At 47.1% G+C, this 52,135-nt stretch carries 66 protein-coding genes, 1 pseudogene and 1 other annotated feature; of the genes and pseudogenes, 3 read left to right on the top strand and 64 right to left on the bottom strand.

The features are described from left to right. Positions 1-334: 334 nt before the first annotated feature. Positions 335-946, bottom strand: coding sequence for a stage II sporulation protein M (locus PSHG_RS25390; protein WP_010279757.1), 612 nt, complete (start codon positions 944-946; stop codon positions 335-337). A 142-nt stretch (positions 947-1,088) separates the two neighbouring features. On the opposite strand from PSHG_RS25390, the gene pdaB reads away from it, so the two are divergent. Both pdaB and gerD read left to right on the top strand, forming a co-directional pair. Further along, positions 1,089-1,853 (top strand): polysaccharide deacetylase family sporulation protein PdaB, encoded by a 765-nt coding sequence (pdaB, locus tag PSHG_RS25385; protein ID WP_010279754.1) that lies wholly within the window; start codon positions 1,089-1,091, stop codon positions 1,851-1,853. 231 nt (positions 1,854-2,084) lie between these two features. Continuing rightward, positions 2,085-2,813, top strand: a complete 729-nt coding sequence (gene gerD, locus PSHG_RS25380; protein ID WP_010279750.1) for a spore germination lipoprotein GerD — start codon at positions 2,085-2,087, stop codon at positions 2,811-2,813. Between the two features lie 156 nt (positions 2,814-2,969). Here the strand turns inward: gerD and PSHG_RS25375 are convergent, their stop codons facing one another. From PSHG_RS25375 to PSHG_RS25055, 63 genes and pseudogenes are all read right to left on the bottom strand, one after another. Continuing rightward, on the bottom strand, positions 2,970-4,079 hold the full coding sequence (locus PSHG_RS25375; protein WP_010279745.1) for an Mrp/NBP35 family ATP-binding protein: 1,110 nt from the start codon (positions 4,077-4,079) through the stop codon (positions 2,970-2,972). A 109-nt stretch (positions 4,080-4,188) separates the two neighbouring features. Continuing rightward, a complete protein-coding gene (cwlD, locus tag PSHG_RS25370; protein ID WP_010279741.1) occupies positions 4,189-4,950 on the bottom strand; it encodes an N-acetylmuramoyl-L-alanine amidase CwlD in 762 nt (253 codons plus the stop codon). A 137-nt stretch (positions 4,951-5,087) separates the two neighbouring features. Then, entirely contained in the window at positions 5,088-6,260 is a 1,173-nt protein-coding gene (gene sat / locus PSHG_RS25365) for a sulfate adenylyltransferase (RefSeq protein ID WP_010279737.1), read from the bottom strand. A gap of 100 nt (positions 6,261-6,360) precedes the next feature. Next, a complete protein-coding gene (locus PSHG_RS25360; protein ID WP_010279733.1) occupies positions 6,361-7,053 on the bottom strand; it encodes a phosphoadenylyl-sulfate reductase in 693 nt (230 codons plus the stop codon). Positions 7,054-7,377: 324 nt separating this feature from the next. Then, entirely contained in the window at positions 7,378-7,770 is a 393-nt protein-coding gene (gene rpsI / locus PSHG_RS25355; protein ID WP_010279730.1) for a 30S ribosomal protein S9, read from the bottom strand. Positions 7,771-7,788: 18 nt separating this feature from the next. Continuing rightward, positions 7,789-8,226, bottom strand: coding sequence for a 50S ribosomal protein L13 (gene rplM, locus PSHG_RS25350; RefSeq protein ID WP_010279727.1), 438 nt, complete (start codon positions 8,224-8,226; stop codon positions 7,789-7,791). Between the two features lie 243 nt (positions 8,227-8,469). Next, a complete protein-coding gene (gene truA / locus PSHG_RS25345) occupies positions 8,470-9,249 on the bottom strand; it encodes a tRNA pseudouridine(38-40) synthase TruA (protein ID WP_010279724.1) in 780 nt (259 codons plus the stop codon). Between the two features lie 403 nt (positions 9,250-9,652). Continuing rightward, positions 9,653-10,036 (bottom strand): 50S ribosomal protein L17, encoded by a 384-nt coding sequence (rplQ, locus tag PSHG_RS25340; protein ID WP_010279721.1) that lies wholly within the window; start codon positions 10,034-10,036, stop codon positions 9,653-9,655. Between the two features lie 26 nt (positions 10,037-10,062). Further along, positions 10,063-11,007, bottom strand: coding sequence for a DNA-directed RNA polymerase subunit alpha (locus tag PSHG_RS25335; RefSeq protein ID WP_010279717.1), 945 nt, complete (start codon positions 11,005-11,007; stop codon positions 10,063-10,065). 128 nt (positions 11,008-11,135) lie between these two features. Next, positions 11,136-11,534, bottom strand: coding sequence for a 30S ribosomal protein S11 (gene rpsK, locus PSHG_RS25330; protein ID WP_010279714.1), 399 nt, complete (start codon positions 11,532-11,534; stop codon positions 11,136-11,138). 18 nt (positions 11,535-11,552) lie between these two features. Continuing rightward, a complete protein-coding gene (gene rpsM, locus PSHG_RS25325) occupies positions 11,553-11,921 on the bottom strand; it encodes a 30S ribosomal protein S13 (protein WP_010279711.1) in 369 nt (122 codons plus the stop codon). Between the two features lie 12 nt (positions 11,922-11,933). Continuing rightward, the gene (gene rpmJ, locus PSHG_RS25320) at positions 11,934-12,047 is read right to left on the bottom strand and encodes a 50S ribosomal protein L36 (protein ID WP_003333770.1); all 114 of its coding nucleotides are present in this window, start codon (positions 12,045-12,047) and stop codon (positions 11,934-11,936) included. A gap of 245 nt (positions 12,048-12,292) precedes the next feature. Continuing rightward, entirely contained in the window at positions 12,293-12,511 is a 219-nt protein-coding gene (gene infA / locus PSHG_RS25315; RefSeq protein ID WP_010279644.1) for a translation initiation factor IF-1, read from the bottom strand. A gap of 21 nt (positions 12,512-12,532) precedes the next feature. After that, the gene (locus tag PSHG_RS25310) at positions 12,533-12,805 is read right to left on the bottom strand and encodes a KOW domain-containing RNA-binding protein (RefSeq protein WP_010279641.1); all 273 of its coding nucleotides are present in this window, start codon (positions 12,803-12,805) and stop codon (positions 12,533-12,535) included. Positions 12,806-12,819: 14 nt separating this feature from the next. Then, entirely contained in the window at positions 12,820-13,572 is a 753-nt protein-coding gene (gene map, locus PSHG_RS25305) for a type I methionyl aminopeptidase (RefSeq protein ID WP_010279638.1), read from the bottom strand. Further along, positions 13,572-14,222: an adenylate kinase gene (locus tag PSHG_RS25300; RefSeq protein WP_010279636.1), complete on the bottom strand. Its 651-nt coding sequence runs from the start codon at positions 14,220-14,222 to the stop codon at positions 13,572-13,574. Before PSHG_RS25300 ends, map begins: the two co-directional genes overlap by 1 nt. 89 nt (positions 14,223-14,311) lie before the next feature. After that, positions 14,312-15,610 carry a preprotein translocase subunit SecY gene (gene secY / locus PSHG_RS25295; RefSeq protein ID WP_010279634.1) on the bottom strand — a complete coding sequence of 433 codons (1,299 nt, stop codon included), beginning with the start codon at positions 15,608-15,610 and terminating at the stop codon, positions 14,312-14,314. Beyond that, complete coding sequence (gene rplO / locus PSHG_RS25290) at positions 15,610-16,050, bottom strand: 50S ribosomal protein L15 (protein ID WP_010279632.1); 441 nt, start codon at positions 16,048-16,050, stop codon at positions 15,610-15,612. The genes secY and rplO overlap by 1 nt, the downstream gene beginning before the upstream one ends. A gap of 59 nt (positions 16,051-16,109) precedes the next feature. Continuing rightward, positions 16,110-16,298, bottom strand: coding sequence for a 50S ribosomal protein L30 (gene rpmD, locus PSHG_RS25285; protein WP_010279629.1), 189 nt, complete (start codon positions 16,296-16,298; stop codon positions 16,110-16,112). 11 nt (positions 16,299-16,309) lie between these two features. Further along, on the bottom strand, positions 16,310-16,807 hold the full coding sequence (gene rpsE, locus PSHG_RS25280; RefSeq protein WP_010279627.1) for a 30S ribosomal protein S5: 498 nt from the start codon (positions 16,805-16,807) through the stop codon (positions 16,310-16,312). Positions 16,808-16,840: 33 nt separating this feature from the next. Continuing rightward, positions 16,841-17,209, bottom strand: a complete 369-nt coding sequence (gene rplR / locus PSHG_RS25275) for a 50S ribosomal protein L18 (RefSeq protein WP_010279626.1) — start codon at positions 17,207-17,209, stop codon at positions 16,841-16,843. A gap of 45 nt (positions 17,210-17,254) precedes the next feature. Next, positions 17,255-17,797 carry a 50S ribosomal protein L6 gene (gene rplF / locus PSHG_RS25270; protein ID WP_010279624.1) on the bottom strand — a complete coding sequence of 181 codons (543 nt, stop codon included), beginning with the start codon at positions 17,795-17,797 and terminating at the stop codon, positions 17,255-17,257. Positions 17,798-17,833: 36 nt separating this feature from the next. Further along, positions 17,834-18,232 (bottom strand): 30S ribosomal protein S8, encoded by a 399-nt coding sequence (gene rpsH, locus PSHG_RS25265; protein WP_010279623.1) that lies wholly within the window; start codon positions 18,230-18,232, stop codon positions 17,834-17,836. A 29-nt stretch (positions 18,233-18,261) separates the two neighbouring features. Continuing rightward, positions 18,262-18,447, bottom strand: a complete 186-nt coding sequence (locus PSHG_RS30205; protein WP_010279621.1) for a type Z 30S ribosomal protein S14 — start codon at positions 18,445-18,447, stop codon at positions 18,262-18,264. A gap of 32 nt (positions 18,448-18,479) precedes the next feature. Continuing rightward, positions 18,480-19,022, bottom strand: coding sequence for a 50S ribosomal protein L5 (gene rplE / locus PSHG_RS25255; protein WP_010279619.1), 543 nt, complete (start codon positions 19,020-19,022; stop codon positions 18,480-18,482). A gap of 27 nt (positions 19,023-19,049) precedes the next feature. Further along, positions 19,050-19,409 (bottom strand): 50S ribosomal protein L24, encoded by a 360-nt coding sequence (rplX, locus tag PSHG_RS29045; protein ID WP_010279617.1) that lies wholly within the window; start codon positions 19,407-19,409, stop codon positions 19,050-19,052. A gap of 62 nt (positions 19,410-19,471) precedes the next feature. Continuing rightward, positions 19,472-19,840 carry a 50S ribosomal protein L14 gene (gene rplN / locus PSHG_RS25245; protein WP_010279615.1) on the bottom strand — a complete coding sequence of 123 codons (369 nt, stop codon included), beginning with the start codon at positions 19,838-19,840 and terminating at the stop codon, positions 19,472-19,474. Positions 19,841-19,904: 64 nt separating this feature from the next. Continuing rightward, a complete protein-coding gene (rpsQ, locus tag PSHG_RS25240) occupies positions 19,905-20,168 on the bottom strand; it encodes a 30S ribosomal protein S17 (protein ID WP_010279614.1) in 264 nt (87 codons plus the stop codon). 32 nt (positions 20,169-20,200) lie between these two features. Next, positions 20,201-20,398, bottom strand: a complete 198-nt coding sequence (rpmC, locus tag PSHG_RS25235; protein WP_010279612.1) for a 50S ribosomal protein L29 — start codon at positions 20,396-20,398, stop codon at positions 20,201-20,203. Beyond that, positions 20,388-20,822 carry a 50S ribosomal protein L16 gene (gene rplP / locus PSHG_RS25230; RefSeq protein ID WP_010279610.1) on the bottom strand — a complete coding sequence of 145 codons (435 nt, stop codon included), beginning with the start codon at positions 20,820-20,822 and terminating at the stop codon, positions 20,388-20,390. Before rplP ends, rpmC begins: the two co-directional genes overlap by 11 nt. Before the next feature lie 2 nt (positions 20,823-20,824). Continuing rightward, complete coding sequence (rpsC, locus tag PSHG_RS25225; RefSeq protein ID WP_010279607.1) at positions 20,825-21,487, bottom strand: 30S ribosomal protein S3; 663 nt, start codon at positions 21,485-21,487, stop codon at positions 20,825-20,827. A 13-nt stretch (positions 21,488-21,500) separates the two neighbouring features. After that, a complete protein-coding gene (gene rplV / locus PSHG_RS25220; RefSeq protein WP_010279605.1) occupies positions 21,501-21,833 on the bottom strand; it encodes a 50S ribosomal protein L22 in 333 nt (110 codons plus the stop codon). Between the two features lie 42 nt (positions 21,834-21,875). Continuing rightward, the gene (gene rpsS / locus PSHG_RS25215; protein WP_010279603.1) at positions 21,876-22,154 is read right to left on the bottom strand and encodes a 30S ribosomal protein S19; all 279 of its coding nucleotides are present in this window, start codon (positions 22,152-22,154) and stop codon (positions 21,876-21,878) included. A gap of 36 nt (positions 22,155-22,190) precedes the next feature. Beyond that, entirely contained in the window at positions 22,191-23,021 is an 831-nt protein-coding gene (rplB, locus tag PSHG_RS25210; RefSeq protein ID WP_010279600.1) for a 50S ribosomal protein L2, read from the bottom strand. Between the two features lie 30 nt (positions 23,022-23,051). Then, entirely contained in the window at positions 23,052-23,339 is a 288-nt protein-coding gene (gene rplW, locus PSHG_RS25205; protein ID WP_010279597.1) for a 50S ribosomal protein L23, read from the bottom strand. After that, complete coding sequence (gene rplD / locus PSHG_RS25200; protein WP_010279595.1) at positions 23,339-23,962, bottom strand: 50S ribosomal protein L4; 624 nt, start codon at positions 23,960-23,962, stop codon at positions 23,339-23,341. The genes rplW and rplD overlap by 1 nt, the downstream gene beginning before the upstream one ends. Positions 23,963-23,986: 24 nt before the next feature. Next, a complete protein-coding gene (rplC, locus tag PSHG_RS25195; RefSeq protein ID WP_010279593.1) occupies positions 23,987-24,613 on the bottom strand; it encodes a 50S ribosomal protein L3 in 627 nt (208 codons plus the stop codon). A gap of 39 nt (positions 24,614-24,652) precedes the next feature. Continuing rightward, positions 24,653-24,961 carry a 30S ribosomal protein S10 gene (rpsJ, locus tag PSHG_RS25190; RefSeq protein ID WP_010279591.1) on the bottom strand — a complete coding sequence of 103 codons (309 nt, stop codon included), beginning with the start codon at positions 24,959-24,961 and terminating at the stop codon, positions 24,653-24,655. Between the two features lie 420 nt (positions 24,962-25,381). Then, entirely contained in the window at positions 25,382-26,572 is a 1,191-nt protein-coding gene (tuf, locus tag PSHG_RS25180) for an elongation factor Tu (RefSeq protein ID WP_010279588.1), read from the bottom strand. A 30-nt stretch (positions 26,573-26,602) separates the two neighbouring features. After that, the gene (fusA, locus tag PSHG_RS25175; protein ID WP_010279586.1) at positions 26,603-28,678 is read right to left on the bottom strand and encodes an elongation factor G; all 2,076 of its coding nucleotides are present in this window, start codon (positions 28,676-28,678) and stop codon (positions 26,603-26,605) included. 42 nt (positions 28,679-28,720) lie between these two features. Then, positions 28,721-29,191 carry a 30S ribosomal protein S7 gene (rpsG, locus tag PSHG_RS25170; protein ID WP_010279583.1) on the bottom strand — a complete coding sequence of 157 codons (471 nt, stop codon included), beginning with the start codon at positions 29,189-29,191 and terminating at the stop codon, positions 28,721-28,723. Positions 29,192-29,232: 41 nt separating this feature from the next. Next, positions 29,233-29,652 (bottom strand): 30S ribosomal protein S12, encoded by a 420-nt coding sequence (gene rpsL / locus PSHG_RS25165; RefSeq protein ID WP_010279580.1) that lies wholly within the window; start codon positions 29,650-29,652, stop codon positions 29,233-29,235. Positions 29,653-29,937: 285 nt separating this feature from the next. After that, on the bottom strand, positions 29,938-30,060 hold the full coding sequence (locus tag PSHG_RS31895; protein ID WP_010279574.1) for a ribosomal L7Ae/L30e/S12e/Gadd45 family protein: 123 nt from the start codon (positions 30,058-30,060) through the stop codon (positions 29,938-29,940). A 147-nt stretch (positions 30,061-30,207) separates the two neighbouring features. Then, positions 30,208-33,861, bottom strand: a complete 3,654-nt coding sequence (gene rpoC / locus PSHG_RS29035) for a DNA-directed RNA polymerase subunit beta' (RefSeq protein ID WP_010279571.1) — start codon at positions 33,859-33,861, stop codon at positions 30,208-30,210. Positions 33,862-33,931: 70 nt separating this feature from the next. Then, positions 33,932-37,468 carry a DNA-directed RNA polymerase subunit beta gene (gene rpoB, locus PSHG_RS25145; protein ID WP_010279567.1) on the bottom strand — a complete coding sequence of 1,179 codons (3,537 nt, stop codon included), beginning with the start codon at positions 37,466-37,468 and terminating at the stop codon, positions 33,932-33,934. A gap of 498 nt (positions 37,469-37,966) precedes the next feature. Continuing rightward, positions 37,967-38,568 (bottom strand): annotated as a pseudogene (locus PSHG_RS29030) (class I SAM-dependent methyltransferase). Between the two features lie 141 nt (positions 38,569-38,709). Next, positions 38,710-39,078 (bottom strand): 50S ribosomal protein L7/L12, encoded by a 369-nt coding sequence (gene rplL / locus PSHG_RS25130; protein ID WP_010279560.1) that lies wholly within the window; start codon positions 39,076-39,078, stop codon positions 38,710-38,712. Positions 39,079-39,130: 52 nt separating this feature from the next. Continuing rightward, the gene (gene rplJ, locus PSHG_RS25125) at positions 39,131-39,652 is read right to left on the bottom strand and encodes a 50S ribosomal protein L10 (protein ID WP_010279558.1); all 522 of its coding nucleotides are present in this window, start codon (positions 39,650-39,652) and stop codon (positions 39,131-39,133) included. 42 nt (positions 39,653-39,694) lie between these two features. Then, positions 39,695-39,835, bottom strand: a sequence feature (ribosomal protein L10 leader region). Between the two features lie 48 nt (positions 39,836-39,883). Further along, on the bottom strand, positions 39,884-40,576 hold the full coding sequence (rplA, locus tag PSHG_RS25120; protein WP_010279554.1) for a 50S ribosomal protein L1: 693 nt from the start codon (positions 40,574-40,576) through the stop codon (positions 39,884-39,886). A 113-nt stretch (positions 40,577-40,689) separates the two neighbouring features. Continuing rightward, positions 40,690-41,115, bottom strand: a complete 426-nt coding sequence (gene rplK / locus PSHG_RS25115; RefSeq protein ID WP_010279552.1) for a 50S ribosomal protein L11 — start codon at positions 41,113-41,115, stop codon at positions 40,690-40,692. 123 nt (positions 41,116-41,238) lie between these two features. Next, a complete protein-coding gene (gene nusG / locus PSHG_RS25110) occupies positions 41,239-41,772 on the bottom strand; it encodes a transcription termination/antitermination protein NusG (protein WP_010279549.1) in 534 nt (177 codons plus the stop codon). A gap of 19 nt (positions 41,773-41,791) precedes the next feature. Further along, entirely contained in the window at positions 41,792-42,004 is a 213-nt protein-coding gene (secE, locus tag PSHG_RS25105; protein WP_010279547.1) for a preprotein translocase subunit SecE, read from the bottom strand. Between the two features lie 17 nt (positions 42,005-42,021). Continuing rightward, on the bottom strand, positions 42,022-42,171 hold the full coding sequence (rpmG, locus tag PSHG_RS30200; RefSeq protein ID WP_081505253.1) for a 50S ribosomal protein L33: 150 nt from the start codon (positions 42,169-42,171) through the stop codon (positions 42,022-42,024). Positions 42,172-42,474: 303 nt separating this feature from the next. Further along, a complete protein-coding gene (sigH, locus tag PSHG_RS25100; RefSeq protein WP_392392038.1) occupies positions 42,475-43,095 on the bottom strand; it encodes an RNA polymerase sporulation sigma factor SigH in 621 nt (206 codons plus the stop codon). A 142-nt stretch (positions 43,096-43,237) separates the two neighbouring features. Beyond that, on the bottom strand, positions 43,238-43,759 hold the full coding sequence (locus PSHG_RS25095) for an NYN domain-containing protein (RefSeq protein ID WP_010279540.1): 522 nt from the start codon (positions 43,757-43,759) through the stop codon (positions 43,238-43,240). A 5-nt stretch (positions 43,760-43,764) separates the two neighbouring features. Continuing rightward, on the bottom strand, positions 43,765-44,523 hold the full coding sequence (gene rlmB / locus PSHG_RS25090) for a 23S rRNA (guanosine(2251)-2'-O)-methyltransferase RlmB (RefSeq protein WP_010279537.1): 759 nt from the start codon (positions 44,521-44,523) through the stop codon (positions 43,765-43,767). A 1-nt stretch (position 44,524) separates the two neighbouring features. After that, entirely contained in the window at positions 44,525-44,995 is a 471-nt protein-coding gene (locus PSHG_RS25085; protein ID WP_010279533.1) for a Mini-ribonuclease 3, read from the bottom strand. A gap of 9 nt (positions 44,996-45,004) precedes the next feature. Continuing rightward, entirely contained in the window at positions 45,005-46,399 is a 1,395-nt protein-coding gene (gene cysS / locus PSHG_RS25080) for a cysteine--tRNA ligase (RefSeq protein WP_010279527.1), read from the bottom strand. Positions 46,400-46,403: 4 nt separating this feature from the next. Next, positions 46,404-47,045, bottom strand: a complete 642-nt coding sequence (gene epsC, locus PSHG_RS25075) for a serine O-acetyltransferase EpsC (protein WP_010279525.1) — start codon at positions 47,043-47,045, stop codon at positions 46,404-46,406. A gap of 554 nt (positions 47,046-47,599) precedes the next feature. Then, entirely contained in the window at positions 47,600-49,057 is a 1,458-nt protein-coding gene (gene gltX / locus PSHG_RS25070) for a glutamate--tRNA ligase (protein ID WP_010279521.1), read from the bottom strand. 43 nt (positions 49,058-49,100) lie between these two features. Then, a complete protein-coding gene (gene ispF / locus PSHG_RS25065; protein WP_010279516.1) occupies positions 49,101-49,583 on the bottom strand; it encodes a 2-C-methyl-D-erythritol 2,4-cyclodiphosphate synthase in 483 nt (160 codons plus the stop codon). Continuing rightward, the gene (gene ispD / locus PSHG_RS25060) at positions 49,580-50,284 is read right to left on the bottom strand and encodes a 2-C-methyl-D-erythritol 4-phosphate cytidylyltransferase (RefSeq protein WP_026021604.1); all 705 of its coding nucleotides are present in this window, start codon (positions 50,282-50,284) and stop codon (positions 49,580-49,582) included. The genes ispF and ispD overlap by 4 nt, the downstream gene beginning before the upstream one ends. Before the next feature lie 40 nt (positions 50,285-50,324). Continuing rightward, a complete protein-coding gene (locus PSHG_RS25055) occupies positions 50,325-51,392 on the bottom strand; it encodes a PIN/TRAM domain-containing protein (protein ID WP_010279508.1) in 1,068 nt (355 codons plus the stop codon). A gap of 193 nt (positions 51,393-51,585) precedes the next feature. Between PSHG_RS25055 and PSHG_RS25050 the strand changes: the two genes are divergently transcribed. Then, positions 51,586-51,981, top strand: a complete 396-nt coding sequence (locus PSHG_RS25050) for a hypothetical protein (protein WP_010279506.1) — start codon at positions 51,586-51,588, stop codon at positions 51,979-51,981. The last annotated feature ends 154 nt before the right edge of the window (positions 51,982-52,135 follow it).

Genomic DNA, 52,135 nt, shown 5'->3' with positions numbered 1-52,135 from the left:
AAACCGCATAGCCTGCAGGAAGATCCCCTGCATATAGCACCATAATTGAAAATCACATGTAAGCACGTATTTCCTCACGTCTCTAGATGTTAAACAGTCCTGCAGTTTGACACGTTAACATCATAAGTTATAAATGTGGCGGATATTTCGCTGCTTCTGCCATGCAATGGTGGTACTGGCTTATCTAGTCTGCCTCATCGTATGTTCATGTACCAATCTTTTAATGTTATGCACAATTTTGTGTTGAATTATGATGCCCTCAGAAAAAAATCTCTGCTCGTTCTATCTGTTCAGATTAACCCCCGCTCCACAATTAAACTCCTATTACCCGGGGTTACAAGGACAACAGCCAAGGAGTTAGCGTATTTTCCAGAATAGCTGCTACAAACAGCATTCCTGCTATGACCGCCAGTAAAGGAATCGTCAATTTTAAGAAAGTAATGATTTTCTCCTGTACTATCGCTCTTCTTCTGGCGCTTATAAAACTGAGCGCACCTTCCGCCATCAAAAAGCCGAACTTAATGCCGTAAGCTCCTGCAATCAGAATGGCCGGAATCTCAATAATTCCATGCGGCAATATGGCCTTTGCAAAAAACATCCACTCTCCCGCCGAATTGTTCTCTAATGCTAAATACCCAAGCAGCAAGCCATTTGAAACTAAAAAGTATAAGGGAACCAGGGCAAAGAAAGCGCCTAAATACATAATGACGATCGATAAAAACGTATTGTTCATCAAAATATAAAAAAATAAAAACCACGGACTTGCCTCATCCCCGGTCAAAGAGCCAATCACCCCCTGCAGCTGGCCAATTTGTTGGCCTACAAAACCTCCGATAGCGTCCTCGTTCGTATACCCAAGAAAGGCCCCGCCAAAAAACGCAAGCGTTGCAGCAATAAAATAATGCTTCATTTCTTTAAAATGCTTCCATAATGCTGGAAAACTCATGTAATACCCCCACTTTCAGAATCTAGTTAAATCGTTTTATGTTACCAGACATAAATTGGTTGTCCGAGCATAGACTGTTTAGCAGACAAGTATTCCAAGCCCCATCCGGGAGGATTAGCGGGTCAAAGGAGGTTCATTTCTCGTGAATCATTTTTATGTTTTGAACGGAAGGAAGATTAAGCAGTATTTGATTGTGTTCGTTGCAGTCGTCTTTGCTTGCGGCATTATTTATGCCGAAAAAGGGAATGTGTCGGTGTTTACCCAAGCAGAACCGGCGGCCATCTACAGTGTGCCAACCGATAAGAAATGGATTGCTCTGACTTTTGATATTAGTTGGGGCGAAGAGCGTGCCGAACCAATTCTGCAGGTACTTGCTGACAAAGAAATACAGAACGCTACCTTCTTCCTGTCTTCTCCATGGGTCAAAAGCCATCCGGATATCGCCAAAAAAATTAAACAAGCTGGATTTGAAATTGGCAGCCATGGACACAAACATACCAATTACAGCAGCCTGGAGAACGATGAAATTCGCCGGCAGATACAAACCGCCCATCAAATCTTACAGGATGAGCTGGGCATGGCTCCGGAACTCATCCGACTGCCTAACGGCGACTTTGACAAAAGGGTATTAAAAATAGCCGATGAACTGAATTATAAAGTCATTCAATGGCATACCGATTCCATGGATTGGGAGAATCCTGGGGTTGAGGTCATTACGGAACGCGTTCTGCAAAATGCCCATCCCGGAGACATCGTTCTCCTTCACGCCAGCGACTCAAGCAAACAAACCCATGAGGCCCTGCCTGTCATTATTGACGAGCTCAGATCTCAAGGCTATGAATTTGTTACCGTCTCCCAGCTGCTCGAGCAAACCACCGTTCAACAAAAAGCTGTCGAAGATCAGTAAGATTCATCCGAACCGCAATATGATAAAAAGTCCCTTAGGCGGGGCTTTTTTTGTTGTAAACCAGCTGTGTTTTTACGCCTGTATTGTACGCTTGCAGCGAACTTAATTTTCCGGTCCCCAAACTGACCTAATTGTACCAACCTTTACAGCAAAAAGCTAATTTGAAGCAACATAATTCAATCAGATTCACGCACACTAAACATACTATTTCAGGAAGGGAGCCTCAGACACATGAAATGGTCATCCATCCGCCTTATTGCTCTACTTCTTTTGGCATGCGTGCTTGCTACTTCCTGTGGAGCCCAGCAGCAATCGGAACAAAGCAGTCTTGGCTATAAAGATGTCAAATCCATGCTTCTTGACATTTTAAATTCCGATGAAGGGCAACAAGCCGTTCAGCAGGCCGTAAACCGCAACCAAAACGAAACGATGCGCTTGCTGTCCACAGGGGAAGGACAACAAATCCAATTAGCGGTCAAGGAAGTATTAACGGACCCGAATTACACGCAGCTTATTGAGCAAACAATGCTGGAACCGAAATTTGCCGGAGATTTCGCCAAATCGCTCCAAAAATACAGCAAACAATTAAATAAGGATCTCATGAAAGATCCTGAATATCAGCAGCAGATGCTTGAGCTGATGAATAACGAACAATTTAAAGCCTTGGTTATGGAAACAATGAAAAGCCCCGAATACCGGCAGCAAACCATTAAGATGATGGACGAATCGCTAAAAAGCCCTTTATTCAAAGTTCAATTGATGGAACTGTTCCGTGCAGTAGTCAGGGAAGAAAGCCGCCCTCAGCCACCGCCAAAATCGGATCAGCAGAAGTCCGGCGAAGGGCAAGGAGAGCAAGGTTCGCAGCAGGAAGAAGACAGTCAAGAGGGAGAGGGAGAAGGTGAGGGTGAAGGCGGAGAAGAAAAGCAGGAGCAGAATAAAGATGAAGAAGAGCAGAGCTAAAGGAGCTCTGCTCTTCTTTCCTAAGTATGCATTTGGCGAGAATCCCAGGCGGATCTTTCGAACAGATGCAGATTAAGTCAATGGTTGTTTGTCTATAACTTGCTGCCAGATGCTTGCGAATCGAATTTATTTACTTTTTTCAGGTAAGATAAAGATTTACCCCAGCTTGTCCACGATTTTTTGGGCAACCTCTAAATAGAGGCCAGCCGTCGGAGTGCCTTCCTTGTATACGGAAGGAGAAAAGTCTGGCTCAGCGACGTGGTTGTCGGGAGCACCGAGTGGGATTTGCGCCAAAAGCTCCGTATGCAGCTCTTCAGCAAGCTTGGCGCCACCACCCCGGCCAAACACATAATCTTTCTTACCATCTGAGGTTTCGTAATAAGACATATTTTCCACAATACCGAGGATTTCGTGATTCGTATGCAGGGCCATGGCACCCGCGCGTGCAGCTACAAAAGCTGCCGTGGCATGGGGTGTTGTGACAATAAGCTCTTTACTTTGGGGAATCATCTGATGCACGTCTAATGCAATATCTCCAGTTCCAGGGGGAAGATCCAGGATCAGATAATCTAATTCCCCCCATTCTACCTCGGAGAAGAAATTTCGCAGCATTTTGCCTAGCATAGGGCCACGCCAAATAATCGGCGAATTATCCTCCACAAAGAAACCCATGGAAATGACTTTTACTCCGAAGCGCTCTACAGGAATAATACGCTTGTCCACAAGTGCAGGCCGAGTTTCGATTCCCATCATATCCGGTACACTGAATCCGTAAATATCCGCATCTACGATCCCGACTCTTTTGCCTAATCTAGCCAAGGATACAGCAAGATTAACGGTTACCGTCGATTTACCTACTCCTCCTTTACCGCTTGCTACAGCAATAAACTGGGTTTTGGATTCAGGTGAAAGCAGTGGTGCTTCTTTTGGTGCATGAGTTGGAATTTCTTTTTTAGGAGGGTTTTTCTCCTTTTCGCCGGCCTTATCTCCGGAAAACAGGGCAGCAAGCTCCTGCTTTTCAAAGTCATTGATCGGGCGAAAACGAATATGCACATCGGCCACTCCAAGACGGCTGATCGCTTCTTCAACATCCTGCCGATACTGAGCCTTTAGCTGTTCATCATCAGCCGTCAAAACAAAAGTAACAGCCGCCTGATCCGGCTTGACCATTACGTCCTTGATCAAATTAAGCTCAGTTACTGGACGGTTATAAGTTGCATCGTATATATGTGCTAAAGCTTCAATTACTTGCTCCCTGGAAACCATGAAGTCACCCCACCGCTTCTATACATTTATTTTCAGCACACCGAATCAATTCCTCTATGCAGACTAAACGTTTTATGAAATTGATTCGACCATCATTATTATAGCAGTTTTAATTAGCCTCACCAACAGTTTCCCCGCTATAGTACTTTAAAATCCCTTGATAAATCGCTGCGGCCACTTTACGCTGATAATCGTCCTGGGACAGCAAAGCCGCTTCTTCCGGGTTGGAGAGAAAACCTGCTTCCACCAATACGCTGGGAATCGGCAAAGTTTTCAACAAATAGACGGTATCGGCTGTTTGCGCCACACGGTCCGTATTCTGCAGCTGAAGCGTTAACTCATCCTGAATATGGGCTGCCAGAGGTTTGCTTAAAGCCTGGCCTCCTGAATAGTAAAAGGTTTGCGCCCCCCTCCATCTTGCTGATGGTATGGCGTTCAGATGGAGACTGACCAGCATATCAGCTTTATGACTTTCGATAAAATCAGCTCGATTTAATAAATCTTCCGTTTTTCTTTTACTCAGCCCCTTCGTACCTGGAGATGCCAAATCTTTATCCGTTTCTCTAGTCATCACTACTATGGCACCGGCCTCCTGCAAGTAGTCTCTTAAGTATAGGGCGAGGCTCAATGTAACATCTTTTTCAATCAATCCATCCTTGCTGACAGCTCCCCCATCTACACCTCCATGCCCGGGATCAAGGGCAATAACCTTTCCTGACAATGGAAGGGTCCAATACGACCAGGTTCTAGCGGATGGCAGCTCAAAAGTGAACAAATAAACAAGGAGGGCAACAATCCAGCAACCTAACAGAAGCTTCAAGCTGCCGTTAAGATTAAGCCAGAATACGATGCCTCTAGGAAATTTACGCATAAAAAAAACCACCTCATCCGCTAAAATGTTATTACCATCTTATGGACAAAGGTGGAGCTTTATGACAAGCATCTCCCCTCGCTTTTTCACGAGGAGATCAACTAAAGGTTAACCGCGATCTAAACAAAGCTAATCGGTCAGGTAAGCGCCCGTTCGGCTACGCCCGCGATGAGCACCTCTGCCACCTCGGGACGGGTAAACTCAGGAGGCGGGGAGATTCCCTGCTTAAGCATTTCCCTTACCTTAGTGCCCGATAAATGCATATGCGCCGATTTATCATGGGGGCAGGTTTTGCTCGATGCCATGTTCCCGCAGCGTGTGCAGTAAAAGCTATGTTCAAAGAACAGAGGCGTAATACCCAAATCGTCACTTGAAAACTCCCGGAAAATTTCCTGCGCTTCATAAGTTCCGTAGTAGTCTCCCACACCGGCATGATCACGGCCTACAATGAAATGTGTACATCCATAATTTTTTCTGACAATAGCATGGAAGATCGCCTCTCGAGGTCCGGCATACCGCATTGCCGCTGGAAAGACACCAAGAAAGACTCTGTCTTTAGGATAATAGTGGTTGAGCAGCACGTGATAGCTGTTCATTCGAACCTCGGCAGATATATCATCCGATTTTGTTTCGCCCACGAGAGGATTGAGAAATAAACCATCTACAATTTCCATGGCGCTTTTTTGGATATATTCATGTGCCCGATGTACAGGATTTCGTGTTTGAAAACCAACAACCGTTTTCCAACCCAGCTCGGCAAATTTTTGCCGGGTCTCTGCAGGATCTAAATGGTACTCAGCAAATTTACTCTTACTTGGGCGGTTCAACACATAAATAGGACCTCCCGCATAGTTAGCCGGCCGCTGATACAACTTGGCCACTCCGGGATGTTCTTCACTATCTGTTTTGTACACCTTTCGAGCCTCATGTTTCTGATCTGCCTTATAGAGGCTTTCTATGTCCATGACGGCATAAATCACCTGATCGCTTTCACCCACTAATGCAATACGCGAGCCAACAGATAGACTCCCGAATAGGGAATCCTCTAGTGCCAATGTAATAGGGATACTCCAGACCGTGCCGTCCTTCAACCTCATACTGTCGATGACGGAGTGATAGTCTTCCTCCACCATAAAGCCCTCTAGCGGGGAGAAGCCGCCAACCGCTATTAGATCAATGTCTGATAGTGCCCAATTATCTACAGGCACAGCCGGAAGAGACGCGGCTTCATCAAGTAACGCTTGGCGCTGCTCCCCCTCCATCCACCGGTTTATTAATGTCCCCCCATGCGCAGGCAGGCTTTGATTCATAAACTGCTCCTCCTTATTCTTCAAATGGAGTCCATCATGCCATTTTGCTAATGGTATCATGATTCAACGGCTCAAATCTGTATTAGCTGAGCTCCCTGCGTTATTTGTGCAGACCACATTCTGTCTTTTGATGCCCAGACCAGCGCCCTGCTCGTGGGTTTTCTCCCGGCATGACAGGACGGGTACACTTATCACAGCCAATACTAGGATAATTCTGATCATGCAGAGGGTTGTAAAAAAGTTTATGCTCACGAATATACTGCCAAACATCGTCAGAGCTCCAATCGGCCAAAGGATTGAATTTTACCAGCCCGAATTTGGTATCGTATTCTATCTTCTTGGCGTTAGCCCGGGTAGGAGCCTGATCTCTGCGAATACCTGTAATCCATGCTTCATATTGAGCTAAAATACTGGTAAGCGGATCTACCTTGCGCAAGCTGCAGCATTGGTTGGGATTGCTGCTCCATAATTCAGCCCCAAACTGTTCCTCTTGCTCTTCCAAGGTTAGTTTCGGTTTAACTTGGATAAAACGGATCCCGTACCGGTCTTCCAGACGATCTCTTGTTTCATAGGTTTCCTTAAAATGCAGGTCTGTATCTAAGTAGAATATGTTTGTGGATGGACTGATTTTCGATAGGATATCAACGAGAACCACGTCTTCTGCGCCAAAGCTGCAAGCCAGTACAAGGTTGGGAAAGCGCCCTACCGCCCAGGATATGACTTCCCCAGCAGACATCTTTTCTAGGTCAATACTCGCTTGGTGAATGAGTTCTTCTTTCTCCAACAAATTCATTTGGCGTCCTCCTTTACGCTATTTCTTAGTATACATATAGGAATTATAAATTTAATTATTGTCGCAATTCCATTTTTAGTCAACCCTCTTTTTTCCATAATTGAAATAAAGTTCTCGCTTTGGCTCTAAATTCAGCTTATGAACAGATGGGCAAAAGGTGCAAAAACCTATGGATCTAGTTTGCCCATCTCATCTAGTGGATGAATTGAATGCGATAAGCTGGCTTGCCGTATCGTCTAAGACTACCGACCAGAGCAGTAAGGCCGCAGAAAATGCAAAAAGCCCCCGACCGTTAAAGGTCGAGAGCTTGTAATATAACATAAATTAACGTTTGGAGAACTGAGGTGCACGACGAGCTGCTTTCAAGCCGTACTTCTTACGTTCTTTCATACGAGGATCACGAGTCAGGAAGCCCGCTTTTTTCAGAGAGCCGCGGAATTCAGGATCCGCTTTTAACAAAGCACGGGAAATACCGTGACGGATCGCACCCGCTTGACCAGTTGTTCCACCGCCATGTGCGGTAACCAGCACATCGTATTTGCCCACCGTTTCTGTTAAAGACAATGGCTGCTTAACAATCAGCTTCAATGTTTCCAAACCAAAATACTCATCTAAATCACGCTTGTTGATAACAATCCGTCCTTCACCCGGCACCAAACGGACACGTGCTACCGAATGTTTACGACGACCTGTTCCATAGTATTGTACTTGTGCCACGAAACTGTCCTCCCTTTATTAACCGCGAAGTTCGTAAACTTCAGGTTGTTGTGCTTGATGCGGATGCTCGGCTCCAGCATACACTTTCAATTTAAGTTTCATCTTGTTACCGAGGCGTGTTTTAGGCAGCATGCCATGAATAGCCAGCTCCAGCATACGCTCCGGTTTGTTTTTCAGCATATCTTGGGCGGTGGTTACTTTCAATCCGCCTGGATACATGGAATGACGGTAATACTTCTTATCCGTCAGTTTATTACCCGACAAAACGATTTTGCTAGCATTGATGACAATAACAAAATCCCCGGTGTCCACATGAGGAGTAAACTGGGGCTTATGTTTGCCGCGAATCAGAGCAGCAGCCTCGCTTGCCAAACGTCCCAAAGTTTTACCTTCGGCATCGATAATATACCATTTCCGTTCTACTTCGTTTGGCTTAGCCATATATGTGGAACTCATTGCTTGATCCTCCTAAGCATTCGAATTACTTCATCTATTTACGTCTATTCTGTATTCTCATTTAGTTTAAGGTTGGTAGCTTCAGACTCGGGGCTGTGGGATAGCCTGTATGAAACACCAAGGTATATCATACTATATCTGCAGTTATTTATCAAGAGAACGATCGCAAAAGAATGCCGCTTTATCAGCTTTTTCTGTCCCGTTCCCTAACTTATGCGGCAGCTATGACATTGCTGCCTGGCTCTACTCGTATTGCACGTCCCACAAGGTGAGAGCATGGGCAAGAGCAGTTGGACCTGCCAAGCTTCGGTTTTTGGCGCTGAGGATGATACCCATCTCTTCCGGCTGCCTCCGGCCCTCCCCAATCTGCAGTAACGTTCCCACAATGATTCTAACCATATTGTACAGAAAGCCGTTACCCTGTATATAGATATGAATCACACCTGCATCACCATCTCCAAGCATTGGCTCCGCTTCAAACACAATGCTGGTGGAATAGATGGTCCGCACGTGTGAAACTACAGCCGCTCGGCGGGAACAAAAAGTGGTGAAATCATGTGTCCCCTCCAACTGCTTCAGAGCCTTTTCCATGGCGGAAAGAGAAAGAGAGCCCGGATGATGCAACCGGGAATCCCGGTACATAACATTCGCCCATTTGCTTCGCTGTATGCTGTAACGGTATGTTTTGGAAACCGCCGATCTTCTCGCGTGAAACTCCATCGGCACCTCTTCTGCAGTGTGTACCACGATGTCTTTGGGCAGTCGTGAATTTAAAGCCAAGCACCAACGGTCGATAGGAATGCTCGAGTTTACTTCGAAGTTAACTACCTGACATCGCGCATGAACGCCTGCATCGGTTCTGCCTGAGGAAGTTAGCTTGACCGATTGCCCCGTTAAATGAAAAACAGCCCGTTCCAGTTCACCTTGGACCGTGTTAGCCTGAGGCTGGATCTGGAAGCCGCTATATTGTGTTCCATCATAACTAACCGTTAATTTTATATTTCTGTTAGCCGTGCCTGGCATTGTTATGAACCCACCACCATCAAAAGAAGAAAATTATAGCGAGTGATAAGATCTTCCCCGATCCCAACACCAAAAGCCGAATCCTCTCATGGAGAGTCCTTTCTTTCACCGATGGCTGCACCCGTCCCCTTAAAAGGGGGCGGCTGGCGTTCAGCACAAAGGTAAGGCTGGCTCTATAGGCGCAAATTGCCCCACAGAGTGGAGCCACGGGGTTACACCGGCTCTTCGGCCTTATAGCGTCACGAGCAAAGAACCCTTAATTTCTCATAAAAATACCCAGCATTGGAGCGAAGCCTTGGAGTTATGACAGGTACTTTGCAGGGACACCAGAAACATATCGTTGCTATAAAAAAAAGGGCTTCAGCAGAATCTAGGATTCTGTCCACCCTTTCCTATCCAGTCGTTAAGCTCGATCCACCAATTCCAAATAGACCATAGGAGCAGCATCTCCACGACGAGGCCCCAGCTTCAAGATACGAGTGTATCCTCCTGGACGCTCGGAATAACGAGTGGCCAATTCAGAAAACAGCTTTTGAATAGCATCTTGTTTTTTACCAGTTTCCTCATCTACACTAGCCGTCTCGCGGCGTACATACGCAGCAACCTGACGGCGAGCATGAAGGTCGCCCTTCTTGGCCAAGGTAATCAGTTTCTCAGCGATCGATTTAACCTCTTTCGCCTTGGCTTCTGTTGTTTGAATGCGTTCATTAATGAATAAATCGGTGACCAAATCACGGAACAAAGCTTTCCGTGCGCTGGAATCCCGACCCAGCTTTTGGTATGCCATGAGGTTCCCTCCTTCTAATCGGAAATCTAGTCTTCCATGCGAAGGCTTAATCCTAATTCATCGAGCTTTTCCTGTACTTCTTCCAAAGATTTGCGTCCAAGATTCCGGACTTTCATCATGTCTTCTTCGGTTTTCGTAATCAGCTCTTGAACGGTATTAATCCCCGCACGCTTCAAGCAGTTGTAGGAACGAACGGAAAGATCCAACTCTTCGATGGTCATTTCCAATACTTTTTCCTTCTTGTCTTCCTCTTTTTCTATCATAATTTCCGCATCTTTTGCTTCATCGGTCAAACCTACGAACAGCATCAGATGTTCGGTCAATATTTTGGCACCAAGACTAACAGCTTCCTCCGGACGAATACTGCCATCGGTCCACACTTCAAAGGTAAGCTTGTCATAGTTAGTAACCTGACCAACACGCGTATTTTCCACACTGTAATTGACGCGGGTGATTGGGGTATAGATCGAATCAATCGGAATGACACCGATCGGCTGATCTTCTTTTTTATTCTTATCTGCTTGTACATAGCCTCTGCCACGATTAGCATTTATCCGCATATGAAGACGGGCATCTGACGAAAGGCTAGCAATATGCAGATCAGGATTCAAAATTTCCACATCACTGTCCGCACGGATATCTCCTGCCGTGATAATACCTTCTCCGTCCGCGTCAATTTCCAGCACTTTTTCTTCGTCGGAATGAATCTTTAACGATAGTCCCTTGAGGTTAAGGATAATTTCCGTAACATCTTCCATTACACCAGGAATGGTAGAGAACTCGTGAAGGACACCTTCGATTTGAACGGAGTTTACAGCAGCACCTGGCAAAGAGGACAACAAAATTCTGCGAAGCGAGTTGCCAAGTGTTGTACCATATCCCCGTTCCAAAGGTTCAACCACAAACATACCGTACGTTCCTTCATCATTCACTGTTACGGTCTCAATTTTTGGTTTTTCAATTTCTATCATTAAGTTTACCCTCCTTCGAAACGTCGTTTCCACTGGATACCCGATAAACATAAAAACACGTAGTATGCCTATCCTTCAACTCCATTATTCACATGTGGAGGATATTTATACTACTTCACGTTCATGAATTAGACGCGACGACGTTTAGGCGGACGGCAACCGTTGTGAGGAATAGGTGTGACGTCTTTGATGAGATTAACTTCCAGTCCTGCAGCCTGCAAAGAACGAATAGCTGCTTCACGGCCGGCTCCCGGACCTTTAACCATAACTTCTACAGCCTTCATCCCGTGCTCCATAGCTGTTTTTGCAGCAGATTCTGCGGCCATTTGAGCAGCGAAGGGAGTGCTTTTACGGGAACCTTTGAAGCCCAGGTTACCTGAACTTGCCCAAGAAATTGCGTTTCCGTGCGGATCTGTAATCGTAACAATCGTATTGTTAAATGTGGAACGGATATGAGCTACTCCGGACTCAATATTTTTACGATCACGACGTTTAGTACGAGCTACTTTTGTTTTAGGTCTAGCCATTCGAATTATCCCCCCTTATTATTTCTTCTTATTAGCTACGGTACGACGAGGACCTTTACGTGTCCGTGCATTTGTTTTAGTGCGTTGGCCTCTAACAGGCAGACTGCGGCGATGACGGATTCCACGGTAAGAACCGATCTCAATCAACCGTTTGATGTTCAAGGAAATCTCGCGGCGCAGGTCTCCTTCAACTTTAACCGTTTTATCGATCGCTTCACGCAGCTTGCTCACTTCATCTTCAGTCAGGTCGCGGACGCGAGTTTCAGGGTTAACACCTGTTGTGCTTAAAATCTTTTGAGAAGTCGTTCTGCCGATACCGAAAATATATGTCAGGGCAATCTCTACTCGCTTATCGCGAGGCAAGTCAACTCCAGCTATACGAGCCATTTGTGCACCTCCTTAACCTTGTTTTTGTTTATGCTTCGGATTCTCGCAAATGACCATGACATTTCCTTTACGTCTGATCACTTTGCACTTTTCGCAAATAGGTTTAACCGACGGTCTAACCTTCATTGTGGTTACCTCCTCAAGGTTTGCGAATGCAAACCTACTTTCGTAAGCATTAGCTTGGGTTTGCTCTAGCAAACCATCTTCGTAAGCATTATTCTCAAGATTTGCATATGCAAAACCTAATTCGTTAACAGTCTTCCCTGTACAAAAAGAACAATCTATCCGTAAGCATTCCCCTGGCGGAAGAATGCAAAACCTAATAGGCTCTTTTTACTGCAAAAAACTATTCTTAGCGGGCATGCTGCAAGTTATTTGTAGCGGTACGTGATCCGTCCTCTTGTTAAATCGTAAGGGGACAGCTCTACCGTAACCTTGTCACCAGGCAAAATACGAATGAAATGCATACGAATTTTACCCGAAACGTGAGCCAGAATTTTATGACCATTCTCCAGCTCTACCTTGAACATGGCGTTAGGAAGAGGCTCAATTACAGTACCTTCCACCTCAATAACATCTTCTTTGGCCACAATCATTCTCCTTCCATGCATTCAGTCTTGTGAAAATTTAGTTAGCGCAAACCGTAACTTTCCATTGGTCACGCGCCCGGTTTCCCTTAAACTATCTGCTACCTCTGTATTGATTGTATCGTACAATCTAAGATGGAGCCGGTTTTTCTTCTTCGGACGGTCAAATTTTCTCTTGCGTCCATCAGCAATCCAGACGAACCGTTCATCTTCTATTCTGATGATCACCGCAAAGCTTCCCGCCTCGCGGCCGCGCAAGATTTCAACAATCTGTCCAAGTTGGGGCTCAGTGACCATCTCCACATTTTCACCTACAATCCTGTCTTGGTCAGGATCTCATAACCCTCTTCCGTGATGGCAATGGTATGCTCGAAGTGTGCGCAATAAGATCCGTCCACCGTTACAACCGTCCAGTTGTCCTCTAATGTCTTCACGTAACGCTCTCCTACATTCACCATTGGTTCGATTGCCAAGACCATGCCGGGCTTTAATCGTGGGCCACGGTGGGGCACCCCGTAATTGGGAATTTGCGGTTCTTCATGAAGATTGGCACCAATTCCGTGTCCAACATATTCCCGAACTATAGAAAATCCTTCTTCTTCTACCGTACGCTGAATAGCGTGCGATAGGGTAAACAAGCGGGCATCAGGCTTAGCTTCCGCCAGCCCGGCATACAGCGATTTTTCCGTTACCTCCAGAAGCTTCTGAGCGGTAGGGGAAATCTCTCCGACCGGATATGTCCACGCCGAATCACCATGATAGCCTTGATAGTACGCTCCGATATCAATACTGATGATGTCGCCTGAGTTAAGTTTTCTTCGACCGGGTATCCCATGAACCAATTCCTCGTTGACTGAAGCACAGATACTGCCTGGAAAGCCATTGTAGCCTTTAAAAGAAGGCGTCGCCCCCTGGCTGCGAATAAAGTTTTCTGCAATGGTATCCAACTCTTTAGTCGTAATTCCAGGCTGAATGGCTTTGGAAAGCAAACGGTGGGTTTCCGCAACAATCCTTCCGGCTTCCCTCATTAGTTCCAGCTCTGATTTAGACTTGCAAACAATCATTAGGCCTTCCCTCTCAAAAGAGATTGGATTTCCTGAGATACAGCATCAATTTCCTTCTCCCCATCAACCTGGCGAAGAATTCCCTTAGCCTCATAGTATTCCAGCAAAGGGGCGGTTTTGGTTACATACTCGTCCAAGCGAGTCCCCACTTTTTCCGCGTTATCATCGGTTCGCTGATACAGCTCACCCTGGCATTTATCACAAACCCCATCAACCTGAGGTGGATTAAACATAACGTGATAAGTGGATCCACAAGATTTGCAAATTCTCCGTCCGGTCAATCGGGCCAGCAGCAGATCGCGATCTACCTTCAAGTTAATCACGTGGTTCAGTTCTCTGCCCAGAGACTTCATAATCTCGTCTAATGCTTCGGCTTGTGCAGTCGTTCTTGGAAAGCCGTCAAGCAAAAAGCCTTGTTCACAATCGGGTTGCTGAAGTCTTTCCCGTACAATCCCGATCGTAATGTCATCGGGTACATATAAACCTTGGTCCATATATTTTTGAGCTTCCAAGCCGAGCGGAGTACCTTGGCTTTTGGCTAAGCGAAAAGCATCACCGGTCGAAATGTGGGGAATGTTGAACTCAGAAACGATCCGTTCGGCCTGAGTTCCCTTCCCAGCTCCAGGAGGACCCATAAATAAAATGTTCACTTCGTGTAACCTCCCTGAAGTGACAGACAAACGACAACCTGCCGAGAGATCATCGTAGGTCTGCTAAGTGTGCTTATGGCACAATCTGACTACTTGTTAATAAACCCTTTGTAATGGCGCTTGATCAGCTGGCTTTCGATTTGCTTCATCGTTTCGAGAGCAACCCCCACCACGATCAGAATTGATGTCCCGCCAATTTGAATGTTAGCCGGAAGACCCGCAAGACCACCCAAAATGAGCGGAAGAACAGAAATAGCTGCCAAGAAAAGAGCACCTGACAAGGTAATTCTATTCAAAACACGGGTAAGATAAGTTGAAGTCGTTTTTCCTGGGCGAATCCCTGGAATATAACCACCGTTCTTCTTCATCTGATCAGCCATCTGCACAGGATTGATTTGAACGAAGGTATAGAAGTACGTAAATCCGATAATTAACAGCACATAGAGCACCATACCCAGCGGTGCAGTCATCGCCAGATTGGTCGTAACCCATTGAGCCACTACGTTATGTGGCCAGAACTGAGCGATTGTACCCGGGAACAGAAGCAAAGAGGAAGCAAAGATGACGGGAATTACCCCCGCGGCATTTACTTTCAACGGAATATGCGTCGATTGTCCGCCGTACATCTTACGTCCAACTACTCTTTTAGCATACTGTACCGTAATTTTACGAACCCCTTGCTGCACAAAGATAACCCCGATAACGACCAGGATCACAACAGCAACAATGATGATAGCCTTCACAATGTTAAGGAACAGAGCGTCTCCGGCGTCAACGAACAAGTCCAGATAAAGCGTCTGGGCCATAGTCGGAATTCCGGCAACAATCCCTGCAAAGATCAGAATCGAAATTCCGTTTCCGATCCCGTGCTCGGTAATTTGCTCACCCAGCCACATCAAGAATGCTGTACCACCTGTCAAGACAATAGCAATCATAAGGTACGTAGTAAAGCTCGGATCGATAACCAGCCCAGGAATCATTCCATTAAATCCAATGGACATCCCGAAAGCTTGAATTAAACCGAGAACGATAGTTCCGTATCTTGTGAATTGAGTCAGCTTCTTCCTTCCTACCTCGCCTTCCTTTGCCCATTGGGCAAATTTAGGGATGACATCCATAGAGAGCAACTGCACGATGATGGATGCGGTAATGTACGGGAATATCCCCATCGCAAAAATAGAGAATTGGAACAAAGCTCCTCCAGAGAAGGTGTTCATTAAACCAAAAATATCCGCTTGCTGCCGATCTACTGCCGATAAAATGTTGGTATCGATATTGGGGACTGGAATGAAAACCCCAATACGATAGACAATCAGAACGAGAAGAGTAAACAGGATCCTTCTACGAAGATCCTCTACTTTCATGATGTTTGATATGGTCTTAAACATTAAATCACCTCGGTTTTACCACCGGCAGCTTCAATTTTTTCCACCGCAGATTTAGAAAACTTGTTTGCTTTCACGGTTAGCTTCACGTTCAGATCACCGTTACCCAAAATCTTAATTCCGTCTAAGGAATTTTTAACGATACCGGAAGACAGCAAAGTTTCCGGTGTAACTTCTGTGCCTTCTGCAAAGTCGTTCAAGCGGTCGAGGTTAACTACGGCGTACTCTTTACGAGTGAAGTTAGTGAAACCACGCTTAGGCAGTCTACGGTAAAGAGGATTTTGTCCACCTTCAAATCCCGGACGAACGCCACCGCCGGAACGAGAATTTTGCCCTTTATGACCTCTTCCGGAAGTCTTACCGTTCCCCGTTGCAATACCGCGGCCCACACGTTTTCTTACTTTGCGGGATCCAGGAGCGGGACTCAGTTCGTGCAATTTCATCGTGTGCACCTCCTTATAGATTTTGCTTAACCTGTGAGAAAGTATCACAGACCAAAATGTTACCCTTCAATTTCTTTAACAGCCACCAGATGGCTGACCTTATTAACCATACCACGGATCGAAGCATTGTCCGGTTGAACGACACTATGATTGACTTTACGCAATCCTAATGTGTTTACGGTCACGCGTTGATCCTGAGGACGTCCAATTAAGCTGCGCTTGAGGGTGATTTCTAATTGCTTGGCCATCGTTTCCCCTCCTAACCTAATAGCTCTTCAACTGTTTTACCCCGGAGCTTAGCAACATCTTCGGCTTTCTTCAAACGCTGCAATCCTTCCAGAGTAGCATTAACCATGTTGATGGAGTTAGAAGAACCCAGAGATTTCGTCAGGATATCGCCTACGCCCGCCAATTCAAGAACAGCACGCACGGGGCCGCCGGCAATAACTCCTGTACCTTGTGCTGCTGGCTTCAACAACACTTTGCCTGCACCGAATCTTCCGACCACCAGGTGAGGAATTGTTGTTTTAACCAACGGTACATAAATCAAGTTTTTCTTAGCGTCTTCGATGCCTTTACGAATCGCATCTCCAACTTCCGAAGCCTTGCCGATACCTGCACCAACCCAGCCGTTTTCGTCTCCGACAACGACCAATGCGCTGAAGCTGAAACGGCGCCCGCCTTTTACAACTTTAGCAACACGGTTGATGTGAACGGTTTTGTCTTTAAGTTCTAAAGTGTTGGGATCTACACGCAAGTCTTTTTACCTCCTTATTAGGTGATTTGCGGATTAGAATTCAAGTCCTGCTTCCCTAGCTGCATCAGCAAGAGCCTGCACACGACCATGATAAAGATATCCTCCGCGGTCAAATACAACTTTCTCGATTCCGTTAGCTTTAGCACGCTTCGCAACCAGTTCTCCAACTTTACGGGCGGCTTCAGCATTTCCACCGTTTCCGATTCCTTCCTTCAGCTCGCTGTCCAAAGTGGAGGCGGATGCGATGGTTACTCCTTTGATATCGTCAATGACTTGAGCATACATATGTTTAGAGGATCTGAAAATACTCAGGCGCGGACGTTCCGTAGTGCCTTGAATTTTTTTCCGGACCCGAAGATGTCTTTTCAAACGAGCTTGATTTTTATCAGGTTTTGTAATCATCCGAATAGTCAACTCCTTTCCGTCAATTAGCAAGCTTTAGCTAACTTACTTTTTCTTACCGGCTTTACCTTCTTTGCGAAGGATGCGTTCACCTTCGTACTTGATTCCTTTGCCTTTATACGGCTCAGGCAAACGTACGGAGCGAACTTCAGCAGCTACTGCACCAACGCGCTCTTTGTCAATTCCTTTAACAATAACTTTTGTGTTAGAAGGAACTTCGAATTCAATTCCGTCCTCAGGCTGAATTTCTACCGGGTGGGAGTAACCCACGTTAAGCACCAGTTTATTACCGCTTTTGTTTGCACGATAACCTACCCCAACCAGCTCTAGTGATTTAACATATCCGTCCGTTACTCCGTTGATCATGTTAGCCACCACAGTTCGGGTAGTTCCGTGTAAGGAGCGGTGTAATTTATTGTCTGAAGGACGTTCAACAGAAATGTTGCTGTCTTCAATAGTAATCTTCATATCTTTGTGCAGTTCGCGGGTTAGAGTTCCTTTAGGGCCTTTTACCGTAATTACGGAATTGTCCAAAGTTACTGTTACGCCACTAGGAACTGCGATCGGTTTGCGTCCGACTCGAGACATGTGTGCACCTCCATTCTAATCAAAAAAAGAACATTCTTACCAAACGTAGCAGATAACTTCTCCACCGGCATTGGATTGACGGGCTTCTTTGTCCGTCATAATGCCGCGAGGAGTAGAAATAATCGCCAATCCGAGTCCGCCCAGAACCTTAGGCACATCCTGGCTCTTGGAATACACTCGCAGGCCTGGCTTGCTGATACGCTTCAAGCCAGTAATAACTCTCTCGTTGTTCGGACCATATTTCAAAAACAGACGGATGATCCCCTGTTTGCTATCTTGAACATACTCTGCATCACGGATGAAACCTTCTTTTTTCAAAATTTCGGCAATTTCCTTTTTAATCTTGGATGCCGGAATTTCTACGGTTTCGTGACGAACGGTATTGGCATTGCGGATACGGGTCAGCATATCTGCAATCGGATCTGACATTACCATATTACGTACCTCCTTCCCGAACTAGGTGATTACCAGCTTGCTTTTTTGACGCCAGGGATCTGGCCTTTGTATGCTAATTCACGGAAACATATTCTGCAAATTTTAAACTTGCGTAGAACGGAATGCGGACGACCACAGCGTTCACAGCGAGTATAAGCTTGCACTTTGAACTTCGGCTTGCGGCGCTGCTTAACGATCATTGAAGTTTTTGCCACTTACTTTCCACCTCCGATAGCTGAATGGCTTTTTATTTTGCGAAAGGCATTCCCAGTTGGGCTAACAGCTCACGGGATTCCTCATCTGTTTGGGCCGTAGTAACGATAACAACGTCCATACCACGGGTTTTGTCTACTTTATCATACTCAATTTCCGGGAAAATCAGCTGCTCTCTCAAACCAAGAGTGTAGTTACCACGTCCATCAAACGCTTTGTTCGATACACCCCGGAAGTCCCGTACACGAGGTAAAGAGATGTTGAACAACTTGTCAAGGAAGTGATACATACGCTCTCCGCGAAGAGTTACTTTAACCCCGATCGGCATACCTTCACGCAGTTTAAAACCGGCGATCGATTTTTTGGCGCGTGTAATGATAGGCTTTTGCCCAGAAATGGTTTGCAGGTCTTCTACTGCGCTATCCAGCACCTTGGAGTTAGCTACAGCATCGCCTACACCCATGTTGATAACGACCTTTTCTACCTTAGGAACTTGCATAACGGTAGTATAGTTAAACTTCTGCATTAATGCAGGAGTAATTTCATTTAAGAAACGATCTTTTAGTCTTGCTGTCATACTCACCAGTACCTCCTTTCCACATTATTACTTGTCGATAGCTTCTCCGGATTTTTTAGCGATCCGTACTTTTTTCCCATTATCCAGAACTTTGTAACCAATGCGTGTTGGGGTTCCGCTCTTTGGATCTACCAGCATAACATTGGAAACATGGATCGGAGCTTCTTGGGTAATGATTCCGCCTTGCGGATTTTGTTGGGATGGCTTAGCGTGTTTTTTTACCATGTTGATTCCTTCAACCAGTACACGGTTTTGTCTTGGATAAGCAGCAATCACGCGGCCTTTCTTCCCTTTATCTTTACCAGTAATAACAAAAACCGTGTCATCTTTCTTAACGTGGAGATTGTTATTGTAGGATTCAAGCTTCTTTTTCTTCGGGTTCGGCATTTGAAGTACACCTCCTAAATAACGGATTTGTTCATCCGCATAAGCGGGTCATGAGGCTTTGGTTAGATAACCTCAGGAGCCAAAGAAACGATTTTCATAAAGTCTTTGTCACGCAGCTCACGGGCAACCGGTCCGAAAATACGGGTGCCACGAGGTCCTTTATCTTCTTTTACGATAACCGCAGCATTCTCGTCAAAGCTGATGTAGGAACCGTCTTTACGTCTAGCTCCGCGTTTAGTCCGTACGATTACGGCTCTAACAACGTCTCCTTTTTTGACAACGCCCCCTGGTGTTGCTTCTTTGACAGAGCATACGATTAAATCACCGATATTAGCTGCACGGCGTCCAGTTCCACCTAAGATACGGATACACATCAGTTGCTTCGCTCCGGAGTTGTCCGCTACTTTCAAACGGCTAAAAGGTTGAATCATGGGAGTGGCCTCCTTCCTTCGTTTGTTCGAAATCTTTGCTTATGCAAAAGCCTCTTTGCAGGGCTTAAATAATAACAGCTTCTTCTACAACTTCAACCAGTCTCCAACGCTTGTCTTTGGACAACGGGCGAGTCTCCATAATTTTAACAACATCGCCGATTTTGGCTTGGTTGTTCTCATCATGCGCCTTGAATTTTTTCGTATATTTAATACGTTTGTGGTACAAGGAGTGCTTTTTATAAGTTTCAACAGCAACAACGATGGTTTTGTCCATTTTATCGCTGACCACTTTTCCGATTTGAACTTTGCGTTCGTTACGTTCGCTCATGAAGGATCCTCCTTTCTGGTCTCTGGTTTAGCTTAGCTAATGCCGAGTTCTCTTTCACGCAAAATGGTTTTGGCACGCGCAATCTCTCTACGCACTTTACGGATTTGAGTCGGGTTATCCAGTTGGCCTGTAGCCAGTTGAAAACGGAGGTTAAACAATTCTTCCTTAAAGCTGGCGATTTTCCGTTCAATTTCTTCAGTGGTTAAGTTGCGAAATTCACTAGCCTTCATTTGCTTCACCACCCACTTCATCACGTTTCACAAACTTGGTTTTGATCGGCAGTTTGTGGGACGCCAGGCGCATCGCTTCACGTGCAACCTCTTCACTCACCCCAGCCAATTCAAACAAAATTTTACCGGGCTTAACAACTGCAACCCATTTTTCTACGTTCCCTTTACCACTACCCATACGAACCTCAAGAGGCTTTTGAGTAATTGGCTTGGAAGGGAAAATCTTGATCCAAACTTTACCACCACGTTTAATGTAACGTGTCATCGCAATACGGGCAGCTTCGATTTGACGGTTGGTTACCCAGGATGGCTCCAGCGCTTGCAAACCGTATTCGCCGAAAGCGACCTCCGTGCCGCCCTTGGCTCTGCCTTTCATACTTCCGCGATGCTCTTTGCGGTGCTTAACGCGTTTTGGCATTAACATGATTAGTTTCCTCCTTCCTCTGCAGCCTTCTTCTTGGCAGGCGGAAGAACTTCCCCACGATAGATCCAAACCTTTACGCCGATCCGTCCGTAAGTAGTGTGTGCTTCAGCAGTACCATAGTCGATATCTGCACGCAAAGTGTGCAGCGGAACCGTTCCTTCGCTATAGCCTTCCGAACGCGCAATCTCTGCTCCGCCCAGACGTCCGCTGACTGCTGTTTTGATTCCTTTGGCGCCGGCTCTGATCGATCTTTGAATCGATTGCTTCATAGCGCGACGGAAAGATACGCGACGCTCTAATTGCTGAGCAATGCTCTCTGCAACCAAAGTAGCATCCAGGTCAGGACGTTTGACTTCAGAAATATTAATGTGAACTTTTTTATTAGAAAGCTTGGCAATGTGAGCTCGAATCACTTCTACTTCAGAGCCGCCCTTACCGATAACCATACCAGGCTTAGCGGTATGAATAGTAACATTCACACGGTTAGCTGCTCTTTCGATTTCCACCCGGGATACGGAAGCATCTTTAAGCTTTCCTTTCAGGTAGTCGCGGATTTTTACATCCTCAAGAAGCAAATCACCGTAGTCTTTATCAGCATACCATTTTGATTCCCAATCGCGGATAATTCCGACTCTCAGTCCGATAGGACTTACTTTTTGACCCACACGTTATCCCTCCTTATTTTTCAGATACCACTAAAGTAATGTGGCTCGTACGCTTGTTAATACGGCTCGCACGTCCCATAGCACGTGGCCGGAATCGTTTCATCGTTGGTCCTTGGTTAACGTAAGCTTGTGAAATTACGAGCTTCTCGGGATCCAAGGAGTGATTATGCTCTGCGTTGGCGATCGCAGCGTTCAGAATCTTCTCAACAACCGGAGAAGCTGCTTTAGGCGTGTGGCGAAGAATGGCGATCGCTTCACCCACTTCCTTACCGCGAATCAGATCAACTACCAGCTGAACTTTGCGCGGAGCAATACGGATAAATCTTGCACTTGCCGTTGCTTGCATGAGTTTAACCTCCTCTCGAACCTATCGCTGGCTTCAATCAGCCTATCTTCTCGTTTTCTTGTCGTCGTCCGTATGCCCTTTATAAGTACGGGTTGGAGCGAACTCACCCAACTTATGTCCGACCATATCTTCAGTGACGTACACCGGCACATGCTTTCTGCCATCATAAACGGCAAAAGTATGTCCTACAAACTGGGGGAAAATGGTGGAGCGGCGCGACCAGGTTTTAATGACGACCTTCTTGGTGCTGTTATCCGCTTCTTCAACTTTCTTCAGCAAATAGCTGTCCACGAAAGGGCCTTTCTTCAAACTGCGTCCCATGGATTATCCTCCCTTCATCATCCTGCTAAATAATCATTACTTCGTGCGGCCACGAACAATGTATTTACTCGATGCTTTATTTTTCTTGCGTGTTTTATATCCGAGAGTCGGTTTACCCCATGGGGACATTGGCGACTTCCGTCCGATAGGAGCGCGGCCTTCACCACCACCGTGAGGGTGATCGTTAGGGTTCATAACAACCCCGCGAACTTCAGGTCTTTTACCCAACCAACGGGATCTGCCGGCTTTACCGATTTTAACCAACTCATGATCTTCGTTACCAACGGAGCCGATCGTTGCGCGGCAAACCTTTAAGACACGACGCACTTCACCGGAGCTCAGGCGAATAGTTACATAACGATCTTCTTTACCAAGAAGCTGAGCCTCGGTACCAGCTGCGCGAACCATTTGTCCGCCTTTGCCAGGTTTAAGCTCGATGTTATGAATAACGGTACCTACAGGAATGTTTTCCAAAGGCAGCGCATTACCGACTTTAATATCGGATTGCGGTCCGGATTCGATCACATCGTTCACTTTAAGGCCTTTAGGAGCCAGAATGTATCGTTTTTCCCCATCCGCATAGTGAATCAAAGCAATGTTGGCCGAACGGTTAGGATCATACTCGATCGTAGCAACGCGACCAGGTATTCCGTCTTTGTTCCGCTTGAAGTCGATAATCCGGTATTTTCTCTTATGACCGCCTCCATGATGGCGAACCGTAATTTTCCCTTGGTTGTTCCGTCCAGCGGTTTTGCTAAGCGGTGCAAGCAAGGATTTTTCCGGCCGATTCGTCGTGATTTCCTCAAAAGTGGAAACAGACATCGCGCGTCTTGCCGGAGAGGTCGGTTTATATTTTTTTATAGGCACTTAGATTCCCTCCTAACTTCGAAAAATATCTTAAGACTCGAAGAACTCCAGTTCTTTGCTGTCTTCGCTTAAGGAAATGATCGCTTTCTTCCAGTTCGGTCTATAGCCTGTGTAACGGCCGTAGCGTTTCGGCTTACCAGTCACACGCATTGTGTTAACTTTGGTAACTTTCACTTTAAAGATCTCTTCAATAGCTGATTTGATTTGAGTTTTATTGGCTCTAATATCAACCTCAAAAACGTATTTCTTATCAGCCATCATTTCACTGGAAAGCTCGGTTATTACCGGACGAATGATAATATCACGAGGATTTTTCATTACGCAAGAACCTCCTCTACTTTCTGGACCGCTTCCTTCGTAATGATGAGCTTATCATGTACCAGCACATCCAGTACGTTGATTCCCTCGGCAGTTACAAACTTAACTCCTGGGATATTACGTGCAGACAGCGCTACGTTTTCATCGAATTCAGGCGCTACAACCAGCGCTTTACGATCAACATTCAGGTTTTTCAACATTGCAACGATTTCTTTCGTTTTAGGTTGACTTAGTTGAAGCTGATCCAACACGATGATTTCATTCTCAATCACTTTAGAAGAAAGAGCCGATTTAATTGCTAGACGGCGTACTTTTTTAGGCAATTTGTAAGCATAGCTGCGGGGAGTAGGTCCGAAGACAATTCCGCCACCTTTCCACTGCGGGGAACGAATGCTGCCTTGACGAGCACGGCCTGTTCCTTTTTGTTTCCAAGGCTTGCGTCCTCCGCCTCTTACTTCAGAACGTCCTTTTACTTTATGAGTTCCCTGACGAAGAGAAGCCTGCTGCATAACGACAGCATCATGAAGAACGTGCTTGTTCGGCTCAATACCGAATACCGCTTCGGATAGCTCAAGCTCTCCTACTTGTTCTCCGCTAATGTTATACAAAGCTACTTTTGGCATCTTTTATCCTCCTTTCCCGTTTCCTTATTGTTTCACCGTAGATTTAATGCTGACGAGGCTGTTCTTCGCCCCTGGAATAGATCCTTTTACCAGAATCACATTGCGCTCTGCGTCCACTTTAACTATTTGCAGATTCTGCAAAGTTACCGTGTCTGTACCCATGTGTCCAGGCAGCTTCTTTCCTTTAGGAACGCGGTTAGCCTGAATCGAACCCATGGAACCTGGTCCACGATGATAGTGGGAACCGTGAGACATTGGCCCTCTGCTTTGACCGTGTCTCTTAATTACGCCTGCAAATCCTTTACCTTTGGAAGTGCCAGTTACATCGACAAATTCGCCCTCGCTGAACAGATCCGCTTTGATCTCTTGACCAACCTCGTAATCTGCCAACTCAACTCCGCGAAATTCTCTAATGTAGCGCTTAGGCGTAGCTCCGGCTTTTTTCGCGTGACCGGTTTCCGGTTTGTTCGCGCGCTTTTCTTTCTTATCCACAAATCCGACCTGGATTGCTTCATAACCGTCGTTATCTTTGTCTTTCTTTTGCAGAACGACACAAGGGCCCGCTTCAATTACTGTAACAGGCAAAACCAAGCCTTCCGGGGTAAATACCTGAGTCATTCCCAATTTTCTTCCTAAGATACCTTTTGCCATGTTGACACCTCTTTTCCTTCCCGTATACCTAACGATTTATTATAGTTTGATTTCGATATCCACGCCGGACGGCAGGTCCAAGCGCATCAGTGCATCCACCGTTTGTGGTGTAGGGCTGACAATATCGATCAAACGTTTATGTGTACGCATTTCGAATTGTTCCCTGGAATCCTTGTACTTGTGAACCGCACGAAGAATAGTGATAATTTGTTTCTCCGTTGGAAGCGGAATAGGCCCGGATACACCTGCACCGGAACGTTTTGCCGTTTCTACGATTTTCTCCGCGGATTGGTCAAGAATTCTATGATCGTACGCTTTCAAGCGGATACGAATCTTTTGCTTTGCCATTTGAGTCCCTCCTTCTATCGCCCAAATTATTATCGGACATACTCCGTGAAAATCTCCTGACTGCCCTCCCATGGCAAAGGGGCCGGGTGTGTCAGCAACCTCTCACATCATCGCAACGTCACAGACCAACGTTCACTATTATATCTAATTACGCTGCCTATTGCAACTATAAGTTTTCGCCGTATTTTCAAGCAGCTTCTCTAAGATTATTTTGCCGCTGCCTCCCTGGGAAAACTTATTTGTGTCCTGCCTTCCCGCTTTCTTCAATCGTGTATTAACCGGCAGCATTCTTGTTTCTTCTATAAATAAGAAGCTTGCTCAATATAGCTAGCATCTATAAAATGTACTAAGCAAAAAAGCTGCTCGAGTCCGAAGACTTCAAGCAGCTTCTTCTTTAGTCCAAGAAGTTCCGAGCTTCAATTACTTCTCGATGGAAGCAACCGCACCCGCACCTACTGTACGTCCACCTTCACGAACGGTGAACTTCGTTCCTTGCTCGATAGCGATAGGAGCGATCAGTTCGATCGTTACGGTGATGTTATCGCCAGGCATAACCATTTCAGTACCTTCTGGCAGAGTGATAACACCAGTTACGTCCGTTGTACGGAAGTAGAACTGAGGGCGATAGCCAGTGAAGAAAGGCTTGTGACGGCCACCCTCTTCTTTATTCAGAACGTAGATTTGAGCTGTGAAGTTAGTGTGAGGCTTAACGGAACCTGGCTTAGCCAAAACTTGACCACGCTCGATGTCTTTGCGGTCTACACCACGAAGAAGAGCACCGATGTTGTCACCCGCTTGAGCGGAATCCAGAAGCTTACGGAACATTTCAACTCCGGTTACAACGGATTTTTTAGCTTCGTCTACGAGACCGATGATTTCGATTTCGTCGCCAACTTTAACAGTTCCACGCTCTACACGGCCAGTAGCAACTGTACCACGACCAGTGATCGAGAATACGTCCTCGACTGGCATCAAGAAAGGCTTATCTGTGTCGCGCTCTGGAGTTGGGATGTAAGCTTCGATTTCTTTGAACAGCTCAACGATTTTGTCAGCCCATTCTCCATCAGGGTTGTTCAGAGCTTCACGAGCGGAACCACGGATAACTGGAGTGTCATCGCCAGGGAATTCATACTCGCTAAGAAGATCGCGAACTTCCATTTCAACCAGTTCCAGAAGCTCTTCGTCTTCTACCATGTCACATTTGTTCAGGAATACTACGATGTAAGCAACACCTACCTGGCGGGAAAGCAGGATGTGCTCACGAGTTTGTGGCATAGGACCGTCAGCAGCGGATACAACCAGGATAGCTCCATCCATTTGTGCTGCGCCAGTGATCATGTTTTTAACATAGTCGGCGTGTCCTGGGCAGTCAACGTGAGCATAGTGGCGTTGATCTGTTTCATACTCAACGTGAGCAGTGGAAATTGTAATACCGCGCTCGCGCTCTTCAGGTGCTTTATCGATTTGATCGAAAGCTACTGCAGCACCGCCATATCTTTTAGAAAGAACGGTAGAAATAGCTGCAGTCAAAGTGGTTTTACCATGGTCAACGTGACCAATCGTACCAATATTCATATGGGGTTTTGTACGTTCAAACTTAGCTTTAGCCATAATAAGTTAGCCTCCTTAAAAATAAATATTTTAGGCGCCTTTATGCTTAGCAGAAATTTCTTCTGCAATAGCTTTAGGCACTTCTTCATAATGGGATAGTTCCATAGAGAATACACCGCGACCTTGAGTACGGGAACGAAGTGTTGTGGAATAACCAAACATTTCAGCCAAAGGAACCTTGGCACGAATGATCTGGGCTCCACCTCTGGAATCCATTCCTTCAATCCGGCCCCTGCGGGAACTTACGTCACCCATAACGTCTCCCATGTATTCTTCGGGAACCGTTACTTCGACTTTCATGATTGGCTCGAGAATTACCGGGTTACATTTGTCTTTTGCAGCTTTCAAAGCCATGGAACCGGCAATCTTAAACGCCATCTCACTGGAGTCAACGTCATGGTAGGATCCGTCAAACAAAGTAGCTTTTATGTCAACCAGAGGGAATCCGGCGATGACACCATTCTTCATTGCTTCTTCAATTCCTGCTTGAACCGGAGCAATATACTCTCTAGGAACAGCTCCACCGACAATTTTGTTCTCGAATTGGAAACCAGTTCCCGGCTCAAGAGGTTCAAATTCAACCCAAACGTGACCGTATTGTCCGCGTCCACCGGATTGGCGAACGAACTTTCCTTCGACCTTGGCGGCCGCACGGAAGGTTTCGCGGTAAGCAACTTGTGGTTTACCAACATTGGTATCCACCTTGAACTCTCTGCGCATACGGTCAATGATAATATCCAGATGAAGCTCACCCATACCACGCAGAATGGTTTGGCCGGTCTCTTCATCCGTATGGGCACGAAGAGTAGGATCTTCTTCTGTCAGCTTACCGAGAGCAACGCCCATTTTATCCTGGTCGGCTTTCGTCTTAGGCTCAACCGCGATCTCGATAACCGGATCAGGGAAGTTCATGGATTCCAAGATAACGGGATGCTTCTCATCACAGAGTGTATCCCCTGTTCCTGTATCCTTCAAGCCTACAGCTGCAGCAATATCTCCAGAGTAAACTACATTGATCTCTTGACGGCTGTTAGCATGCATTTGCAGGATACGTCCGATCCGCTCACGTTTGCTCTTCGTTGCATTCAGCACGTAGGATCCGGACTCAAGAATACCGGAATACACACGGAAGAATGTCAGCTTACCAACGTAAGGGTCAGTCATAATTTTAAACGCAAGCGCTGCAAACGGCTCTTCATCAGAAGATTTGCGGTGTGCTTCCGTTCCGTCAGCCAGAACTCCCTTAATGTCAGGAACATCGACAGGAGCAGGAAGGTAGTCAATAACGGCATCCAGCATAAGCTGAACCCCTTTATTGCGGTAAGAAGATCCGCAGATTACCGGGAAGATTTTAACTTCAACTACCCCTTTACGAAGAGCTGATTTAAGTTCCTCTGTAGTGATTTCCTCACCCTCGAGGTACTTCATAGTCAAATCTTCGTCAAGTTCAGCAACCTTCTCTACCAATTCACTGTACAATTCTTCTACTTGATCTGCAAACTCAGAAGGAATCTCGGTTTCTTCGATGTTCTGACCAAGATCATCATTGTACATATAAGCCTTCTTGGCGATGATGTCAATAATCCCTCTGAAGTCATTCTCAGCACCGATAGGCAGCTGAATAGCAACAGCGTTCGCTTGCAGACGCTCACGCATATCTTTTACAACATTTAAGTAATCAGCGCCGATGATATCCATCTTGTTGACATATGCAATCCGCGGAACTCCGTAACGGTCAGCTTGTCTCCATACGGTTTCGGATTGCGGCTCAACGCCTTCTTTAGCACTAAATACACCTACAGCTCCGTCCAATACACGCAGGGAACGCTCAACTTCTACTGTGAAGTCAACGTGACCCGGAGTATCAATGATATTGACGCGGTGCCCTTTCCACTGAGCAGTAGTCGCCGCGGAAGTGATCGTAATTCCGCGCTCCTGCTCTTGCTCCATCCAGTCCATAGTAGCCGCACCTTCGTGAACCTCACCGATTTTGTGCGTACGCCCGGTATAGAACAAGATTCTCTCAGTGGTCGTAGTCTTACCAGCGTCAATATGCGCCATGATACCAATGTTGCGCGTATTTTTTAAGGAGAACTCTCTTACCATTATTATGTCTCCTTCCACTTTTAGGCTATCTTTGCTGAGATTCTACCAACGATAGTGTGCAAATGCTTTGTTAGCTTCCGCCATCTTGTGAGTATCTTCACGCTTTTTGACGGATGCACCCGTATTATTGCTGGCATCGATGATTTCAGCAGCCAGTCTTTCTTGCATAGTTTTTTCTCCGCGCAATCGAGCGTAGTGCACCAACCAACGCAAGCCTAGTGAAGTTCTGCGCTCCGGCTTAACTTCAACTGGAACCTGGTAGTTCGCTCCCCCTACACGACGAGCTTTAACTTCCAGTACAGGCATGATGTTTTTAATGGCTTGTTCGAAAACTTCCATTGGATCATTGCCTGTGCGCTCTTTCACTGCATTGAAAGCATCGTATAAGATTCTTTGAGCTGTTCCTCTTTTACCGTCAATCATAATACGGTTGATAAGACGAGTAACCAGCTTGCTGTTGTATATTGGATCAGGCAGCACATCTCTGCGTGGAACTGGTCCTTTACGTGGCATAGTTATCCCCCTTTCTCTGAAACTTCATTCCTAGAATCGGTTTATTTCTTCTCTTTCGGACGCTTGGTGCCGTATTTCGAGCGAGCTTGCATCCGGTTGTTAACACCTGCGGTATCCAGTGCTCCACGAACAATGTGGTAGCGAACCCCTGGCAGGTCTTTCACCCTACCGCCACGAACCAGAACGACGCTGTGTTCCTGAAGGTTATGGCCAATACCCGGAATGTAAGCTGTCACCTCTACACGGTTAGTCAAGCGTACACGAGCATATTTGCGAAGAGCCGAGTTAGGTTTCTTCGGAGTCATGGTACCCACACGAGTACAGACGCCGCGCTTCTGAGGAGAAGCCAAATCAGTCTCTTCTCTTTTCAAAGCGTTAAAGCCTGTTTGCAATGCAGGAGAGTCTGACTTCGTCACCTTTGCTTTGCGACCTTTACGCACCAATTGGTTAATTGTTGGCATGTTAAACGCACCTCCTTCCTAAGTCTAGTTTATGTCTACTGCGGCAAGCCCACAGAGCCAGGCGAATCATAAAAAAGCGCAGGAAAGTTTCTGCCCGCAGAGTAATACCACGAAGCTTCGCTTGCTCGCTTCATGTTGTTATCCTGCTAACAAAAACCGGTTAGCCTTCTTTTACCAAAGCTACCATAGCGGCGCCCACGTCAATTCCGCAGGCTCTTCCGAGCCCTCTCATGGAATTCACATAGGTGATGACTACGCCTTTGTTGGCGCAAAGGGAGACCATTCTTACTGCGAATGCGCATCCTTTGCAACCAGCACCTCTGCCGCTTTGCCCAGTTCAACCGTGCGCATTGCATGATTAGTTCCTATGCTAAGATGTCTGGACTCTTTGACTTTATCGTACGACATAGATATGCTGATCCTCCTAGTGAAAAGAGAGATCATTCTAGGCACACTACGATATAGTATCACTTCAAAAAAGAAGTGTCAAGAAAAGATCCTGCCGTTTCAACAGCGATCCGGTAGCGATCCTTCTTGACACCCTACGAGCTTCGTTTAGCCTATTACCATTTCATTCTCGCTATCTATATTGTTTTCTTCTGTGGCCATTGCTTCTGCATCTTCGCCTGTGCTCTCCGGAGCATTCGGATCATGAACACGCACATTGCGATAACGCGCCATCCCCGTTCCTGCCGGAATTAGTTTTCCGATAATGACGTTCTCTTTCAAACCAAGCAATTGGTCGACCTTGCCCTTGATTGCAGCATCGGTCAGAACACGCGTGGTTTCTTGGAAAGAGGCCGCCGACAGGAAAGAGTCGGTTTCCAGGGAGGCTTTAGTAATACCCAGCAGCACCGGCTTGGCTACTGCCGGCTCCTCGCCATTAATAAGCACCGAACGGTTGGCCGCTTCATATTCATGAATGTCAACGAACGAGCCTGGCAGCAGTGTCGTATTACCGGAATCGACGATGCGGATCTTACGCAGCATTTGTCGAATCATGACTTCGATATGCTTGTCATTGATTTCAACCCCCTGGTTCCGGTAAACACGCTGGACTTCCTGCAGGATGTAGTTCTGAACACCGCGAATTCCTTTAATCCGCAGCATATCCTTCGGATCAATGGAACCGTCTGTTAACTCATCTCCAGCCTCAACCTGCTGTCCTTTTGTTACCCGGATACGGGAACCAAAGGTAACAGCGTATACTTTCGTCTCCGCTTCCCCTTGAACCTCAATTTCACGGCGGTCTTTGGCTTCACGGATATCTTTGACGATTCCGTCCACTTCTGTAATGATGGCCTGCCCTTTCGGGTTGCGCGCTTCGAAAAGCTCTTGGATACGCGGCAGACCCTGCGTAATATCATCCCCGGCAACACCACCGGTATGGAATGTACGCATCGTCAGCTGAGTGCCGGGCTCACCAATCGATTGAGCTGCGATAATCCCGACAGCTTCACCGATTTCGACGAATTGTCCGGTAGCCAGGTTACGGCCATAGCATTTTTTGCAAACCCCGTGTCTGGCACGGCAGCTTAGTACAGAGCGGATCTGCAGCTTCTCAATCCCGGCGTCGATAATAGCATCGGCGGTAGCCGCATCAATCATCTCGTTGCGTCCTACGATAACCTCACCTGTTTCCGGGTGTTTAACCGTTTCGAAGGAGTACCGTCCTTCAATACGGTCGTAGAGATCCTCAATAACTTCCTTGCCATCCTGGATTTTGCTCACCAGGAAGCCTTTATCGGTTCCGCAATCATCTTCTCTGACGATAACATCCTGAGCCACGTCAACAAGACGGCGGGTCAAATAGCCGGAGTCCGCGGTACGCAGCGCTGTATCAGCCAAACCTTTACGAGCACCGTGAGTAGAAATGAAGTACTCCAGAACGGTCAGACCTTCACGGAAGTTGGACTTGATCGGCAATTCGATAATCCGACCTGATGGGTTAGCCATCAGTCCCCGCATTCCGCCCAGCTGAGTGATCTGCGATTTATTACCACGAGCTTTGGATTCAACCATCATATTGATGGAATTAAACTTATCCAGTGATTTCATCAAGATGGTAGTGATTTCATCCTTGGCATTCGTCCAAATATTGATAACTTTGTCGTAGCGCTCCTCTTCCGTAATCAAGCCTCTACGGTACTGGTTTGTTACTACGCGAACCTTTTCGTCCGATTCTTTAATGATTTCATCCTTCTCTTTAGGAACCGTAACATCAGCCACGGCAATCGTGATTCCCGCTCTGGTGGAATACGTAAATCCTAACGACTTGATTTTATCCAAAATCACAGAGGTTTCCGTTGTGTGGTAACGGCGGAAACATTCAGCGATAATGCTGCCCAAATATTCTTTACCAATTGCTATCTTCTCAGCAGCATTCATAATATGCTCTCTAATATCGGTACCTTTGTCGAAAATAAAGTATTCATCGGGTGTACCATTCAGCAAATTGGTTTTAGTTGCTTCGTTGATATATGGGAAGTCGCTCGGGAAAATTTCATTAAAGATGATTTTGCCGATTGTTGTAATCAGCATGCTATTCTGCTGTTTTTCCGTGAAGGAAGTTTTATTAAGCACTTTTGCAGGGATAGCAACCATCGCATGCAGAGAAGCCAGACCTCTCTGATACAGGGAGATCGCCTCTTGTACCGATGCCAAAATCATCCCGGTACCATGGGCTGTCTTATCCGACATGGTCAAGTAGAAACTTCCCAATACCATATCCTGGGAAGGCGTGACCACCGGCTTGCCGTCTTTAGGGTTCAAAATGTTGCCTGCGGCAAGCATCAGCAAGCGGGCTTCCGCCTGTGCTTCGGCAGACAAAGGCACGTGAACCGCCATTTGGTCACCATCAAAGTCGGCGTTGTATGCGGTACAGACCAGCGGGTGAAGCTTGATTGCACGACCTTCTACCAGAACAGGCTCAAACGCCTGTATTCCCAGACGGTGAAGGGTAGGCGCACGGTTCAACAGCACCGGGTGTTCCTTGATAACTTCTTCGAGAACATCCCATACTTCCGAGCTGCTGCGCTCCACTTTTCTTTTGGCGCTTTTGATATTGTGAGCAAGCCCTTTGTTGACCAGCTCTTTCATTACGAATGGCTTGAACAGCTCCAGAGCCATTTCTTTAGGCAGACCGCACTGATACATCTTTAAGCTTGGTCCGACAACAATAACCGAACGGCCGGAGTAGTCAACCCGCTTCCCTAGCAAGTTTTGACGGAAGCGTCCTTGCTTCCCTTTCAGCATATGACTGAGGGATTTCAGCGGGCGGTTCCCCGGACCTGTAACCGGACGGCCGCGACGGCCGTTATCGATCAAGGCGTCTACCGCTTCTTGCAGCATACGCTTCTCATTCTGCACGATAATGTCTGGAGCACCCAAGTCAAGCAGACGCTTCAAACGATTATTCCGGTTGATTACGCGACGATAAAGATCATTCAAGTCTGAAGTCGCGAATCGTCCACCGTCCAATTGAACCATTGGCCGCAATTCCGGAGGAATGACCGGAAGCACATCAAGAATCATCCACTCCGGCAGATTCTTCGAGTTACGGAATGCTTCCACAACCTCCAGACGCTTGATCGCCCGGTTGCGGCGCTGGCCTTGAGCAGTTCTGAGCTCTTCCTTAAGAATCTCCAGTTCTTTATCCACATCGATATCCTGCAGAAGTTTTTTAATGGCTTCCGCACCCATTCCAGCCTGGAACGCATAGCCGTACTTTTCGCGATAGCTGCGGTATTCCTTCTCTGAAAGCAGCTGCTTTTTCTCAAGAGGAGTGTCTCCCGGATCTGTAACTACGTAAGAAGCAAAGTAAATGACTTCCTCCAATGAACGGGGCGACATATCCAATGCAAGCCCCATACGGCTAGGAATCCCTTTAAAATACCAAATATGGGATACTGGCGCAGCCAGCTCAATATGCCCCATACGCTCACGACGTACTTTTTGGCGAGTGACTTCAACACCACAACGGTCACAAACTACGCCTTTATAACGAACGCGCTTGTACTTTCCGCAATGACACTCCCAATCTTTGGTTGGCCCGAAAATTTTCTCACAGAACAAGCCTTCTTTTTCCGGCTTCAAGGTTCTGTAGTTAATAGTTTCGGGTTTTTTCACTTCTCCACGCGACCAAGAACGAATTTTCTCAGGCGATGCCAGCCCGATTTTCATGTACTCAAAGTTGTTTACGTCGATCAAGGAGCAACCCTCCTTACAATGTACTGGTTATAAAACGTACCGCTGCAACGGCGAAAAGCGCCCGGGAGTCTTACTCGACTCCCATTTCAGCGCCTTCCAGATTCAGATTAAGCTTATCGTTATTTGTATCGTCTTCATCGTCAATTTCCTTCATTTCGATCTCTTCCTCGTTCTCCGTGAGGATTTTGACGTCCATGCCCAAGCTTTGCAATTCCTTAATCAATACCTTAAACGACTCTGGCACACCAGGCTCAGGAACATTCTCGCCTTTAACAATCGATTCGTAGGTTTTGACACGTCCCACCACATCATCGGATTTAACGGTCAAAATCTCTTGCAGGGTGTAGGCGGCGCCGTATGCCTCAAGCGCCCAAACCTCCATTTCTCCGAAACGCTGACCACCAAACTGGGCTTTTCCTCCCAACGGCTGTTGGGTAACCAATGAGTACGGTCCAGTAGAACGTGCGTGAATCTTGTCGTCAACCATATGTGCCAGCTTGATCATATACATGACACCTACGGTGACTTCACGCTCAAACTCTTCGCCTGTCCGTCCATCATACAATTTGGTTTTACCGTTGCGCTGCATTCCGGCTTCTTCCATGGTATCAAATACATCATGCTCAGTGGCCCCATCGAAGACAGGGCTTGCCGTATGAATACCGAGGGTTTTGGCAGCCATTCCAAGGTGAACCTCCAAAACCTGTCCGATGTTCATCCTTGACGGAACGCCTAGCGGGTTCAGCACAACCTCGACCGGTGTACCGTCCGGCAGGAAAGGCATATCCTCTTCAGGCAGAATTCTCGCAATAACCCCTTTGTTACCATGCCGGCCAGCCATTTTATCCCCTTCAGAGATTTTTCTCTTCTGAGCGATATAGACACGAACCAACTGGTTAACACCTGGAGGCAGCTCGTCGCCATTTTCCCGGGTAAATACTTTAACATCAACAACGATACCATCCGTTCCGTGCGGAACACGAAGCGAAGTATCACGAACCTCGCGGGCCTTTTCACCAAAGATAGCATGCAGCAAGCGCTCTTCGGCAGTTAGCTCGGTTACCCCTTTCGGCGTGACTTTACCAACCAGAATATCTCCGGCGCCGATTTCTGCTCCTACCCGGATGATGCCCCGCTCATCCAGATTGCGCAGCGCTTCTTCCCCAACGTTCGGGATATCGCGCGTTATTTCCTCTGGACCCAGCTTCGTGTCGCGGGCTTCGGACTCATACTCCTCGATATGAATCGAAGTATAGACATCCTCTTTGACCAGCTTTTCACTTAACAGAATGGCATCCTCGTAGTTATACCCCTCCCAAGTCATGAAGGCTACCACTACGTTGCGGCCCAGTGCCAATTCACCTTGTTCCGTAGAAGGCCCGTCAGCAAGGATATCACCTTTCTTGACGATTTCTCCCTTCTTCACTAGTGGTCTCTGGTTAATGCAGGTCCCTTGGTTGGAGCGAATAAATTTGTGGAGCTTATATTTAATGAGATCCCCGTTGACGAGTTTTCCATCAATCGTCTCTTGGCGTCTCATCCAAATCTCGTTGGCCGAAGCCTTCTCAATAATGCCATCGTACTTGGCTACGATACACACTCCTGAGTCTTTAGCCGCTTTATGCTCCATCCCTGTTCCCACCAGAGGGGACTTAGGAATAAGCAGCGGAACCGCTTGTCTCTGCATGTTCGATCCCATAAGCGCACGGTTCGAGTCATCGTTCTCGAGGAACGGAATCAAAGCGGTAGCTACTGAAACGAGCTGCTTAGGCGAAACATCCATGTAGTCAACCCGTTCACGCGGAAGGGTCAAGATATCATCCTTGAAACGCACTACGACGTTTTCGTTGAGGAACGTCCCATCTGGTGCCAGCTCAGCATTAGCCTGCGCGATGACATAGTTATCTTCTTCATCGGCCGTCAGATACGAGATTTTTTCGGTAACGATTCCTGTATTGGGATCAACCCAACGATAAGGAGCTTCGATAAATCCGTAATCGTTAATCCTTGCAAACGTGGACAAGGAGTTGATCAGCCCGATATTCGGTCCCTCCGGCGTTTCAATCGGACACATCCGGCCATAGTGGGAATGGTGAACGTCCCGCACCTCAAAGCCTGCCCGCTCCCTAGTCAAACCGCCCGGACCTAACGCAGACAAACGGCGTTTGTGCGTAAGTTCGGCAAGCGGGTTGGTTTGGTCCATAAACTGGGAGAGCTGCGAGCTTCCGAAAAACTCCTTAATCGATGCAATAACCGGGCGAATATTGATCAAGGCTTGCGGGGTAATCACATTCGCATCCTGGATCGACATTCTCTCCCGCACCACTCGTTCCATTCTGGACAAGCCGATACGGAATTGATTTTGCAAGAGCTCTCCGACAGAGCGCAATCTCCGGTTACCGAGATGGTCAATATCATCGGTATTTCCAATGCCATGCAGAAGATCAATAAAATAATTGATCGAGGAAATAATATCTGCAGGGGTAATATTTTTAACGGTTTTATCTATGTTCCCGTTACCGATCACACGCACGACTTTGCCGTCCTCAAGCGGCGAGAACACGTCAATGCACTGCAGCGGAATCGTGTCCGCTTCGGTCACCCCGTTGGTAACGGTATATTCTTTATTGCCCAATCCATTCTCTAAATAGGGCAGAATTTGATCAAGTAACCTGCGGTCAAGAACCTGACCGGCTTCAGCAATGATCTCTCCCGTTTCCGGAACAACCAAAGTTTCCGCCAATCTTTGATTGAATAAGCGGTTCTTGATATGCAGCTTTTTATTAATTTTGTAGCGGCCTACATTCGCAAGGTCATAGCGTTTCGGATCAAAAAATCTGGCCACAAGCAAGCTTCTTGCGTTATCCAGCGTAGGGGGTTCACCCGGACGCAGGCGCTCGTAGATTTCGATCAGCGCTTTTTCCGTAGAATCGGTGTTGTCCTTGTCCAATGTGTTGCGGATATATTCATCTTCACCCAACAGGCTCAGAATCTCGGCATCCGTACCAAAGCCAAGAGCTCTCAACAGAACCGTAACCGGAATCTTTCGCGTGCGGTCAATCCGGACATAAATAATGTCCTTCGCATCGGTTTCCAATTCCAGCCATGCTCCACGATTAGGAATCACGGTCGCTGTGTAGTTCCTCTTGCCATTCTTGTCGATTTTTGTGCTAAAATAGACACTGGGGGAACGAACCAGCTGACTGACAATAACCCGTTCCGCTCCGTTAATAATAAAAGTACCGGTCTCAGTCATGAGAGGAAAATCTCCCATGAATACTTCCTGTTCCTTTACTTCACCCGTTTCTTTGTTGATCAGACGAACCTTGACCCGCAGAGGGGCAGCATACGTAACGTCACGCTCCTTGGAATCATCGACTGTATACTTGGGTTCACCCAAGCTGTAATCAATAAATTCCAGAACGAGGTTACCCGTAAAATCCTGAATGGGTGAGATATCCTGGAACATCTCCCGAAGTCCTTCATCCAAAAACCATTCATATGATTTTTGTTGAATTTCGATCAGGTTAGGAATCTCCAGCACTTCATTAATACGTGCATACGACCTGCGCTCGCGTCGACCATATCGAACAAGTTGACCCGCCAACATTCTTCACCCCTTGTGACTACTCAAAATATCAATCCCCGAACTGATAGCCGCAGCCCACAGCAAAAAGCCGTTTAAGCAAACGCCCCGCCCGAGATTGTAAGAGGACATGCAAGCATGATCTCTCCTACTGTATAAACTAGAAAAAGCTTCGTGAGAAGCCTTCCCTTTTGAACTTTTGCAAAAAAGCCCAACGACGTGTGTCTTTCTGTATTCATTATGCCCTTCTAAAAACTCCCATAATCTTCAAGACAGTAGATTTGTTCAAAAATCCGTGAACAAAACGGCTCTCCAGCAAAGATTATTCGTTATCACAAGAAAAGGGCTTGACATTTTAGTGTGATAAAGACATAAAGCCTATTTTATGCTGACATTTTATAATAATACCATAACGCTTATGCAGAGTCAACGAAAGATTGCTTAGAAATTGTAAATTGTCTCCTTTAGTCAAGAAACGACGCCAAGCCTCCCGGGGTATTTCGCTGCATGACGGCGGCATTAGACTGCTTTACTGCATCTGATAATCCAATACCCTTTATCCTTCGCTGCCAGCTCCACCTGATCAAACAAGCTTTCGAGCTTCGACCAAGCCGAAGGGGCCCCTTGTTTTTTTGAATAACGACCCATAAGCTTCCTTCACTCCGCAGAGCCGCGTGTGCTTGCTCAAAAATACGATGCACCGTCTCTTTACCCGCACGGATGGGCGGATTCGTCAAAATGCAATCAAAATTGCGTCCTTGGACACCTTCCAGTAAATCGCTGTGGATCACTTCGACATTTCTCACTTGATTGCGTTTTGCATTCTCACGAGCCAACTCAACTGCGCGTTCATTAATATCGAGGAGAGTTGCCATTCCTTGTACCGCCTCACCTGCTGCAGCTATGCCAATCACCCCGTACCCACAGCCGACATCCAATACATGGGCTTGCTTTGCAATTTCCATCGTTTCGACAAGCAGCCTGCTGCCGAAATCAACGCCTTTCTTGGAGAACACCCCAGCATCACTTACGAAGGTGTAGCTCCTTCCTTTTAATGTCGTTGTGAAAGTCTGCAATTGATGAGCTGAGGATGGTTTGGATGAATAGTAATGATCGGACATAACAGCGCCCCCTTGGTACAATGATCCTTCATAGCAATAGCAACCATAACCTGATAGTGAAGCCCGGCGCCTGCATCATGCATGGATGGTTGGAAAAACCCCTTGAATTATCCAAGGGGTTTGTTCTTCATTCAAGCCATATTACTTAAGTTCAACAGTCGCTCCGGCTTCTTCCAATTTAGCTTTGAAGCTTTCTGCATCTTCTTTGGAAACTTTCTCTTTAATTGGTTTAGGAGCTCCGTCAACCAATTCTTTTGCTTCTTTAAGACCAAGGCCTGTGATTTCACGAACAGCCTTGATAACGTTAATTTTGGATCCGCCAGGACTAGCCAAAATGACATCGAATTCGCTTTGCTCAGCAGCTTCAGCAGCTCCGCCGCCGCCACCGCCAACTACTGCTACAGGAGCTGCAGCCGTAACGCCGAATTCCTCTTCGATTGCTTTAACCAGGTCGTTCAGTTCCAATACGGTCATGCCTTTGATGGCTTCTAAAATTTGCTCTTTACTCATGATTCAACCTCCATTAGGTGAAAATAGTATTCTTTTGAACTAATAAATAATTTTAAGCTTCGGCCCCGGCTTCAGATCCGCCCTCGGATTTTTCGGCAACAGCTTTAACAGCCAAAGCAAAATTCCGGACAGGTGCTTGAAGCACACTAAGCAACATAGACAGCAAGCCTTCTCTGGAAGGAAGATCCGCCAATGCTTTAAGCTGTTCAACACCAACAACTTGACCTTCTACCACGCCGCCTTTCAAGCTCAGCTTGTCGTTCTTCTTGGCGAAATCAACCAAGATTTTTGCGGGGGCTACGGCATCCTCTTTACTGAACGCAACAGCCGTCGGTCCTGTCAGCGCAGAATCCAGCTCAGTCAAGTTAGCTTCTGCGGTAGCACGTCTAGCCAAAGTGTTCTTAATTACTTGAAAATCTATTCCAGCTTCACGAAGCTGTTTGCGCAGCTCGGTTACTTGAGCCACATTGAGACCACGGTAATCGGCTACAACCGTACAAGAGCTCTCGCTTAACTTAGCTGAAATTTCAGAGACCAGCTGCTGCTTCTCTTCACGAATTTGTGCATTTCCCATCTGATTACACCTCCTGAAACAATTTGCTGAAGGGATAAGCGTCCAACAAATAGAAAAGCCTTCGCAGACAACACGAAGGCATGATGTATCGAAATCCATACGGATATCACTATATCAAAAACCTCGGTAGGAAATTAAGCTAATTAAAGCACCTACTGTCTACGGTAGCATATTCAATTTGATTAACCTTATCTAGGTTAGCATGGTTGTCTGTTTAAAGTCAACCTCTGCTTATCTGAACGATTGAAGGCTAAGTCTAACGCTCGGTCCCATCGTGGATGAAATCGCAGCACTTTTCAGATAAAGCCCTTTAGCGGAAGCAGGCTTATTTCTAATCAGCGAATCGATCAGCGCACGCAGATTTTCTGCAAGCTGCTCTTCACTGAATGAAGCCTTGCCAATAGGGGCATGAATTTGTCCTGCTCTGTCCAGACGGTACTCGATTTTACCGGCCTTAATTTCTTGAACGGCCTTAGCTACATCAAAGGTAACTGTTCCTGCTTTCGGGTTAGGCATCAATCCTTTACCCCCGAGCAGACGTCCCAGCTTACCTACTTCACCCATCATATCCGGTGTAGCGACGCAGACATCAAATCCAAACCAGCCTTGCTGGATTTTGTTAATCATGTCGGTATCCCCTACGAAATCGGCACCGGCACTTTCAGCTTCCTTGGCTTTCTCGCCTTTCGCGAATACCAATACGGTTTGGGTTTTGCCCGTACCGTGCGGCAGGACGACAACGCTGCGAACTGCCTGGTCTTGCTTCTTGGGGTCAACTCCCAAGCGAACTGCAATTTCTACGGTTTCGTCAAACTTTGCTGGAGCTGCCTTTTTAACCAGCGCTACGGCTTCTGCCGGTTCGTACAGCGTTTCGGCATCAACGAGCTTAGCAGCTTCCGAGTATTTCTTGCCATGTTTAGCCATTCATTCTTCCTCCTTAGTGGTGATAACGGATAGTCCTCCCACTTGATTAACACAGCCTGATGCTGTGCCCGCCTTTTACCTCTTGAAAGCTGCGGTAAAAGGTGATGAGACGATTAGTCTTCGATAGTAATACCCATGCTGCGGGCAGTACCTTCAACCATACGCATAGCGGCTTCCACCGATGCAGCGTTCAGGTCAGGCATTTTAGTTTCCGCGATTTCTTTAATTTTGGCGCGCTTAACGGTAGCTACTTTCTTCTTGTTCGGCTCGCCGGAACCTTTTTCAACTCCAGCAGCGATGCGAAGCAATACAGCAGCCGGAGGAGTTTTCGTAACGAAAGTAAAAGAGCGATCCTCAAAAACCGTCAGCTCAACCGGAATAATCATGCCTGTTTGGTCAGCCGTTTTAGCATTGAATTCCTTACAGAATGCCATAATGTTGACACCTGCTTGACCGAGAGCCGGACCAACGGGCGGAGCCGGGTTAGCCTTACCAGCCGGAATTTGCAATTTAACGACTTTAATAACCTTCTTTGCCATTTGAGACACCCCCTTGCACGTAGTGTGGTTAAATGTTTTTATGCATTATGGAAGGCCTATCCCGTTAGAATAGACCTGAGCGAAACCTTATGGATCATTAGGGAAGAAGCGTTAGCTCGCTCCTTATAATTTTTCGACTTGGTGAAAGTCAAGCTCCAGAGGGGTTTCTCTACCAAACATATTCACATGAACTTTCAGTTTGCTTTTATCGACCAAAATTTCCTCAACTGATCCGACAAAATCTGCAAACGGGCCTACCTTCACGCGAACCGTTTCCTTCAGGTCAAAGTCAATCTTCGGCTTAGGCTCTTCCATTCCCATATGCTTCAGAATGGCATCCACTTCCTCCGGCAACAGAGGGACCGGCTTCGAGCCCGAACCGGTAGATCCAACAAAGCCTGTTACTCCCGGTGTATTGCGAACCACATACCAAGAGTCGTCAGTCTGAATCATCTCTACCAAGACGTAGCCAGGATAGACTTTACGCATAACGGTTTTCTTCTTGCCATCCTTGTTCACGACCTCTTCTTCCATAGGAACAAGCACACGGAAAATTTTATCCTGCATGTTCATGGATTCGACCCGCTTTTCAAGGTTGGCTTTCACTTTGTTCTCATACCCAGAATAGGTATGAACGACGTACCATCTTTTTTCCATAAAAGGTTCACCCTAGTTCCTATTCCGTAATCACACGGACTAAATTGGAAATCCCAAGGTCGAGTACGGCAAAGTAAATCGTAACGATAGTAACGGTTACTAAAACAACTAGAGTATAGCTTACCATCTCTTTACGACTAGGCCATCTGACTTTCTTCAGTTCAGCGACGCTATCGGAGAAAAAAGAGAACGTTGAGCCGAAACTCTGTTTGATTTTACCTAGAAATGCCACTGCTGCACCCCCACTGCTTACCTTGTTTCGCGATGAAGCACGTGTTCATTGCAAAACTTGCAATATTTCTTCATCTCCATGCGGTCCGGATGATTCCGTTTATTCTTATTTGAAGTATAGTTACGCTGTTTGCAACTTGTACACGCTAACGTAATAATAACCCGCATGATCACACCTCCTATAGACAACCGTCCTTAATAAAGAACCCCCGATTGTCTTAGGAGAACCAGACAATTTAGGGTCACTGAACTAATTTATCATAACCGGTATTTCATGTCAAGAAAGGGAACGGTACTGGTTATTATTCTCTGCTTTTATTATAGTCCGGAAACCATTCCTATAAACCTATTATATCAATTCCTTGAGTAACCCGCCGAAATTAAGCGGTTTCAGACCATAGCTTGCCTCTACATGAAGAGCAGGTCCAGCACAAAAATGAAAATAGCCTCCTCCCCGGTTGGAAAAGAAAGCTACATGCTATCTCTAACTTCTAGGTATTTCTCCAGCTTCCGCTTAACCCTTTGCAGAGCATTGTCAATGGATTTGACATGACGGTCGAGATCCACTGCTATCTCCTGATAGGAACGCCCGTCCAAATAAAGCATCAATACCCGCCGTTCCAATTCGCTGAGAATTTCGCCCATCTTATCTTCCAAGCCAAAAAACTCTTCCTGATTGATGATCAGCTCTTCAGGATCGGTGACTCTTGAGCCGCAAATGACGTCGAGCAGGGTCCTGTCGGAGTCCTCATCGTAAATAGGCTTGTCCAGGGAGACATAGGAATTGAGAGGAATATGCTTCTGTCTGGTTGCCGTCTTAATGGCCGTGATGATTTGCCGGGTAATGCACAGCTCCGCAAACGCTTTAAAAGAAGCCAGCTTGTCCCCCCGAAAATCACGTATAGCCTTGTATAAACCGATCATTCCCTCTTGAACAATATCTTCACGGTCAGCGCCTATTAAAAAATAAGACCGGGCCTTGGCTCTCACAAAATTCTTGTACTTGTTAATCAAGTACTCCAAAGCGCCGCTGTTGCCGCTGCGTACCGATTCGACGTTGTCCTCGTCGGTCTTGAGTTCATAGACTTCCATTCTCAAATCATTGAGGTCAACACTCACGAATTATCCCTCCGGCCTGGCCATGTAGGCCCCTCTTGAACAGAGACAATTTAAAGTATACATGAGCCCTATTTGACCGTCAACCGAAAGAAAGCAGATTTGGTTGATTTTGGGGTCAGGACTCATGATCACCCCTGCGCCATTTCTCAAAAAGCTGCTTAATTTCCGGAGATAGCGCTGCATCGAAAGAATTGCGCTTGCTGACCGTCCTCTTCTCCAGCTCCTTACCTATCTCCTTCCTGCTCAGTCTCACTTTGACCAGCAGTTCCGCAGCTGAAATCCTTAAAGCCCCTTTTCCAAAAATCACATTTTGCTCAACCATATCCGATGTCGCCACATATATGCGGGTAAATCGGCCGGACAGCTCATTCACAAGACGCTCAATCCGCTCATCTGCCGTCTCTTTTTCTTTGGTGTAATAAATCGCCAGCCGGTTCTGCTCCAGCTTGACCGCAAGGCCAGGAACCCGGTAGGCATCAAATACGAGAAGCACCCGGATCCCGGAATAAGCCTGATACTCCGCCAGAATCTCGATCAGCCGGTCACGAGCCTCGACGAGCTCAATTTCCTTAAGCCGCTGCAGTTCCGGCCAAGCTCCAATGATGTTGTAGCCATCCACAATCAAGTATTCTTTCATTGCGTTTACCGGTGTGGCTGCGATGGCAAATTCATCCGCTGACGGAGGGCTTCATAAGCCAGCACCGAAGCGGCCACTGACGCATTAAGCGATTGAATGCTTCCCATCATCGGAAGCTTCACAAGAAAATCACAATGCTCTTTGACGAGCCGGCCAATCCCCTTGCCTTCATTACCAATCACAATCGCCAAGGGCATCGTCAAGTCCGCCTCAAACACGGTTTGCTGTGCACTGCCATCGGCTCCCGCAATCCATACTCCTTGTTCTTTCAGCCAATCGATCGTTTGCACCAAATTCGTCACTTTAGCTACGGGCACATATTCCACTGCGCCGGCGGAAATTTTGGAAACGGTCGCGGTAAGGCCGGCAGATCGGCGCTTCGGAATAATGACTCCGTGCACCCCTGTACAATCAGCTGTTCGAAGAATAGCGCCGAGATTGTGAGGATCCTCGATTTCATCTAAGATCAGAATAAGGGGCGCCTGTTCTTTTCTTCTCGCATGATCGAGCACGTCCTCCGGAGTCGCATAATCATAAGCGGCGATTTGCGCAACCACGCCTTGATTCTGCACGCCGGAAACCAGCTGGTCGAGCTTGCGGCGGTTCGCGGCCTGGACGACAATACCGCTAGCCTTCGCTTCATTCAGAACCGGCTGGATAAAATGCTTCTGGGCATTGTCCGCCACCCAAATTTTATGAATCGCTCTCCCTGCCTTAATAGCTTCAAGGACGGAATGCTTGCCGGCAATGTATTCTTCCTGCATTCTAAACGCCTCCTCTTTCTGCCTCAGCCCCTAGCGGTTCCGCTGGGGTGCTGCCCGGAGCTTTGGTCGGGTCCAGGACATACTCCATAAGCTCGCCGATTCTGTTTTGTCGGCCCATACAATACAAATAGCCTACCAGGCATTCCAACGCGGTGCTGTGCCGATAAACGAGAACATCGGTATTCTTCGGAGTGCTGCCGGATTTAGCATTTCTCCCTCTGCGCACCATATTCAGCTCCTCCTCCGAGAGCAAAGGCAGCCAGCGCTCTAATATCGCAGACTGCGCTTTTGCCGATACATACTGGGTTGCCAGCCTGTGGATCTGGTTCGGACGATGGTTCGCCAGCGCAGCCAGATGCTGACGGATCAGCAGCTCATATACGCCATCCCCAATATAGGCAAGCACAAGCGGACTCATCTGTCCGGGGGGGATTTTGGCCTGTTCCGGAAATTCAAATAAACTATGTTTCATTCACCAAACTCACCTTCTGCGCCAACGGATGCCTTGAGGGGTGTCTTCCAGCACAATGCCCTGATCCGTAAGCAAATCGCGAATTTCATCTGCCCGCGCCCAATTTTTATTTTTCCGCGCTTCTGTTCTTTCCGCTATCAGCTTCTCAATCTCTTCATCCAGCAGCTCCTCACTAGACTCCAGAACGACTCCCAACACTTGATTCATTCGTTCGAAATCAGCAAGCAAACGGTTCAAAGAACCGCTCGTCACCCGCTCCTGCTGTAAATAGCGGTTGGCCTCCGATACCCATTCAAACAGGACAGAGATAGCATCCGCCGTATTGAAGTCGTCATCCATCTTCTCGACGAAATCCGCATAAATCCGCTCACCCTGCCGAATAAGCTGCTGCTCCGCCTCACCCTCCTCAGCACCGGCAAGCCGGTGGTTCAGGTTGGCCAGACAGTTTTCAATTCTCTCTACGCCATTGGCCGCTTGGGTTATCGCTGCTTGGCTGTAGTTCAGCGGGTTCCGGTAATGGGTCGAGAGCATAAGAAAGCGGAGCACACCTGGCCGCACATTCTTCAAAATCTCCCTGACGTTCAAGCCGTTACCAAGCGATTTGGACATTTTTTCATTATCTATATTCAAATACCCGTTATGCATCCAATAGTTGGCCAACGGCTGTCCATGCAGCGCTTCTGACTGCGCCACTTCGCATTCATGATGGGGAAACTGCAAATCCTGGCCTCCGCCATGAATATCAATCGTTTCTCCCAAATACTTTTTGGCCATCGCCGAGCATTCGATATGCCATCCCGGCCTGCCTTCTCCCCAAGGACTCGGCCAGGAAATCTCACCGGGCTTCGCCTGCTTCCACAGCACAAAATCCCTTGCGTTCTCCTTGCGCTCATCAACTTCTATACGTATCCCGAACTGAAGCTGCTCAATATTTTGATGCGAAATTTTGCCATACTCCTTGAATTCGGTTGTCCGGAAATAGACATCGCCACCACTCTCATAGGCGTAGCCTTTGTCGACCAGCCCTTCAATAAATTCGACAATTTCCGGCAAATTTTCGGTTACCCGGGGATGTTTGGCTTCACTGACTCCAAGCGCTTTGGCATCATCGTAAAAGGCCTGAATGTAGGTCTCTGCAAGCTCCGCCACCGAAACCCCGGACTCAGCTGCTCTACGGATCATTTTGTCATCTACATCAGTGAAGTTCACCACATAGGCCACATCATAACCGGATGCCTGCAAGTACTTCCGCACCACATCAAACACTATCATCGGCCTGGCATTGCCAATATGAATGTAATCGTAAACCGTTGGCCCGCAAACATACATTTTCACCTTGCCTGGTTCGAGCGGGACAAACGCTTCTTTTGTTCTCGTCAAAGTGTTGTACACTTTCAACGCCATAAATTCATTCCTCCATTGAATGTTTTACCTTTAGCTGTTCTTTTAATTCATCAATTTGCAGCTGCAGGTTGCGGCAAAGCTCAATAACCGGATCAGGCAAATTGGCATGATCGAGACGATTAACCCGGACTCCATCGCGCTTCACCACTTTACCTGGAATGCCGACTACCGTACAATTCGGCGGCACCTCTTGCAATACTACGGAATTAGCACCAATTATCGAATGATCGCCTACCGTGAACGACCCCAACACCTTGGCGCCAGAGGACACTACTACATGATTGCCAATCGTCGGATGACGCTTCCCTTTTTCTTTTCCGGTCCCCCCAAGAGTGACCCCCTGGTAAAGAACTACATCATCGCCTATTTCACAGGTCTCCCCAATAACAACCCCCATGCCGTGGTCAATAAAAAGCCGCCTTCCAATCTTGGCTCCAGGGTGAATCTCGATACCGGTAAAAAAGCGGGAGATTTGCGAAAGAATTCTTGCCGTAGTCAGCCAGCCTCGTTTAAAAAACCAGTGGGCAATGCGGTGTGCCCAAACTGCGTGCAGGCCGGAATAAGTCAAAATCACTTCGAATCGGCTGCGTGCTGCAGGATCATTATCAAATACTGCTTGAATGTCTGATTTTACCGTTTCAAACATAGAACCCACCTTCTATTTCCCCATAGTTCTTCGCCGCATCGATGGATCCGGTCAATACGAACAGCCGCAACCGCCATCCATAGTTTATTCTCCGCAGCCCGAATGTCTACTGATTTTAGATCCATCGTTTGCCCGTCCCTGCTCCCCAAGCAGTGAAATACGCCTGTCCATGTCTGTTACCGGAAAGTCAGCCCATATAAAAAGCCCCCGCAGCCCAGGGCTGCAGAGGCGCATTCACGCGGTCCCACTCTGCTTGAAACAAGGGGCAAGACTCCCCTGCTTCCACTTGCTAGTTGGATAACGGGCACTACCCGGCTTGAACCTACCTGTCCTCGTTAGAAGGACGCTCAGCCCCGCTGCTCACAGGTGCATTTCCTTGCAAATGGGAATAGGCGTTTCACAGCAATCGGATAGAGGCCGGCTCCATAAAGCCAAACCTCTCTCACAGATAACGCCCTCTCTGAAAACCCAACCTTGCTCGTACTTTCCTGATCCTCGCATGTGCTTTTTGAAGTCGTTTTATATTAACCCAAAGTATAGCAAACCGGCATGCTTTACGACAACACTTTCTTAATCCGCTGCACGACCTTCTCTTTACCGAGCAAATAAGCAGTTACATTCAGGTCAGGGCCATGCGTTTGTCCTGTCAAGGCGACCCGGATAGGCATAAACAACGCTTTGCCCTTGTGTCCCGTATCCTTCTGGACCTGTTTGAGGAAGCCTTTAATGCCGTCCGCTGTAAATTCTTCGTTATTCTCAATATGCTGTAAAAAGCTTTGCAGAACAACCGGCACATGCTCCTCTTCAATGATAGCTTTAGCTTCCCCGGCGAACTCTAATTCGTCCTTGAAGAATAAATCAGCCAATTCGACAATCTCTGCAGCGTATCTCATTTGCTCTTGGTACAAGCCAATTAGCATAACTGCCCATTTTCTTGTCTCCTCATCCAGTTCCTCGGGAAGCTTGCCCGCCCGCTGGAGATGCGGCAGCGCTAGGTTAACAATGTCCTCCAGCTCCGCTTTTTTGAAGTAATGGTTGTTCATCCAATTCAGCTTGTCCATGTCAAAAACAGCGGGACTTTTCGCTACCCGGTCAAGGCTGAACTGCTCAATCAGTTCCTGCTTGGAGAAGATCTCTTCTTCGCCTCCAGGAGACCAGCCCAGCAGCGTAATGAAATTCGTCACGGCTTCCGGCAAGTAACCAAGGTCGCGATACTGTTCGATAAACTGCACAATCGATTCATCCCGCTTGCTCATTTTTTTGCGGTCAGTATTGAGAATTAAAGACAGATGAGCAAACTTCGGGGCTTCCCAGCCTAATGCATTGTAAATCATGATCTGGCGGGGCGTGTTGGACAAATGCTCTTCCCCGCGAATGACGTGCGAGATTTCCATCAAATGGTCATCCAGAGTTACCGCAAAATTATACATCGGTATCCCGTCCGGACGAACCACGATAAAATCGCCGATTCCGTTCGTGTCAAATTCCATGTCTCCGCGAACCTGGTCGGTAAAGCGGATAACCTCATTTTCCGGCACTCTGAACCGCAGCACCGGCTCGCGTCCTTCCGCTCGCAAAGCTTCTTCCTGCTCCGCTGTGAGGTTGCGGCATTTCCCTGAATACCGGGGCATCTCCCCGCGCGCTTCCTGGGCGGCACGCTCCTCCTCCAGCTCCTTCTCCGAACAGTAGCAGGAATAAAGAACGCCCTTCTGCTTTAACTGCTCTATGTAAGGCTTATAAAGCGGGATTCTTTCCATTTGGCGGTAAGGGCCGTAGTCACCGCCGACATCAACACTTTCATCCCAGTCGATGCCCAGCCACTTTAGACCGTCCAATTGATTACCGATGCCGGACTCGATATGCCGGGTTTGGTCCGTATCCTCGAATCTGACGATGAATTTACCGTCATTCCCGCGAGCCAGCAAATAATTAAACCAGGCCGTGCGGGCACCACCGATATGCAGGTGCCCTGTCGGACTGGGAGCATAACGTACGCGAACTTTAGCAGACATGGCAAGTACTCCTCTCATTCATTGACAACATAGCTATCAGCTATCATAGCATATCTTTTATCAGGCAAACAACAGACTGGGCGGCGATTCCTTCCCCGCGTCCGGTGAAGCCTAATTGCTCCGTCGTTGTAGCTTTAACATTAATTCGACCAGGGTCTGCTTCCAGGGCGGACGCCAGAATGGCAACCATTCTTGGAATATGCGGAGCCATTTTAGGCTTTTGGGCGATAATCGTCGCATCCAGATTGCCTAGCTGATATCCGCGGTCGCGAACCATAGCCCATACCTCCTTGAGCAGCTGCAAGCTGTCGGCGTCCTTGTATTTAGGATCTGTGTCCGGAAAATGCTTACCGATATCTCCCAGCGCAAGCGCACCTAGAATCGCATCGCTGATGGCGTGAAGCAAAACATCCGCATCGGAATGGCCCAGCAGCCCCTTTTCATAAGGAATCTCGACACCGCCAATCACGCATTTGCGCCCTTCTGCCAACTGGTGAACATCAAATCCCTGCCCTACTCTAATCATTGCTCTCCCTCTTTCTTAGCCTGATCTAAAAACCATCCTGCCCATAACAAATCATCAGGGGTTGTCAATTTAATATTATTATAGCTGCCTTCCACTACATGTACGGTATGACCTGCCCGTTCCATGAGCATGGCATCATCCGTACCTGTAAAGCCGGATAGTTCGGCCTGCCGGTGGGCAGCCATTAAGGAAGACAGACGAAAAGCTTGTGGGGTCTGGATAGCCCACAAGCTTTGGCGTTCCGGAGTTGCCTCAATCCGGCCCGTTTCGTCAACCACCTTGATCGTATCTTTGACACGAACGGCCAATACTGCTGCACCGGTTTCCTGAGCCTTGTCCATACATGCCCGGATGTGCTTCACAGCAACAAATGGGCGCACCGCGTCATGAACCATGACCCATTCCATCGTATCCGGCAAGGCTTGCAAGCCGGCAAATACCGAATGCTGCCTTTCCTTTCCCCCGGGAACAATAGCATGAACATTGGTTATATTGTACTGCTGCAATAAATGCGCGCATCGTTCCTCATCTCCTGGCTTAACCGTCAGGACTATCGTCTCTACTTCTTGTATGGATTGAAAAAGCTCCAATGTATGAACGAGCACCGGCTTTCCCCCAAGCTCCAAATACTGCTTGCTGGTAGTTCCCCCCATACGGGTGCCGGTCCCCCCCGCTACGATGACTGCTCCAATCTTGCCCATGATGTTCCATCACAACCCGTTTTCTACTATCATAATCGTTTTATTGAGCTTTTTCCAACAATTTCGGTTTAGCAAAGATCATGCGGCCAGCTGAAGTTTGCAGAACACTGGTGACCATGACCTCCATCGTCATGCCAATGTATTCCCTGCCTCCTTCGACGACAATCATCGTTCCATCATCCAAATAGGCTACTCCCTGACCGTATTCCTTACCGTCTTTAATGATCTGGATAACGATTTCTTCACCCGGCAGGACGACAGGTTTCACGGCGTTAGCCAAGTCGTTAATGTTCAGCACGGAAACTCCTTGCAGCTCACATACTTTGTTTAAATTGAAATCGTTGGTGATTACCTTGCCTCTAAGCAGCTTCGCCAGCTTTACCAGCTTGCTGTCCACTTCGGAGATGTCTTCAAAATCGCCTTCATAGATCAGCACCTTTACTTCCAGCTCTTTTTGTATTTTATTTAGAATATCCAGTCCTCTGCGGCCGCGGTTCCTTTTCAGCAAGTCGGATGAATCGGCGATATGCTGCAGCTCTTCCAACACAAACTCCGGGATGACTAGAGTCCCTTCGATAAATCCGGTTTTGCATATATCGGCAATGCGGCCATCAATAATTACGCTTGTATCCAGTATTTTGTGCTCTTCAAATAGCGGATGATCGTTCTCGGCATCATCTCTTCCTCCGCGAAGCTTGGCCAAAAGAAGCAGCCATTCGGTTTTCATGGAATAGCCATAGCGGAATCCGCCGATACCAAGCATAAAGGTAACAAGCATCGGCAGCCATCCTCCGCCAAAATCGATTTTGGCCAAGGAAGGAAACAACAACACCGCAATTAACAATCCTGTAATTAAGCCGAACATTCCGGATAGTAGATCGGATAAAGGCAGCTGGGCGTCCCCATTTTTATTCATTAGTCGTTTAAAAGAAGCATACAGCACACTCCCAACGATATAGCCAGCAACCGCTCCAATAGCTATTAACCAATAATCCATGTCTGATTGACGCATAGACGACCATACAGTATTGTCTCCCCAAGCGGAGCTCCATTGTAAACCCATTCCTGCACCGACTAGGACAAACAATAACTGCATCCATTTCTTCATAACTGGTTCACCTCCGTATTGTTAAAAAAAGGGATTGGGTTTGGTATAATTATGCTCCAAATCATTCCAACCTAAACCCCGTCTACGGAAAAGAAACCCAATTATTGTTTTTGTCTCCGAAATCCAGGAAATTGAAAACGCATTCTCTTTCCGCTATAATTAAACACAAATTTACGAAACATGAGGTGGATGTATGAACACGCTTGATCTGAGGCAGTTCCAAGACCAGGTGGCTGAACTGCTGCTTCGTCACCGGAGTCTGCTTGATGTGTTATCCAAATGTCAACAAGCCAACGCTGCTGTTCATCGCTCCGTCGTTAAATCCATTACAGAGTGTGGTTGTGTGGAAGTCCATGCCGCGAAGCAGCCCTATTCGGCCGACATGACCATCGAAGACGCCAAGCAAACGCTGGCTTCCCATATGGACGGTCAATTGTGCGAGAATTGTGTGGAAGCGGTTGGCGCCGAGCTCGGGAAAAATTTATTTTATCTGGCGTCTCTCTGCAATCTTTTGGATATGGATTTACAGCAAATTGTCATTGACGAATCACGGAAGTGCTCCACCCTTGGTTACTTTAATATGTCCTAACCCGGCGACGTTCGCGAAGGTATATCAAAACTGAAGATACATATTAGAGTATAAAGTAAAGTTATCCGATTCCATTTCATGAGGTAATATGGCTGATCGATGGATGCTGACTAAAAAAAGCATTTATTTTCTAGACTACAGAAAATAAATGCTT

This window comes from Paenibacillus senegalensis JC66 (assembly GCF_000285515.1).
Classification (GTDB): Bacteria; Bacillota; Bacilli; order Paenibacillales; family NBRC-103111; genus Paenibacillus_L; species Paenibacillus_L senegalensis.
The sequence above is the reverse complement of the archived record's forward strand: the minus strand, read 5'-3'. Positions and strand labels throughout refer to the sequence as shown.

Excerpts from the sequence above, each read along its gene's own strand:
- ispD (WP_026021604.1), bottom strand. The coding sequence starts at position 50,284 with ATGGGCAAGATTGGAGCAGTCATCGTAGCGGGGGGGACCGGCACCCGT.
- cwlD (WP_010279741.1), bottom strand. The coding sequence starts at position 4,950 with ATGCGTAAATTTCCTAGAGGCATCGTATTCTGGCTTAATCTTAACGGC.
- rpsJ (WP_010279591.1), bottom strand. The coding sequence starts at position 24,961 with ATGGCAAAGCAAAAGATTCGTATCCGCTTGAAAGCGTACGATCATAGA.
- rplR (WP_010279626.1), bottom strand. The coding sequence starts at position 17,209 with ATGATTACAAAACCTGATAAAAATCAAGCTCGTTTGAAAAGACATCTT.
- rplO (WP_010279632.1), bottom strand. The coding sequence starts at position 16,050 with ATGAAATTGCACGAACTGAGTCCCGCTCCTGGATCCCGCAAAGTAAGA.
- PSHG_RS25095 (WP_010279540.1), bottom strand. The coding sequence starts at position 43,759 with ATGAAAGAATACTTGATTGTGGATGGCTACAACATCATTGGAGCTTGG.
- cysS (WP_010279527.1), bottom strand. The coding sequence starts at position 46,399 with ATGGCGTTGAAAGTGTACAACACTTTGACGAGAACAAAAGAAGCGTTT.
- rplL (WP_010279560.1), bottom strand. The coding sequence starts at position 39,078 with ATGAGTAAAGAGCAAATTTTAGAAGCCATCAAAGGCATGACCGTATTG.
- sigH (WP_392392038.1), bottom strand. The coding sequence starts at position 43,095 with ATGGAAGTCTATGAACTCAAGACCGACGAGGACAACGTCGAATCGGTA.
- rplJ (WP_010279558.1), bottom strand. The coding sequence starts at position 39,652 with ATGGGAAATGCACAAATTCGTGAAGAGAAGCAGCAGCTGGTCTCTGAA.
- PSHG_RS25055 (WP_010279508.1), bottom strand. The coding sequence starts at position 51,392 with ATGAAGAAATGGATGCAGTTATTGTTTGTCCTAGTCGGTGCAGGAATG.
- ispF (WP_010279516.1), bottom strand. The coding sequence starts at position 49,583 with ATGATTAGAGTAGGGCAGGGATTTGATGTTCACCAGTTGGCAGAAGGG.
- PSHG_RS25390 (WP_010279757.1), bottom strand. The coding sequence starts at position 946 with ATGAGTTTTCCAGCATTATGGAAGCATTTTAAAGAAATGAAGCATTAT.
- rplW (WP_010279597.1), bottom strand. The coding sequence starts at position 23,339 with ATGAAAAATCCTCGTGATATTATCATTCGTCCGGTAATAACCGAGCTT.
- rpsH (WP_010279623.1), bottom strand. The coding sequence starts at position 18,232 with ATGGTAATGTCAGATCCGATTGCAGATATGCTGACCCGTATCCGCAAT.
- epsC (WP_010279525.1), bottom strand. The coding sequence starts at position 47,045 with ATGTTTGAAACGGTAAAATCAGACATTCAAGCAGTATTTGATAATGAT.
- rplX (WP_010279617.1), bottom strand. The coding sequence starts at position 19,409 with ATGCCGAACCCGAAGAAAAAGAAGCTTGAATCCTACAATAACAATCTC.
- rpsL (WP_010279580.1), bottom strand. The coding sequence starts at position 29,652 with ATGCCAACAATTAACCAATTGGTGCGTAAAGGTCGCAAAGCAAAGGTG.
- gerD (WP_010279750.1), top strand. The coding sequence starts at position 2,085 with ATGAAATGGTCATCCATCCGCCTTATTGCTCTACTTCTTTTGGCATGC.
- gltX (WP_010279521.1), bottom strand. The coding sequence starts at position 49,057 with ATGTCTGCTAAAGTTCGCGTACGTTATGCTCCCAGTCCGACAGGGCAC.
- PSHG_RS25335 (WP_010279717.1), bottom strand. The coding sequence starts at position 11,007 with ATGATAGAAATTGAAAAACCAAAAATTGAGACCGTAACAGTGAATGAT.
- rpmC (WP_010279612.1), bottom strand. The coding sequence starts at position 20,398 with ATGAAGGCTAGTGAATTTCGCAACTTAACCACTGAAGAAATTGAACGG.
- truA (WP_010279724.1), bottom strand. The coding sequence starts at position 9,249 with ATGCCAGGCACGGCTAACAGAAATATAAAATTAACGGTTAGTTATGAT.
- rpmG (WP_081505253.1), bottom strand. The coding sequence starts at position 42,171 with ATGCGGGTTATTATTACGTTAGCGTGTACAAGTTGCAAACAGCGTAAC.
- rplP (WP_010279610.1), bottom strand. The coding sequence starts at position 20,822 with ATGTTAATGCCAAAACGCGTTAAGCACCGCAAAGAGCATCGCGGAAGT.
- rplK (WP_010279552.1), bottom strand. The coding sequence starts at position 41,115 with ATGGCAAAGAAGGTTATTAAAGTCGTTAAATTGCAAATTCCGGCTGGT.
- PSHG_RS25050 (WP_010279506.1), top strand. The coding sequence starts at position 51,586 with ATGAACACGCTTGATCTGAGGCAGTTCCAAGACCAGGTGGCTGAACTG.
- rplE (WP_010279619.1), bottom strand. The coding sequence starts at position 19,022 with ATGACAGCAAGACTAAAAGATCGTTTCTTAAATGAAATTACTCCTGCA.
- rplF (WP_010279624.1), bottom strand. The coding sequence starts at position 17,797 with ATGTCTCGAGTCGGACGCAAACCGATCGCAGTTCCTAGTGGCGTAACA.
- PSHG_RS25310 (WP_010279641.1), bottom strand. The coding sequence starts at position 12,805 with ATGGTCACTGAGCCCCAACTTGGACAGATTGTTGAAATCTTGCGCGGC.
- sat (WP_010279737.1), bottom strand. The coding sequence starts at position 6,260 with ATGAATCAAAGCCTGCCTGCGCATGGGGGGACATTAATAAACCGGTGG.
- tuf (WP_010279588.1), bottom strand. The coding sequence starts at position 26,572 with ATGGCTAAAGCTAAGTTTGAACGTACAAAACCCCATATGAATATTGGT.
- map (WP_010279638.1), bottom strand. The coding sequence starts at position 13,572 with ATGATTGTTTGCAAGTCTAAATCAGAGCTGGAACTAATGAGGGAAGCC.
- rplA (WP_010279554.1), bottom strand. The coding sequence starts at position 40,576 with ATGGCTAAACATGGCAAGAAATACTCGGAAGCTGCTAAGCTCGTTGAT.
- secY (WP_010279634.1), bottom strand. The coding sequence starts at position 15,610 with ATGTTTAAGACCATATCAAACATCATGAAAGTAGAGGATCTTCGTAGA.
- PSHG_RS25085 (WP_010279533.1), bottom strand. The coding sequence starts at position 44,995 with ATGAAACATAGTTTATTTGAATTTCCGGAACAGGCCAAAATCCCCCCC.
- rpmJ (WP_003333770.1), bottom strand. The coding sequence starts at position 12,047 with ATGAAGGTTAGACCGTCGGTTAAACCTATTTGCGAAAAGTGCAAAGTG.
- rpsQ (WP_010279614.1), bottom strand. The coding sequence starts at position 20,168 with ATGAGCGAACGTAACGAACGCAAAGTTCAAATCGGAAAAGTGGTCAGC.
- PSHG_RS31895 (WP_010279574.1), bottom strand. The coding sequence starts at position 30,060 with ATGTCGTACGATAAAGTCAAAGAGTCCAGACATCTTAGCATAGGAACT.
- rplN (WP_010279615.1), bottom strand. The coding sequence starts at position 19,840 with ATGATTCAACCTTTTAGCCGTTTGAAAGTAGCGGACAACTCCGGAGCG.
- PSHG_RS25375 (WP_010279745.1), bottom strand. The coding sequence starts at position 4,079 with ATGGTTTCCAGGGAGCAAGTAATTGAAGCTTTAGCACATATATACGAT.
- rplC (WP_010279593.1), bottom strand. The coding sequence starts at position 24,613 with ATGGCAAAAGGTATCTTAGGAAGAAAATTGGGAATGACTCAGGTATTT.
- fusA (WP_010279586.1), bottom strand. The coding sequence starts at position 28,678 with ATGGTAAGAGAGTTCTCCTTAAAAAATACGCGCAACATTGGTATCATG.
- rplV (WP_010279605.1), bottom strand. The coding sequence starts at position 21,833 with ATGCAAGCAACGGCAAGTGCAAGATTTATCCGTATTGCTCCGCGCAAA.
- rpsS (WP_010279603.1), bottom strand. The coding sequence starts at position 22,154 with ATGGGACGCAGTTTGAAGAAAGGCCCTTTCGTGGACAGCTATTTGCTG.
- rpsG (WP_010279583.1), bottom strand. The coding sequence starts at position 29,191 with ATGCCACGTAAAGGACCAGTTCCACGCAGAGATGTGCTGCCTGATCCA.
- rpsK (WP_010279714.1), bottom strand. The coding sequence starts at position 11,534 with ATGGCTAGACCTAAAACAAAAGTAGCTCGTACTAAACGTCGTGATCGT.
- rplQ (WP_010279721.1), bottom strand. The coding sequence starts at position 10,036 with ATGGCATACCAAAAGCTGGGTCGGGATTCCAGCGCACGGAAAGCTTTG.
- PSHG_RS25360 (WP_010279733.1), bottom strand. The coding sequence starts at position 7,053 with ATGAATTTGTTGGAGAAAGAAGAACTCATTCACCAAGCGAGTATTGAC.
- rlmB (WP_010279537.1), bottom strand. The coding sequence starts at position 44,523 with ATGCAGGAAGAATACATTGCCGGCAAGCATTCCGTCCTTGAAGCTATT.
- rpsM (WP_010279711.1), bottom strand. The coding sequence starts at position 11,921 with ATGGCTCGTATAGCTGGAGTTGACTTGCCTCGCGATAAGCGAGTAGAG.
- nusG (WP_010279549.1), bottom strand. The coding sequence starts at position 41,772 with ATGGAAAAAAGATGGTACGTCGTTCATACCTATTCTGGGTATGAGAAC.
- rplD (WP_010279595.1), bottom strand. The coding sequence starts at position 23,962 with ATGCCAAAAGTAGCTTTGTATAACATTAGCGGAGAACAAGTAGGAGAG.
- rpmD (WP_010279629.1), bottom strand. The coding sequence starts at position 16,298 with ATGGCCAAGCAATTAGAAATCACCCTCAAGCGCAGCTTAATTGGACGT.
- rplM (WP_010279727.1), bottom strand. The coding sequence starts at position 8,226 with ATGAGTTCCACATATATGGCTAAGCCAAACGAAGTAGAACGGAAATGG.